Origin of the sequence: Curtobacterium sp. VKM Ac-1395 (assembly GCF_015350975.1) — a bacterium.
GTDB lineage: Bacteria > Actinomycetota > Actinomycetes > Actinomycetales > Microbacteriaceae > Curtobacterium.
This window is the reverse complement of the sequence record NZ_JADKRX010000004.1, coordinates 224523-269976: the sequence shown is the minus strand read 5'-3', so window position 1 is coordinate 269976 and position 45454 is coordinate 224523. Positions and strand designations below refer to the sequence as shown.

Annotated in this window: 43 protein-coding genes (1 of these 43 running past the window's edge); 19 read left to right on the top strand and 24 right to left on the bottom strand. The window is 72.1% G+C overall.

The genetic code is table 11. The features are described 5' to 3' along the window. Positions 1 to 92: 92 nt before the first annotated feature. Both ITJ68_RS12905 and serS read right to left on the bottom strand, forming a co-directional pair. Positions 93 to 956 (bottom strand): HAD family hydrolase, encoded by an 864-nt coding sequence (locus ITJ68_RS12905; protein ID WP_194661660.1) that lies wholly within the window; start codon positions 954 to 956, stop codon positions 93 to 95. Continuing rightward, a complete protein-coding gene (gene serS / locus ITJ68_RS12900) occupies positions 953 to 2224 on the bottom strand; it encodes a serine--tRNA ligase (RefSeq protein WP_194661659.1) in 1272 nt (423 codons plus the stop codon). Before serS ends, ITJ68_RS12905 begins: the two co-directional genes overlap by 4 nt. Before the next feature lie 126 nt (positions 2225 to 2350). On the opposite strand from serS, the gene ITJ68_RS12895 reads away from it, so the two are divergent. Further along, positions 2351 to 3436 carry a diacylglycerol/lipid kinase family protein gene (locus ITJ68_RS12895; protein ID WP_194661658.1) on the top strand — a complete coding sequence of 362 codons (1086 nt, stop codon included), beginning with the start codon at positions 2351 to 2353 and terminating at the stop codon, positions 3434 to 3436. 42 nt (positions 3437 to 3478) lie between these two features. Here ITJ68_RS12895 and pheA read toward each other — a convergent pair whose 3' ends face one another. From pheA to ITJ68_RS12875, 4 genes are read right to left on the bottom strand one after another with little or no spacing between them, the layout of a single operon-like run. After that, positions 3479 to 4435 (bottom strand): prephenate dehydratase, encoded by a 957-nt coding sequence (gene pheA / locus ITJ68_RS12890; protein WP_194661657.1) that lies wholly within the window; start codon positions 4433 to 4435, stop codon positions 3479 to 3481. 10 nt (positions 4436 to 4445) lie between these two features. Continuing rightward, positions 4446 to 4982 carry a MarR family winged helix-turn-helix transcriptional regulator gene (locus ITJ68_RS12885; RefSeq protein ID WP_194661656.1) on the bottom strand — a complete coding sequence of 179 codons (537 nt, stop codon included), beginning with the start codon at positions 4980 to 4982 and terminating at the stop codon, positions 4446 to 4448. A 9-nt stretch (positions 4983 to 4991) separates the two neighbouring features. Then, positions 4992 to 5447 (bottom strand): hypothetical protein, encoded by a 456-nt coding sequence (locus tag ITJ68_RS12880; RefSeq protein WP_194661655.1) that lies wholly within the window; start codon positions 5445 to 5447, stop codon positions 4992 to 4994. Further along, positions 5444 to 6955, bottom strand: coding sequence for a molybdopterin-dependent oxidoreductase (locus ITJ68_RS12875; protein ID WP_194661654.1), 1512 nt, complete (start codon positions 6953 to 6955; stop codon positions 5444 to 5446). The genes ITJ68_RS12880 and ITJ68_RS12875 overlap by 4 nt, the downstream gene beginning before the upstream one ends. Here ITJ68_RS12875 and ITJ68_RS12870 point away from each other — a divergent pair. Genes ITJ68_RS12870 through ITJ68_RS12860 form a run of 3 tightly spaced genes read left to right on the top strand, consistent with a single transcriptional unit; the run spans position 6896 to position 9686 of the window. Next, entirely contained in the window at positions 6896 to 8284 is a 1389-nt protein-coding gene (locus ITJ68_RS12870; protein ID WP_194661653.1) for a glycosyltransferase 87 family protein, read from the top strand. The genes ITJ68_RS12875 and ITJ68_RS12870 overlap by 60 nt on opposite strands. Beyond that, a complete protein-coding gene (moaA, locus tag ITJ68_RS12865) occupies positions 8281 to 9444 on the top strand; it encodes a GTP 3',8-cyclase MoaA (RefSeq protein ID WP_194661652.1) in 1164 nt (387 codons plus the stop codon). Before ITJ68_RS12870 ends, moaA begins: the two co-directional genes overlap by 4 nt. 2 nt (positions 9445 to 9446) lie before the next feature. Further along, positions 9447 to 9686, top strand: a complete 240-nt coding sequence (locus ITJ68_RS12860; RefSeq protein ID WP_228505475.1) for a MoaD/ThiS family protein — start codon at positions 9447 to 9449, stop codon at positions 9684 to 9686. Positions 9687 to 9829: 143 nt separating this feature from the next. Here the strand turns inward: ITJ68_RS12860 and ITJ68_RS12855 are convergent, their stop codons facing one another. The 6 genes from ITJ68_RS12855 to ITJ68_RS12830 are packed head-to-tail and all read right to left on the bottom strand — an operon-like array spanning position 9830 to position 15114. Beyond that, positions 9830 to 10930: a calcium:proton antiporter gene (locus ITJ68_RS12855; RefSeq protein ID WP_194661650.1), complete on the bottom strand. Its 1101-nt coding sequence runs from the start codon at positions 10928 to 10930 to the stop codon at positions 9830 to 9832. Positions 10931 to 10975: 45 nt separating this feature from the next. Further along, positions 10976 to 12001: an ABC transporter ATP-binding protein gene (locus ITJ68_RS12850; protein WP_323743316.1), complete on the bottom strand. Its 1026-nt coding sequence runs from the start codon at positions 11999 to 12001 to the stop codon at positions 10976 to 10978. Continuing rightward, a complete protein-coding gene (locus ITJ68_RS12845; protein ID WP_194661649.1) occupies positions 11998 to 12780 on the bottom strand; it encodes an ABC transporter permease in 783 nt (260 codons plus the stop codon). The genes ITJ68_RS12850 and ITJ68_RS12845 overlap by 4 nt, the downstream gene beginning before the upstream one ends. After that, on the bottom strand, positions 12777 to 13574 hold the full coding sequence (gene modA, locus ITJ68_RS12840) for a molybdate ABC transporter substrate-binding protein (RefSeq protein WP_194661648.1): 798 nt from the start codon (positions 13572 to 13574) through the stop codon (positions 12777 to 12779). Before modA ends, ITJ68_RS12845 begins: the two co-directional genes overlap by 4 nt. A 60-nt stretch (positions 13575 to 13634) precedes the next feature. Next, the gene (locus tag ITJ68_RS12835) at positions 13635 to 14720 is read right to left on the bottom strand and encodes a HesA/MoeB/ThiF family protein (RefSeq protein ID WP_194661647.1); all 1086 of its coding nucleotides are present in this window, start codon (positions 14718 to 14720) and stop codon (positions 13635 to 13637) included. Continuing rightward, positions 14707 to 15114 (bottom strand): TOBE domain-containing protein, encoded by a 408-nt coding sequence (locus tag ITJ68_RS12830; protein WP_194661646.1) that lies wholly within the window; start codon positions 15112 to 15114, stop codon positions 14707 to 14709. The genes ITJ68_RS12835 and ITJ68_RS12830 overlap by 14 nt, the downstream gene beginning before the upstream one ends. 149 nt (positions 15115 to 15263) lie before the next feature. Between ITJ68_RS12830 and ITJ68_RS12825 the strand changes: the two genes are divergently transcribed. Both ITJ68_RS12825 and ITJ68_RS12820 read left to right on the top strand, forming a co-directional pair. Then, a complete protein-coding gene (locus ITJ68_RS12825) occupies positions 15264 to 16919 on the top strand; it encodes a glycosyltransferase family 39 protein (protein WP_194661645.1) in 1656 nt (551 codons plus the stop codon). Positions 16920 to 16959: 40 nt separating this feature from the next. After that, positions 16960 to 17475 (top strand): GNAT family N-acetyltransferase, encoded by a 516-nt coding sequence (locus tag ITJ68_RS12820; protein ID WP_194661644.1) that lies wholly within the window; start codon positions 16960 to 16962, stop codon positions 17473 to 17475. Between the two features lie 173 nt (positions 17476 to 17648). Here the strand turns inward: ITJ68_RS12820 and ITJ68_RS12815 are convergent, their stop codons facing one another. The 5 genes from ITJ68_RS12815 to ITJ68_RS12795 form a co-directional block, all read right to left on the bottom strand. Then, positions 17649 to 18581 (bottom strand): 4-(cytidine 5'-diphospho)-2-C-methyl-D-erythritol kinase, encoded by a 933-nt coding sequence (locus tag ITJ68_RS12815; protein ID WP_194661643.1) that lies wholly within the window; start codon positions 18579 to 18581, stop codon positions 17649 to 17651. A gap of 9 nt (positions 18582 to 18590) precedes the next feature. Then, positions 18591 to 19910 carry an O-acetylhomoserine aminocarboxypropyltransferase/cysteine synthase family protein gene (locus ITJ68_RS12810; RefSeq protein ID WP_194661642.1) on the bottom strand — a complete coding sequence of 440 codons (1320 nt, stop codon included), beginning with the start codon at positions 19908 to 19910 and terminating at the stop codon, positions 18591 to 18593. Continuing rightward, positions 19910 to 20980: an LLM class flavin-dependent oxidoreductase gene (locus ITJ68_RS12805; protein ID WP_194661641.1), complete on the bottom strand. Its 1071-nt coding sequence runs from the start codon at positions 20978 to 20980 to the stop codon at positions 19910 to 19912. Before ITJ68_RS12805 ends, ITJ68_RS12810 begins: the two co-directional genes overlap by 1 nt. 89 nt (positions 20981 to 21069) lie before the next feature. Next, on the bottom strand, positions 21070 to 22098 hold the full coding sequence (locus ITJ68_RS12800) for an ATP-grasp domain-containing protein (protein ID WP_194661640.1): 1029 nt from the start codon (positions 22096 to 22098) through the stop codon (positions 21070 to 21072). A 52-nt stretch (positions 22099 to 22150) separates the two neighbouring features. Beyond that, the gene (locus ITJ68_RS12795; RefSeq protein ID WP_194661639.1) at positions 22151 to 22993 is read right to left on the bottom strand and encodes a helix-turn-helix transcriptional regulator; all 843 of its coding nucleotides are present in this window, start codon (positions 22991 to 22993) and stop codon (positions 22151 to 22153) included. 69 nt (positions 22994 to 23062) lie between these two features. Here ITJ68_RS12795 and ITJ68_RS12790 point away from each other — a divergent pair, with 69 nt between their 5' ends. Next, complete coding sequence (locus ITJ68_RS12790; RefSeq protein ID WP_228505473.1) at positions 23063 to 23833, top strand: SDR family oxidoreductase; 771 nt, start codon at positions 23063 to 23065, stop codon at positions 23831 to 23833. A gap of 151 nt (positions 23834 to 23984) precedes the next feature. Here the strand turns inward: ITJ68_RS12790 and ITJ68_RS12785 are convergent, their stop codons facing one another. Beyond that, positions 23985 to 24386 (bottom strand): hypothetical protein, encoded by a 402-nt coding sequence (locus ITJ68_RS12785; protein ID WP_194661638.1) that lies wholly within the window; start codon positions 24384 to 24386, stop codon positions 23985 to 23987. 102 nt (positions 24387 to 24488) lie between these two features. Here ITJ68_RS12785 and ITJ68_RS12780 point away from each other — a divergent pair, with 102 nt between their 5' ends. Next, a complete protein-coding gene (locus tag ITJ68_RS12780) occupies positions 24489 to 25028 on the top strand; it encodes a hypothetical protein (RefSeq protein WP_194661637.1) in 540 nt (179 codons plus the stop codon). A 35-nt stretch (positions 25029 to 25063) separates the two neighbouring features. On the opposite strand, the gene rsmA is transcribed toward ITJ68_RS12780, so the two are convergent. From rsmA to rsmI, 4 genes are all read right to left on the bottom strand, one after another. Further along, a complete protein-coding gene (rsmA, locus tag ITJ68_RS12775) occupies positions 25064 to 25912 on the bottom strand; it encodes a 16S rRNA (adenine(1518)-N(6)/adenine(1519)-N(6))-dimethyltransferase RsmA (protein ID WP_194661636.1) in 849 nt (282 codons plus the stop codon). Then, positions 25909 to 26817 (bottom strand): TatD family hydrolase, encoded by a 909-nt coding sequence (locus ITJ68_RS12770; RefSeq protein WP_194661635.1) that lies wholly within the window; start codon positions 26815 to 26817, stop codon positions 25909 to 25911. The genes rsmA and ITJ68_RS12770 overlap by 4 nt, the downstream gene beginning before the upstream one ends. Then, a complete protein-coding gene (metG, locus tag ITJ68_RS12765; RefSeq protein ID WP_194661634.1) occupies positions 26814 to 28391 on the bottom strand; it encodes a methionine--tRNA ligase in 1578 nt (525 codons plus the stop codon). The genes ITJ68_RS12770 and metG overlap by 4 nt, the downstream gene beginning before the upstream one ends. Positions 28392 to 28571: 180 nt before the next feature. Continuing rightward, positions 28572 to 29393, bottom strand: a complete 822-nt coding sequence (rsmI, locus tag ITJ68_RS12760) for a 16S rRNA (cytidine(1402)-2'-O)-methyltransferase (protein WP_194661633.1) — start codon at positions 29391 to 29393, stop codon at positions 28572 to 28574. Between the two features lie 53 nt (positions 29394 to 29446). On the opposite strand from rsmI, the gene ITJ68_RS12755 reads away from it, so the two are divergent. Continuing rightward, on the top strand, positions 29447 to 31078 hold the full coding sequence (locus ITJ68_RS12755; RefSeq protein WP_194661632.1) for a dolichyl-phosphate-mannose--protein mannosyltransferase: 1632 nt from the start codon (positions 29447 to 29449) through the stop codon (positions 31076 to 31078). A 379-nt stretch (positions 31079 to 31457) separates the two neighbouring features. Here ITJ68_RS12755 and ITJ68_RS12750 read toward each other — a convergent pair whose 3' ends face one another. Next, positions 31458 to 32117, bottom strand: a complete 660-nt coding sequence (locus ITJ68_RS12750; protein WP_194661631.1) for a TetR/AcrR family transcriptional regulator — start codon at positions 32115 to 32117, stop codon at positions 31458 to 31460. A gap of 166 nt (positions 32118 to 32283) precedes the next feature. On the opposite strand from ITJ68_RS12750, the gene ITJ68_RS12745 reads away from it, so the two are divergent. The 8 genes from ITJ68_RS12745 to ITJ68_RS12710 all read left to right on the top strand — a co-directional run bounded on the left by ITJ68_RS12745 (position 32284) and on the right by ITJ68_RS12710 (position 43393). Further along, the gene (locus tag ITJ68_RS12745) at positions 32284 to 33825 is read left to right on the top strand and encodes an MFS transporter (RefSeq protein WP_194661630.1); all 1542 of its coding nucleotides are present in this window, start codon (positions 32284 to 32286) and stop codon (positions 33823 to 33825) included. Between the two features lie 298 nt (positions 33826 to 34123). Then, a complete protein-coding gene (locus ITJ68_RS12740; protein ID WP_194661629.1) occupies positions 34124 to 34981 on the top strand; it encodes a sulfurtransferase in 858 nt (285 codons plus the stop codon). A 63-nt stretch (positions 34982 to 35044) separates the two neighbouring features. Then, a complete protein-coding gene (locus ITJ68_RS12735) occupies positions 35045 to 36112 on the top strand; it encodes an NAD-dependent epimerase/dehydratase family protein (protein WP_194661628.1) in 1068 nt (355 codons plus the stop codon). 5 nt (positions 36113 to 36117) lie between these two features. Continuing rightward, positions 36118 to 36648: an ATPase gene (locus ITJ68_RS12730; RefSeq protein ID WP_194661627.1), complete on the top strand. Its 531-nt coding sequence runs from the start codon at positions 36118 to 36120 to the stop codon at positions 36646 to 36648. A gap of 78 nt (positions 36649 to 36726) precedes the next feature. After that, positions 36727 to 38568, top strand: coding sequence for a thioredoxin domain-containing protein (locus tag ITJ68_RS12725; RefSeq protein WP_194661626.1), 1842 nt, complete (start codon positions 36727 to 36729; stop codon positions 38566 to 38568). Between the two features lie 25 nt (positions 38569 to 38593). After that, a complete protein-coding gene (gene hrpA / locus ITJ68_RS12720) occupies positions 38594 to 42451 on the top strand; it encodes an ATP-dependent RNA helicase HrpA (protein ID WP_228505471.1) in 3858 nt (1285 codons plus the stop codon). 17 nt (positions 42452 to 42468) lie between these two features. Next, a complete protein-coding gene (locus ITJ68_RS12715; protein WP_194661624.1) occupies positions 42469 to 42852 on the top strand; it encodes a VOC family protein in 384 nt (127 codons plus the stop codon). Between the two features lie 58 nt (positions 42853 to 42910). Next, complete coding sequence (locus tag ITJ68_RS12710; protein ID WP_194661623.1) at positions 42911 to 43393, top strand: nucleoside deaminase; 483 nt, start codon at positions 42911 to 42913, stop codon at positions 43391 to 43393. Positions 43394 to 43414: 21 nt separating this feature from the next. On the opposite strand, the gene ITJ68_RS12705 is transcribed toward ITJ68_RS12710, so the two are convergent. Next, positions 43415 to 43960 (bottom strand): YbaK/EbsC family protein, encoded by a 546-nt coding sequence (locus ITJ68_RS12705; protein WP_194661622.1) that lies wholly within the window; start codon positions 43958 to 43960, stop codon positions 43415 to 43417. Positions 43961 to 44141: 181 nt separating this feature from the next. Between ITJ68_RS12705 and ITJ68_RS12700 the strand changes: the two genes are divergently transcribed. Both ITJ68_RS12700 and ITJ68_RS12695 read left to right on the top strand, forming a co-directional pair. Continuing rightward, a complete protein-coding gene (locus ITJ68_RS12700; protein ID WP_194661621.1) occupies positions 44142 to 44873 on the top strand; it encodes a class I SAM-dependent methyltransferase in 732 nt (243 codons plus the stop codon). Between the two features lie 24 nt (positions 44874 to 44897). Then, positions 44898 to 45454, top strand: partial view of a LacI family DNA-binding transcriptional regulator gene (locus ITJ68_RS12695; RefSeq protein WP_194661620.1) — the 5' portion only. The gene runs 463 nt beyond the window's last position; 557 of the gene's 1020 nt are visible here — the first part of the coding sequence; it begins with the start codon at positions 44898 to 44900; its stop codon lies beyond the right edge, outside the window.

Below are 45454 nucleotides of genomic sequence, written 5' to 3'. Positions count from 1 at the left end.
CAGGACCAGCCAGGACCAGCCAGGACCAGCCAGGACCAGCCAGGACCAGCCAGGACCAGCCAGGACCAGCCAGGACCAGCCAGGACCGAGCGCTACCGCGGCAGCGTGTCGAGCGCAGCCGCCAGGCCGTCGTCCGTGACGCCCCCGGTGACCTCGCTCGCGGCGTCGACCACGTCGGACGGGGCCTGCCCCATCGCGACCCCGCGGCCGGACGTGGACGCCCACCGCAGCATGTCGATGTCGTTGCGGCCGTCACCGGCGGCGAACACCCGGGAGCGCGGGATGTCGAACCACTCGCGCACACGTTCCATCGCGGTGGCCTTCGTCACGCCCTCGGGAGCGATGTCGAGCCAGGCGGTCCAGCCGACGTTGTACGAGACCTTGTGCAGGCCCATCCGGTCGACGATCTGCAGGAACTCCTCGAGACCGTGCTCCGGCGAGATCACCACGACCCGGGTGGCCTGCACGCCGAGCAGCTGCTCGAACGGCACGTGGTCGCCGTGCTTGGTCATGGCGTCGTCGGGGAACTGCCCGGAGAGCAGGTAGCGGCCGTCGGGCGACTCCACGCCGTACGCGCCGTTCGCCAGGGCGCCGCGGATGGTCTGCAGGACGTCGGTCGGGTCGAAGGTCTCGACGTGGACACGCACGTAGCCGTCGATCGCACCGGGGGCACTGGACCGGCGGAGGGTGACGGCGCCGTTGGCACAGACCAGGTACTCGGGCTGGATGCCGATCTTCTCGAGCACGGGCACGGTCATGCCCTCGCTGCGACCGGTGGAGAGCATGACCTCGTGCCCCGCGGCCGCTGCAGCCTGGATGGCGTCGACGGTGGCCTGGGTGACGACGCCGTCCTCGCGCATCACGGTGCCGTCGATGTCGAGCGCGACGAGCCAGCGCTTGACGCGCGTGGCGGCAGCCGACCCGTGGGACGACGACGATCCGGGTGTGCTGGTCATCGGGGTTCGATCACCTCGACGCCGCCGAGGTACGGGCGCAGGACCTCGGGCACGACGACCGTGCCGTCCGCCTGCTGGTGGGTCTCGAGGATCGCGACGAGCCAGCGCGTGGTGGCGAGCGTGCCGTTCAGGGTGGCGACCGGGGCCGTCTTGCCGCTCTCGGTGCGGTAGCGGATGTCGAGGCGACGGGCCTGGAACGTGGTGCAGTTCGACGTCGAGGTGAGCTCGCGGAAGGTGCCCTGCGTGGGGACCCAGGCCTCGAGGTCGTACTTGCGCGCCGCACTCGTGCCGAGGTCGCCGGCGGCGGTCTCGATCACGCGGTAGTGCAGCCCGAGGTCCTGCAGCATCGACTCCTGGTACGCCATGAGCTTGGCGTGTTCGGCGTCGGCCTGGTCCGGGTGGACGTAGGAGAACATCTCGAGCTTGTTGAACTGGTGCACGCGCAGGATCCCGCGGTTGTCGCGGCCCGCCGACCCGGCTTCGCGTCGGTAGCAGGTCGACCAGCCGGCGTAGCGGAGCGCCTGGTCGTCGCCGTCCGGGAACGCCAGGATCTCGTCGGCGTGGTAGCCGGCCAGGGCCACCTCGCTCGTGCCGGTCAGGTAGAGGTCGTCGGCTTCGAGTCGGTAGACCTCGGCCGCGTGCTCACCGAGGAAGCCGGTGCCGGCCATCGTCTCGGGGCGCACGAGCGTGGGCGTGATGAGCGGGACGAACCCGTGCTGGACCGCACGGTCGAGCCCGAGGGACATCAGCGCGATCTCGAGCCGGGCGCCGAGGCCCTTGAGGAAGTAGAAGCGCGATCCGGAGACCTTGACACCGCGGGCGATGTCGATGATGTCGAGGGCCTCACCGAGGTCGGCGTGGTCCTTCGGCTCGAAGTCGAACTCCGGCTTGGTGCCGACGGTGCGCAGCGTGACGAAGTCGTCCTCGCCGCCGGCGGGGACACCGGGCAGGACGACGTTGGGGATCGCGCGGACGACGCGGTTGAAGGTCTCCTCGGCGGCGGTCGCGGTGGCCTGGGCCTCCTTCACCCCGGCGGCGAGCGCCTGGGCCTGCTGCACGAGCGCGGCCTTCTCGTCCTTCGGGGCCTTGGCGACGGTCTTGCCGAACGCGTTCTGCTCGGCGCGCAGGGCCTCGTACGACGTGATCGCACTCCGCCTGGCGGCGTCGGCGGCGACGGCCTCGTCGACGACGTCGACGGAGGCGCCGCGCGCAGCCTGTGAGGCCTTGATGACATCGGGTTCGTCGCGCAGCAGCTGTGGGTCGATCACGGTCCCATCCTAGCCAGGGGCGGACTGGAGGCTCGGGGCGGCCCCGGCACGAGCCTCCCGTCCGCCCCGTGTCCAGACCGCGGGACGGCGCGCGCTCCACAGGCCCGGCCCGGTACCGTCTGTTGCATGTCATCGCCCTCGGAGACCGCGTCCACGCGTCCGGACGCCCTCGCCCCAGAGCGGCAGACCGCCGCAGTCATCTACAACCCGGTCAAGGTGGACCTGCCGAAGCTGCAGCAGACGGTCGAGCAGCACCAGCGCGAAGCGGGCTGGAACGAGACCCTGTGGTTCGAGACCTCGGAGGAGGACCCGGGCGGCGGGATGACCCGCGAGGCCCTCGCGTCCGGCGTCGACGTCATCGCTGCCGCCGGTGGTGACGGCACCGTCCGCGCCGTGGCCGAGGTCGTGCACGGCTCCGACGCGGCCCTCGCCCTGCTGCCGAGCGGCACGGGCAACCTGCTCGCGCGGAACATCCCCGCGCCGGTCGACGACCTCCGCGCGAGCGTCCACACGATGTTCCACGGCGAGGAACGCGCCATCGACTTCGGCACCGTGCGTGTCGAGCGTCCGGACGGTGCGCGCGAGGAGTTCGGCTTCCTGGTGATGGCCGGCCTCGGGCTCGACGCCCGGATGCTCGCGAACACGAAGCCCGAGCTGAAGAAGAAGGTCGGCTGGCTCGCCTACGTCGACTCGTTGATCCGCTCGCTGCGGGACGCCGACGCGTTCGAGTTCCGGTACCGCCTGGACGGCGAGGGCAACCGCTCGGTGCGCGCACACTCCCTGATCGTCGGCAACTGCGGCATGCTGCAGGCCGGCGCGACGCTGCTGCCCGACGCCGAGATCGACGACGGCGTGTTCGACATCGTCGTCATGCGCCCCCGTGGCTTCTTCGGCTGGGTCCGGATCGCCGCACGCATGCTGTGGGAGAACGCGATCCTGCGGTCGTTCCGCCGGTCCGCCCTCGGCCAGACGGCGATCGGCAAGCGCATCACGACGCGTGCCCGCGAGGAGCGCCCGCTGCGCTACCTGCGCGGCGAGGAGTTCACCGCACGGCTCGAGCGTCCGGACGAGTTCGAGATCGACGGCGACCCGGTGGGCGAGGTCGTGGCCTTCCGCGCCGAGATCGACGCCGGCGGGCTGCGTGTCAAGGTCGCCGGGCCCGAGGACCAGACACGCTCGACGCGGCAGGTGCGGGGCGCGCACCGCCGCTGACGGCTGGGCGCATGCGCGGGGTGCCCGGCGGGCGTCGGTGCGTCAGCGCTCGTCGGGTTCGCCGGACAGGATCGCCTGGAGCCATGCGCGGGCATCGACGAACGCGGCGTCCGAGTAGCGCAGGGACACCTCGGTCTCCTGCCGGTCGGCTCGCGGGTACGACCCGAGGAACGTCACGCGGGGGCTGAAGCGGCGCAGCCCGAGCAGGGCGTCGGCGACCCGTTCGTCGCGCACGTGGCCGTCGAGGTCGATGACGAACCGGTAGCGACCGAGCTCGTCACCGATCGGCCGCGAGGACAGCAGCCCCATGTTGATGCCCCTGGTGGCGAACTGCTCGAGCATGTCGACGAGGGCGCCTGGGTGGTCGGCGGGCAGCTCGACGATGACGCTCGTCTTGTCCGAACCGGTGCGCTCGGGGATCGAGAGCGTCTTCGACACCAGGACGAACCGCGTCACCGCGCTGCTGTTGTCGCCGATCGACTCCGCGAGCACGGCCAGGTCGTGGTGGTCGGTGATGCCGGGCGGGGCGACTGCGGCGTCGGCGGTCGGGACCGCGTCGAGCAGCGCCACGGCGGCGGCGACGTTCGAGGACGCCGGGATGTGGCCGTGCCCGGGCACGTTGGCCTCGAGCCAGCGGTGCGTCTGGGCGTAGGCGACGGGGTGCGCGTTCACCGTGCGGACGTCGGCGAGCGCGGTGCCGTGCCGGGCGACGAGCACGAAGTCCACGGGGACCAGGTACTCCCCCACGATGCGCACGCCGGGGATCCGGGCGAGGGCGTCCTGCGTGGCGCTGACCCCGCCGTCGACGCTGTTCTCGATCGCGATGACGGCACCGACCGAGCGGCCGGACATCACGTCGTCGAGGGCCTCGCCGACGTTGTTGACGCTCCGCCAGGGCTTGCCGGCCGCGGCGTCGACGAGCTTCAGGGCCGCCTCGGTGAACGTGCCGGCCGGTCCGAGGTAGCTGTACGTGTCGGACTCGACCTCGGGCTGGCTCATGCCGCCGAGCCTATTGCCCGGTGAGCCGCGCTTCGCACAACGCGGTGTCGTCCTCGTCGCGCGGGTACGTCAGCGCCGCGAACCGCCCGTCGGGGTCGAGCGTCGTCAGGAGGGACTTCGCGATCCCGTCGAGCTGCACGACCTGTTCCTCGGACAGGGCGTCGATGACGAACCGACGTGCCGTGCGGACGTGGTCGGGCGCGGCCTCGACGATCGTGGCGTACCCCGCGTCGGTCAGGCGGACGTCGGTGGCCCGGCGGTCGTCCACGGACGGGCACCGCGACACCAGCCCGCGCTTCTCGAGCCGGGACACCACGTGGGACAGCCGCGGCAGCGAGGCGTTCGTGGCCGAGGCGAGCGCCGACATCCGGAGCGTCCGGGTGTCGGTCTCCGAGAGCATCGCGATGACCATGTAGTCGAAGTGCGTCAGGTCGGCGTCCCGCTGCAGCTGCTGGTCGAGCGCCGCCGGCAGGAGCTCCATGACGGCGACGAGCTTCATCCAGGCACGCAGCTGCTCGCGCGTCAGCCAGGGCGTCTCGTCGGTCATGACCCCATCCTACGAAATGGTTGTCGATTCAACCACTGTTCCGGCGGATCTCCGTGCCGTCACGAACCCGATGACCAGCGCGGCGACCACGACGACGAGCAGCACGCCCTCGACGAGCAGCAGCCGGCCCGTGTAGTCGAAGGGCACGACCGTCGGGTTCTTCGCCCCGTGGGCCTTCGCCGCGATCTCCGGCACGACCACCAGGGCGAGCACGCTGCCGAGTACGACCGCGGTCTGCACGACGACCAGCACCCAGACGCGCAGCGCCCGACCGGCCCGCCGCAGCCCGAGGCCGACGAGCACCACGAACGGCGACAGGATCGCGTCGTGCAGGACCACCGCCGCGATGAGCCAGACCGCGAGCCCGCCGATGCGGTTCGGCTTGACGGTCGTCACGAGGACGTACGCGCCGAACGCCAGCACCAGCACGCCGAGGACGACGAGCACGATCCGCATGGCCCTCACGAGCGCACCTCGATCCGCTCGATCCACTTGGTCTGCAGCACGCCGGGCCGTCCGGGAGCGATGATGCGCGCCGGGAACCCGTGGTCGAGGTCGAGCGTCGCACCGTTCAGCTCGAGCGCGACGAGCGTCGTCGGGTCCGCTGCGTACTCCGGCCCCATGTCCATGATCCGGTAGCCGCCGTGGCGCTCGAGGCTCGTCACACGGACCTCCGAGGACGGCTCCGCCTGCACGGTCGCGAGCAGGTCACGCATCCGGATGCCCTTCCACCTGGCCATCTGGCTCCACCCTTCGACGCAGGAGATCGGCAGGGCCACCTCGGTCATGCCGAGCGCGACGAGCTCCGCCCGCGAGAACGTCCGCGTCAGGCGCGGCCCGACGACGGTGAGGGTCCAGTCGGCGGCCGTCGCGGTGGCGAGCACCCCGGCGGCACGCGCGGTGCGGTTCACCGGCAGTCCGGCCGGACCGCGTCCACGTTGCCGCGGCGCGAAGACGTTGAACGGCTCGCCGAGCTTCGACGATTGGCCGACGGTCAGCACGACGACGCCGGCGGTGGCCGCCGCGACCCCGGCGAAGAAGCCGCGTCGGGCGATCCGCTCGCGTCGACCGGCACGCACGCCGAGACTCGGCTCCGGGGACAGATTCCGCGCGGGGTCCGCTGCATCCTGGCCGCCAGGCCGAGACTCGTCATCCGGACGGGAGGCTCGGGACGGCTCCGCCCCGCCGGTCGTGCTGGCAGCGGGGGCACCGTCGACCCAGCGCATGACGCGACCCACGAGCCCCCGGGGGTACGGGGCGGACGCGGGGTGCGCCAGGCCGTACGGGGGCAGTTCGCTGCCCACCGTGTCGTCACGGACGAAGCGGCCCTCGGCGTCGTAGGAGTCCCTCGCCCGCCAGTACCGCACGATGATCGGCAGCTTCGTGGCGATGTGGATGACGAGCGAGCCGATGAGCACGTACGACAGCGCGTAGTGCACCTGACGGAACGGGAACGGCCACGGGTACCACTGGTACGTGTTCACCAGACCGGTGCCGACCTGGACGATCGCTGCGGACACGAAGACCGCGATGGAGAGCCGTTCGAGCAGGTGCAGCGGACCGCGCACGGGCGGGTCCTGCAGGAGCGCGGGCATGACGGTGTTGAGCTTGGCGAACAGGAGCGGGATGATCGCGATCCCCGCCGTGATGTGCAGGCCCTGCGTGAACTGGTAGAGCTGCGTCGGCCTGGTCGGGAACCGCATCCACGGCAGGGGGTCCTGCAGGAAGTGGCTGAACAGGCCGGTGCCGAAGCAGATCACGAACGCGATGCCGAGCAGGCGCCCGAAGACCACCGCCGAGCGCGCGTTCCGGTTCGGGGACGCCAGCACCGCGCGGCTGTCCCCCAGCAGGCGGCGGAGCATCGGTAGCCTCGACGGATCATGCGACTTCGTCACGGCCATCTGCTCCCGACCGTGCTCGCCGTGGTCGGCGTGCTGGCCCTGGCGGGCGTCATCGCCGTCGGCGTCACGCATCTGGGGTTCCTCCGGTCCGGTCATCGAACGTCATTCGTTGCGTGGACCCTGATCGCTTGGACGGTCTTCGTCATCGCGGTCGTCGCACTGCGGTTCGTCCCGGCCCGCCTGGTCACCATCATCGTCCTCGCGGGGGCCCTCGTGGTGGGGATCGCCGCGATGGCCGGGCCACCGAACACGAGCACCGACTCGGCGCGGTACTCGTGGGACGGCATCTTGCAGCATGCCGGGGTCTCCCCCTACGCGCACACCCCCCAGTCCGAGGCGTTGGCCCACCTGCGGCCCGACTGGCTGTTCCCGGACAAGGTCGACGGGACGTGCGAGAACCTGAAACCGCGGCTGCACGGGCTCGGTGACGGCGCCGACGGGCACTGCGTCGCGATCAACCGCGTCGACGTGCCCACGATCTACCCGCCGTTCGCCGAGATGTGGTTCGCGCTGGTCCGGTCGGCCGTGCCGGTGACCGCGCAGTACTGGCCGTTCCAGCTCGCCGGGCTGGTCGTCTCGCTCGGGATCACCGTCGGCCTGCTCCTGGTGCTCCGCCGCACCGGCCGTCCGCTGTGGTGGGCCGCGATCTGGGCCTGGTCCCCGCTCGTCGCCGCCGAGGCCGTCACCAACTCGCACGTCGACGTCGTCGGGGCCGCGCTGGCCACCGGTGGTGCCGTGCTCGTCGCGTTCGGACGGCCGATCTGGGGCGGGATCATGCTCGGCGCGGCCACGTGCACGAAGCTCATCCCGGCGATCGTGTACCCGGCGCTCCTCGGGCGATGGCGGGCCTGGTGGTCGATCCCCGTCGGCATCGCGGTGTTCGGGCTGCTCTACGTGCCCTACGTCGCGTCCACCGGCACGAAGGTCCTCGGGTACCTGCCCGGCTACCTGACCGAGGAGGGGTACGAGGACGGCTCCCGGTTCGCCCTCGTGTCGCTGGTCGTGCCCGGTGACGCGGGCACCGTCGTGGTGGGGCTGGCCGTGCTCGTCGCCGCCGTGCTGGCCTGGCGGCTGTCCGACCCGAGCCGGCCGTGGTCCGGCGAGGTGCTGATGATCGGCGTGACGTTCCTCGCCGTGACCCCGCGCTACCCCTGGTACGCCCTGCTGCTCATCCCGTTCGTGGCGCTCTCCGGCCGGTGGGAGTGGTCGGCGCTCGCGCTCGCGATCGCCGTACGGGGGGAATGGCCGAACGTCGACGCCTACCGCTGGTGGCTCGGCGGCGCGGTGCTCGTCATCGTCGTCGTCACCCTGATCCGCACCGAGCGGTCCGACTGGGTGCGGTGGCGGGACCGGCTGCTCCCCGGCCGGGACCGGCGGCTGCACGTATCATCGCTGCCATGACCGCCCGCGCGCTCCCGTCGACGGGGCTCCTCCCCGCTGCGGCTCCGGCCGCTGGGGCTGCTCCGGCGCCCGGGGCTGTGCCCGGCTCCTCGGTGCTGCCCGCGTCCGGGCTGCTCCGCCGCGTGCGTGCCGAGTCCTCGGTCCCGCCGCGGCCCCTGGGCGACGACGGGCTCGTCGACCGCTTCGGCCGCCGCGCCGTGGACCTCCGGGTGTCCCTGACCGAGCGCTGCAACCTCCGCTGCACCTACTGCATGCCGGCCGAGGGACTGCCCGTCATCCCGACCGACGCACTGATGACCGCGGCCGAGATCGAGCGGCTCGTGCGCCTGGGTGCCGACCACCTCGGTGTCCGCAAGGTCCGCTTCACCGGGGGCGAGCCGCTGCTCCGTGCCGACCTCGTCGACGTCATCGCCCGGTGCGCCGCGCTCGGGGTCGAGCTCTCGCTGACGACGAACGCGATCGGGCTGGCCTCGCGCGCCGCCGACCTCCGCGCCGCCGGCCTCGAGCGGGTGAACGTCTCGCTCGACACCGTCGACCCCGACGTCTTCGCCACCGTGACCCGGCGTCCGTTCCTCGCCCGGGTCCTCGACGGCATCGCCGCTGCTGCGGACGCCGGCCTCGGAGTCAAGGTCAACGCGGTGCTGCTCCGCGGCGTGAACGACCACCTGGCGCCCGAGCTGCTCGCCTGGTGCCTGGAGCGCGGCCACGAACTGCGCTTCATCGAGCAGATGCCGCTCGACCCCGGGCACGCCTGGGACGGCACCTCGATGGTCACCGCTGCCGAGACCCGCGAGCTCCTCAGCGCCGAGTACGTGCTGACGCCGGACACCGCCCCGCGCGACGGCGCCCCGGCCGAGCGCTTCCGGGTCGTCTCGCGGGCCACCGGGCAGGACCTCGGCACCGTCGGCATCATCGCCAGCGTCACCGAGTCGTTCTGCGCCGACTGCACCCGCACGCGCCTGACCGCCGAGGGCCACGTCCGCAGCTGCCTGTTCTCCGACGAGGAGGCCGACCTGCTCGGGCCGATGCGCGCCGGGGCCACGGACGCCGAGGTCCTCGACGCCTGGCGGCTCGCGATGTGGGCGAAGCCGCGTGACCACGGCGACGACCAGGACGGCATGGTGCACCCGGCGCGGGGCATGTCCGCGATCGGAGGATGACGATGACCACGATCCGGTTCTTCGCCGCCGCACGGGCTGCGGTCGGCACGGACGAGACCACGACCCAGGCCCCGACGCTCGCCGAGGCCCTGGGCAGCGTGGCCGCGGTCGACGCCGAGCGGTGGGCGGCCCTGCAGGAGCGGTGCTCCTACCTGGTCGACGGCGTCACCACGCGTGACCGGTCGACCTCGCTCGCCGAGGTCGGGCTCGTCGACGTGATGCCGCCCTTCGCCGGCGGCTGAGACCCGCGCCGCACGGCGGTCCCCCGCCTCGCACCGTGCGCGCTCCCTCAGCCCGTGCGAGGTCGACCGCCCCGTGCGCGGGTACCACCCCGCACCACGCGGTCAAGCTCGCACCACGCGAACCCGCGCCCAGCCGCCCGCGCCTACGGGCTGACCGACAGGACGATGAACGCGGCGAAGATCACCAGGTGCACGCCACCCTGCAGCCGCGTCGCCCGACCGGGCAGCACGGTGAGCACCGCTGCGACGATCGTCAGCGCGAGCAGCACGATCTGCGCCGACCCCAGCCCGAGCAGCAGCACCCCGTCGGTGAAGAACGAGGCGACGGCGATCGCCGGGATCGTCAGGCCGATCGACGCCATCGCGGACCCCATCGCCAGGTTCAGGCTGGTCTGGATGCGGTTGCGCGCGGCCGCCTTCGACGCGGCGATCCCCTCGGGCAGCAGGATGAGCAGCGCGATGACGACACCGACGAACGACGGCGGGAAGCCGACCGCGGCGACGCCGGCCTCGATCGCGGGTGACTCCACCTTCGCGAGCCCGACCACGGCGACGAGCGCCACCAGCAGCAGCCCGAGCGAGGTCAGCGTCGCACGGCTGGTGGGCCGCTCGGCGTGGGCGTCCTCGGACTCGGTCAGCACGCCGCCCGCCCGGTTGACGGGCAGGAAGAAGTCCCGGTGCGCCACGGTCTGGGTGACGACGAACAGGCCGTAGAGGGCCAGGGACGCCAACGCCACGAACACGAGCTGCGCCGTCGTGAACGACGAGTCGTCGGTGCCGGTGGTGAACGTCGGCAGCACGAGCGTCAGCACCGCCAGCGCCGCGACGGTCATGGTGGCCGCCGATGCGCCCTCCTGGTTGAAGCGCACGGTGTTGTGCCGCAGCGTCCCGATCAGGATCGCGAGCCCGACGAGCCCGTTCATCGTGATCATCACCGCCGAGAACACGGTGTCCCGCGCGAGCGTCTCGGCCTTCGGACCGCCGGAGCTCGACAGCGTGATGATGAGCGCGACCTCGATGACCGTGACCGCGACGGCGAGCACGAGCGACCCGAACGGCTCCCCCACCCGGTGCGCGACGACCTCGGCGTGGTGCACCGCGGCGAGGATCGTCCCGGCGAGCACCACGGCGACGACCACGACCGCCACCGTGCCGAGGTCGTGCATGACGAACGCCGGCACCAGCACGAGGGCGGCGATGATCGGGGTGCCGACGGGCCAGGCGCGGAGGATCCTCGAGGTCATCCGGCAATCCTGTCACCGACGCGGCCAGCGCACCGACTCGGTGGTTCACCGACGTGGGGCGTAGACGTCCACCTCGTCCGGCCGCACCGCGATGCGCACTGCGTCACCGCTGGCCAGGCCGAGCCGTGCCGCCTGGGCCACGGTCACGTCGGCGACGAGCTCGCCGGCCCGGACACGGACCAGTCCGTCCCGCGGCTCGACCGCGCGCACCCGGCGCGCCACCCCGGCACCGTCCCGTGTGACGACGGCGGCCGTCGGGTGGTACGCGGCCAGCACCGGACGGCCAGGAGGCTCGGTGCCGGTCTCCGACGCCAGCTCACCCCCGCCGGCGAGCGCGATCCCGGTCGTCGTGGACGTGCCCGGGACGAGCGCGAGCCCGGAGAACGCGGCGCCGAAGGCGCTGGTCGGACGGCCGAGGACCTCGGCGGTGGTGCCGGTCTCGACGACCCGGCCGTGCTCGAGCACCACCACGCGGGACGCGAGGGCGACGACCTCGATCGGGTCGTGCGTGACGAGCACCGTCGGACGTCCGGTGATCGCCGTGGCGAGGGCCGCGCGGACGTGCTCGCGGGCCTCGACGTCGAGTGCCGAGGTTGGTTCGTCGAGCAGCAGCACCGCCGGGTCCGCGGCGAGTGCCCGTGCGATCGCGACCCGCTGCGCCTGCCCGCCCGACAGGGAGCCGGGGTCCCGCGGTGCCAGGGCGACCGCGTCGATGACCGCCAGGGCCGCGTCGGAGCGGAGCCGGGCCTCCCGTCCGTGCACACCGGCGGCCCGCGCACCGTAGGCGACGTTGGCGGCGACCGACAGGTGCGGGAACAGGTCCGGTCGCTGTCCGACCAGGCCGACCCGGCGGCGGTGCGACGGCACGCGGTGGCGGCCGTCGTCGACGCGGCGTCCGTCGATCGACACCGTGCCGGCGTCGAGGTGCACCAGGCCGGCGACGGCCTCGACGACGGAGGACTTGCCGGCGCCGTTCGGCCCGATCACGGCGACGCACTCGTCGGGCCCGACCTCGAGCGTGACGTCGACGTCCCGGTCCCGCAGGACGACGTGGGCGCGCAGACCGCTCACGTCGTCACCGGCCGGAGACCCGAGCGGACGGACGTCGCGCCGATCACCACGACCGCGACCACCACGAGGACGAGCGCCAGGGCGATCGCGGTGTCCGGGTCGACCTCGCGCTGCAGGTAGATCTCCAGCGGCAGGGTCCTCGTGACGCCCTGCAGGCTGCCGGCGAAGGTCAGGGTCGCACCGAACTCCCCGAGCGCCCGGGCGAAGCAGAGCACCAGGCCGGAGGCGATGCCCGGGAGTGCCCGCGGCAGCGTGACGGTGAGCAGGACGCGAGTCGGACCCGCGCCGAGGGTCGCGGCGACCCGCTCGTACCGGTCACCGCTGGTGCGGAGGGCACCCTCGACCGAGGTGACCAGGAACGGCATCGCGACGAACGTCTGCGCCACCACGACCGCGGCCGTCGTGAACGCGATCCGGACGCCGTGGGCATCGAGGAAGCCGCCCAGGGGCCCGAGCCTCCCGAACGCCGCCAGGAGCGCGAGCCCACCGACGACGGGCGGGAGCACGAGCGGCAGCAGGACGACCGCGCGGGCCACGCCGACCCAGCGGGAGCGGACGCGGGAGAACACGACCGCGAGCGGCAGACCGAGGACGAACGCGATGCCCGTCGCCGCGGCGGCGGTGCCGAGGCTGAGGCCGAGGGCGGTCAACGAGGCCGGGGACGTGACGAGCGCGGCGAAGGAGCCCCACTGGACCCGGCCGACCATCGCGAGGACGGGGACGACGACGAACAGGCCGCCGAGGACCGCCGGGACCGGGAGCCACCAGGGGATCCTCACGGAGCGCCGAAGCCTGCGGCGGCCAGGACCTTCTGTCCGTCCTCCGATCGGACGTACGCGCTGAACGACCGGGCGAGATCGGCGTTCGCGGACCCGTGCACCACGCCGATCGGGTCGGTGTTGACCGCACGTCGGGCCGCGTCGAACGCCACCCCGTCGACCTTGCCGCCTGCGCCGCGGACGTCCGTGACGTAGACCAGGCCGGCATCGGCCTGCCCGGACTCGACCTTGCCGAGGACGTCGGTGACCGACTGCTCCTCGCTGACCGGGCGCAGCGTCACACCGGCGGCCTGCTCCACCTCCTGCGTCGCCGCACCGCAGGGCACGGGCGCGGCGCACGTCACGACCTGCAGGCCGGGCGCGGTCAGGTCGCCGAGGTCGTGGATGCGCTCCGGGTTGCCGGGTGCGACGGCGATCTGCAGGGAGTTCGTCGCGAAGGGCTCGGCACTGCCGTCGATCAGGTGGGCGTCGGTGAGCTTCCGCATGTTCGGCTCGTCGGCGCTCGCGAACACGTCGGCAGGGGCACCGTTCTGGATCTGCGTGACGAGGTCGCTCGAGCCGGCGAAGGAGAACGTCACCGTCGTGCCGGGGTGGGCGCGTTCGTAGTCCCTGCCGAGCGTGGTGAACGTCTGCTGCAGGCTCGCGGCGGCGAACACGGTGATGCTGCCGGTGCTCGTGCTCGTGCTCGTGCTCGTGCTCGTGCTGCTGGCCTGGCTCGTGCCGGTGCTGCACCCGGTGAGCAGCACCAGGCTGACCGCCGCGACGACGATCGGGGTCGTGGTCCTGCTGCGCACGGTCGGCCTCTCCGGGACGCATCCGCGTCGCTCTCCCGGCAGACTAGCCGCACCTGCGCCTCAGATGGTGGGGAGGCCCTCCCGCTCCCATGCCTGCATGCCGCCGTCGAGGACCACCGCGCTGCGGCCGAACGCGATCGCGGCGGTGGCCCAGGCGACGGCTCGGGGTCCGCGGGCGCACACCACGACGACGTCGCGCCCGTCGTCCGCGGGCAGGTCCTCCGGCGGGACGGCACCCGACACGACACCCTGCGCGCGCTCCTCCGGCGTCCGGACGTCGACGACGAGCACGTCGTCCGCCGGGTCGGCGATCCGGGCAGCGAGGGCGGACGGCGCGATCCTCGGCAGCACGGCGTCCTCGGAGGGGGCATCCAGCGCGGGACGGTGGGAGGCAGGCCCGCGGCGGAGCGGACTCTCGGTCCAGTGCCACCGGCGGGCGTCGACGCTGAGGACCCGTCCGAGCAGCGGCTCACCGAGTCCGGCGACCAGGGCGGTGACCTGTGCGGCCATCACCGAGCCGACGGCACCGCAGAGGGCGGGCAGGACGCCGTCGAGGGCACACGAGCCCTCGTCCGGCTGCACGTCGGGGTGCAGGTCGTGAAAGTCGACGACCCGGTCGTCGAACACGGTGACCTGTCCGTCGTACCCGAGGGCGCTCCCCCAGACGAACGGGACGTGCTCGGCGGCGCAGGCGTCCGACACCGCCCGGGTGACCAGGAGCGAGTCGGCGGCGTCGACGACCACGTCGTGCCCGGCGACGAACCCGGCGTGGAACCGCTCGACGACGGCGTCGACCCGGCACTCCGGGTCGACGGCCGCCGCACGCTCGGCGGCGACCTGCGCCTTGGGACGGCCGACGTCCGCCGCCGTGAAGAGCGTCTGGCGGGCCAGGTTCGACGGGTCGACGACGTCCGGGTCGACGATCGTCAGCCGGGCGATGCCGCTGCCCGCGAGGTAGGCGACGACCGGGGCGCCGAGGCCGCCGGCGCCGACGACGAGGACCCGCGCTGCCGCGAGCCGCCCGAGCGTGCGGTCACCACCGGCGTCGAGCGCAGCGGTGCGGGAGCCGAGGCGGCGGCGGCCCGGGGTGAGCGGGGCCGGGGTCTCGCTGTCCGGCATCGGGGCTGGTCCGTCAGTCGTCGTCATCGGGGGTCTCCACCGTCACCATCGTGGCCTTGACCGAGGCGACGGCCACGGACCCGACCTCGAGCCCGAGGTCGCGGACGGCCTCGGCGCTCATGAGCGAGACGACCCGGTGCGGCCCGCACTGCAGCTCGACCTGCGCCATCACGGTGTCCGTGACGACCTCGGTCACGATCCCGACGAAGCGGTTGCGCGCCGAGCTCCTGACGGAGGACGCCGGGTCGGGCAGGGCACCGCCGTGGGCCTTCGCGTGCACGGCGAGCTCACGTCCGTCGACCACCGCGCGACCGGCGTCGTCCGAAAGACGCGAGAAGGTGCCGGCGTCCACGAGCCGTCGGACCGTGTCGTCACTCACCCCGAGGTACCGCGCCGCGTCCTTGACCCGCAACCGACTCATCCCCGGATGCTAGCGGCTCTGCCCCGATCGACGCCCTCGGACCCGACCCGTCGGATGCTGTGAGGGCTCCGAACCACAATGTGACATTCTCAGGAGCACGGGGCAGATCGCCGGGTCGCCGCCCAGGGGCCGTCGATACCGTCGGCCCCGTGAGTTCCCCCCGTACCGGCACCATCGGCGTGCCCCGTCAGGTGTCCGCCCCCGAGGTGCGGACCCGGCTGCGCGGTGTGTCCGGCGCGATCGGCCTCGCCGTCGTGCGGACCCCGGAACTCACCATCGGGGCACTGGCCGTCCTGGTCACCGCCGCCTTCTCGTGGGTGCCGTCGCTCTGGTACGACGAGGCCGCCACGGTCACGAGCGCCCAGCGGTCCTGGGCCCAGCTCTGGGCGGAGCTGCACTCCGTCGACGCCGTCCACGGCCTGTACTACGCCCTCATGCACGCCTGGTTCTGGCTCGTCGGGTACACGCCGTTCACCCTCCGCTTCCCGAGTGCCCTCGCCATCGGCGTCGCCGCCGCCCTCGTCGTCGCCCTGGGGCGTCGACTCGGCGGTCGGCGGCTCGGCATCGTCGCCGGCCTCGTGTTCCTCGCGCTGCCCCGTGTGCAGTGGGCCGGGTCGGAGGGCCGTCCGTACGCCACGATCACCACGCTGTCGGTCTGCCTGACCCTGGTCGGACTCACCGCCATGCGCCGCACGCGCTCGCGGCACCACGCCACGCGCTGGTGGATCGCCTACGGGGCACTCGCCCTCGTCGCGGTCACCTTCAACGTCTACCTGTCGCTCGCCGTGGTCGCGCACGTGGTCGTCCTGCTCTGGACGCTGCTCGCCCGCCGGTCAGAGCTGCGCCGGGCCTCGATGACCGTCCGCGCCCAGCTGGCGCCGCCGCTCGTCCCCGGCCGTGCGCTCGTGCGGTGGGCGATCGCGTCCGGTGCCGCCGCGTTCGTCGTCTCCCCCTTCGTGCTCGAGGTCGTGTCGCAGTCCAAGCAGGTCGGGTGGATCGCGCCCGTCGGCGACCGCACCATCGCGCAGGTCTTCGCCACGGCGTGGTTCGGTGCCGACGGCGTCACGGCGGCCGTCGCCTGGACGCTAATGGTGGTCGGCATCGTGGCTGCGGTGGTGCAGGTCCGTCGCCCGTCCCCGACCGTCCGGGCGCTCTTCCGGATGCAGGCCGTCCGGGTCGCACTCCCGCTCATGGTCGTCCCCACCGCCGTCCTCGTCGGGGCGACGGCGCTCGGGGAACACCTGTACTCCCCGAAGTACGCCAGCCTGAGCCTGCCGTTCGTCGCGATCCTCATCGCCCTCGCCGTCACGCTCCTGCGCCCGAAGGCCTGGCTCGCGGGCGCCGTGGCGTTCCTCCTCGTGCTCTCGATCCCCGCCGCCATGGCGGTCAAGCAGCCGATGGCGAAGCAGGACTCGACCTGGGCCAAGGCCGCGTCGATCGTCGCCGCCGCGCGGGACGCCCACCCCGACGCCGACGAGGGCGTCGTGTTCGGCAGTGTCTACGGCCACCCGGGCACCACGGCCGACATCATCCGGATCTCCTACCCGTGGGCGTTCACCGGCATGACGGACCTCGGCGTCCGGAAGAACGGCGCCGAGTCGGGCGTCCTGTGGAACCAGACCGGCGACGTCGCGACCACGGTGCCGGCACGCCTCGGCGACATCGACACCGTCTGGTTCGTCGGTGGGACCTCGCGCAACAAGGAACCGAAGACGACCGAGGTGCTCGAGCAGCACGGCTTCGTGGCCGAGCAGCGCTGGAAGACCGGGACGGTCATCATGACGGAGTACGTGCGCGTCCGCTGACCTCCGAGGTCGTGGACGGGCCGTGTGCCATGCTGCCGTCATGCAGCACGACGTCCGCCCGATCGAGCCCGCCGACGCCGAACGGCTCGGTGACCTCCTCGCTCGGAACCGCGCCTGGCTCGCCCCGTGGGACCCGGTCCGCCCGGAGACCTTCTTCACGGTGGACGGCCAGCGCGCCGAGATCCAGTCCGCGATCCGGCGGCGACAGCAGGGCGTGATGATGCCGCTCGTGATCACCACCGACGGTGTGGTCGTCGGGCGGATCAACCTCAACTCGATCGTGATGGGGGCGTTCTGCTCCGCGACCCTCGGCTACTGGGTGTCCGAGGACGCGGCGGGCTACGGTGCCGCGACGGCGGCCGTCGGACTCGCCACCCGGATGGCCTTCGACCGGCTCGGGCTGCACCGCGTCGAGGCGGGCACACTCCCCCACAACGAGCGGTCGCAGCGCGTCCTTGCGAAGAACGGCTTCGAGCGCTACGGCTACGCACCCCGGTACCTGCGGATCGCCGGCGAGTGGCAGGACCACGTCCTGTTCCAGCGCCTGGCCGACTGAGCGCGGGCGGGCGGGCGGGCGGGCCAGCCCGAGTCTCGCCCCTGCGGACACCCTGCGCCTGCTGGACCGCACAGGACGTCCGCGGGGCCGAGACTCGCGCGCCGCGAGGACCCCCGATCGCAGCCGCAGCCACAGCCACAGCCACAGCCAGACCCGACAGGGCAACGGATGCGTCAGTGGACGACGCGCGCGCCGTGCACCGGACCGGACGCACGGACCGCGACGAGCCCGGCGGCGCTCAGCGCGACCTGGACCTCGAGCGCGGCGTCGATGTCGGCGACCAGGAACGCGACCGTCGGCCCGCTGCCGGACACCAGCCCGGCGAGGGCACCCGAGCGCTCCCCGACCTCGAGCGTGGCGGCGAGCCCGGGCTGCAGGTGCATCGCCGGGGCCTGCAGGTCGTTGTGCAGGCAGTCGGCGAGCAGGTCCGGGTCGCCCGCGCGGAGGGCCTGCAGCACGTTCGACTCCACGACTGGCGTGGAGGGCGCCGGTGCGATGTCGGCACGGTAGCGCTCGCGGTGTTCGTCGAGCGCGTGGTACACGGAGGGGGTCGACAGGCCGTCGTCGCTGAGCGCGAGCACCCACTGGAACTCGCCCTTGGCCAGCGCGGGGCTCAGCTCGTCGCCGCGCCCGGTGCCCACCGCGGTCCCGCCGGCGAAGGCGAACGGCACGTCCGCGCCCAGCTCGGCCGCCAGCCGCAGGAGTTCGTCGCGACCCAGGGCGGTGCCCCACAGCGTGTCGACCGCCAGGAGCGTCGCCGCTGCGTCCGCCGAGCCGCCACCCATGCCGCCGGCGACGGGCACCCGCTTGTCGATCGTCAGCCGCACGCCGCCCGCGTAGCCCGCGGTCTCCGCGACGAGCCGTGCGGCCCGGATCGCCAGGTTCGTGTCGTCGACCGGGACGCCCGAGGTGTCCACGGAGCCGGTGAAGGTCACGGTGAAGTCGTCGGCCGGTTCCGCGACGACGTCCTCGAACAGGGACACCGCCTGGTACGCGGTCGCGACGTCGTGGTAGCCGTCGTCCTGCAGGGCGCCGACGGAGAGGAACACGTTGATCTTGCCGGGAGCGCGCGTCCGAACGCGCGTGGGTGCTGCCAGCGAGGTCATGCGACCAACCTATCCCGCCCGGCTCCCGCTGCTCTCCGCGGCCGCGAAGCCCCGCACCAGGTCCGCCAGGATGTCGTCGGGGTGCTCCAGGCCGATCGACAGCCGGATGAGGCCCTCGCCGACACCAGCGGAGGCCCGTTCCGACGGCGTCATCTGCACGTGGGTGGTCGACGCCGGGTGCACGACGAGCGACCGGACGTCACCGATGTTCGACACGTGGTCGAACAGCTGCAGGGCCGCGACGAACCGACGCCCGGCCTCGACACCACCGGCCAGGTCGAACGCGAGCACCGCGGAGGGGCCCTTCGGGACGTACCGCTGCTGCAGGTGGTGCCACGGGGAGCTCGGCAGCCCGGCGTAGTGCACGTGCTCGACCTGCGCGTGGGCGTCGAGCCACGCGGCCACCGTGGCGGCGTTCTGCACGTGCCGGTCCATGCGGAGCGACAGGGTCTGGATGCCCTGCAGCACCAGGAAGGCGTTGAACGGGGCGATCGCGGGGCCGAGGTCCGCCGACAGCTTCGACCGGGTGCGCTGGATGAACGCGCGCCGTCCGAACTTCTCGGCGAAGTTCGTGCCCGAGAACCCCGAGTGCTCGGTCGTCGCGAGCTGCGGGTACTTCGCCGGGTACGCCGCCCAGTCGAACGTGCCGCCGTCGACGATGAGCCCCGCGATCGCGCTGCCGTGGCCGGCGAGGTACTTCGTCGCCGAGTGCACGACGATGTCCGCGCCGTGCTCGATCGGCCGGACCAGGTACGGCGTCGCGATGGTGTTGTCGACGATGAGCGGGACCCCGGCGTCGTGCGCCACGCCCGCCACCCCGGCGAAGTCGAGGACGTCGCCGCGCGGGTTCGGGATCGACTCCCCGAAGAACGCACGGGTCTCCGGACGCACCGCAGCCGCCCACTCGGACAGGTCGGTGGGGTCCTGCACGAAGGTGAACGCGATGCCGAGGTCCTTCAACGTCGACGCGAACAGCGTGTAGGTCGCCCCGTACAGCGACGCACTCGACACGATGTGGTCCCCGGCGCGGGCGAGCCCGAGCACCGCGAGCGACGTCGCTGCCTGACCGGACGCGAGCGCCAGCGCTGCGACCCCGCCCTCCAGGTCGGCGATCCGTCGTTCCAGTGCGGCTGCCGACGGGTTGTTCACCCGCGAGTACGTGTGCCCGGGCGCGTTGAGCAGGAACCGGTCGGCGGCGTCCTCACCCGACGGGTACACGAACGCCGCGGTCTGCGCGATGGGCGGCACGTTCCCGCCGAAGCCCGGGTCGGACTTGAACCCGGCCCGGATCTGCCGGGTCTCGAAGGCCCAGTCGTCCTCGACCGCCATCAGGCGACCGGCCCGGCGCCGACGGACGAGACGGCGTCGTCCGGCACCGACGCCCGCACCAGCGGGATGACCTGCTCGCCGAACCGCTCCATCTCCTCGAGCTGCGGGGAGAACTGCAGCAGCAGCGTGTCGACGCCCGCCTCCTCGTACTCGCGGATCCGCGCGGCGACCTGCTCCGGCGTGCCGACGAACTGCGGTCGCAGCCCCCGGTTCGACACGGAGTAGTCCTCGAGCGAGGGCACGTGCTCGAGCTGCGACTTCGAGATGAAGTCCTGGTAGGACTCGTAGGCCTTGCCGTGCTGCACGTCGGTGATCCGCGCCAGCTCGGCCTGGGCCTCGTCCTCGGTCTCGCGGACGATCGCGTACGCGGCCATGCCGAACGCCTCGAACGGCGGCAGCCCGGCGTCCTCACGACGACGGCGCATCTCGGCGATCTTCGTCCGGAGCTCCTCGACCGTGCCGCCGTGGGTGACGTAGGCGTCCGCGTAGTGCGTGATGCTCGCCTTGCCGGCCTCGCTCTCGCCGCCGGCGTAGATGCGCGGGGTGATGCGCGGCTTCGGCTCGAGGTGGGCGTTCTCGACGTCGTAGTACTCGCCGTGGAACGAGTACGGCGTCTCCCGCCACATCCCCTTCATGACCTCGACGAACTCGGCGGTGCGCTTGTAGCGGTCGTCGTGCTCGGAGAAGATTCCGCCGTACTGCCGGGCTTCCTCGGCCCACCAGGCGCTCACCACGTTGAAGGTGAAGCGTCCGCCGGAGATGTCGTCGATCGTCGCCGCCTGCTTCGCCGTCACGGCCGGCAGGTGGTAGCCGGGCCGCATCGCCGCCATGATCTCGAGTCGGTCGGTGGTCGCGGCGATCGCCGCCGCGAGCGCCCAGGCCTCCAGGCTCGGCGCCGCAACGCCCTTGATGTCGTTGAGGTTCAGCTCCGGCACGAGCGTCAGGTCGAAGCCGATCCGCTCAGCGCGCTGCGCCAGGCGCTTGACGTAGTCGAAGGTGACCGGCATCTGCTCGTCGTCGACGTTGCGCAGCCAGCCGCCGAAGAGCGGGGTCCAGTATCCGAATCGCACGGTGGTGGGTTCCTCAGGTGGTGAGCGGAGACGGACGGGAGGCTCGGTGCCGGTGGCGAGCCGGGCCTCCCGTCCGGTGGGTGGTCAGGTCAGACGTGCGCCAGTGCGCCCGCAGGTGCGGTCGCGGCTGTGCCGGTTCCGGGCGCGGCGTCCAACAGGCCGCCGAGGTACCGGGCGATGGAGCGCGGGCCGGAGGCCGGCGCCGACTCCTCGACGGCGGGGTTGTAGTTCGTGTTCGTGTTGATGTCGTAGACGACCGTGCGGCCGTCGGTCGTCTCCATGAACTCGACGCCCGCGATCGTGATGCGCTGGTCGGCCAGGAACGTGCGGAGCTGCTGGACCAGGGGGTGCGTGGCTGTGACCTCGGTGCGGACGCTGAAGGCCGGCGGGGCGCCCGCGGTCTCGGTGCCGGGGACGTCGCAGACGGCTCCCGCGATGATCTGTGGCACCTCGCAGGCGTCGGCTGGGCAGAGCTCGAAGCTGCCGGCGCTCGTGTCGACGCGGACGGCGTAGACGAACTCGCCGCCGACGAACTCGAGGCGGGTGATGAAGGGCTCGCGGGCCGTCAGGAACTCCTGCAGCAGGGTGATGCCGTCGACGGGGGCCTCGAACTCGGGGCTGTCGACGTACGCGTCGAACTCGGCGAGCGAGTCGAAGCGACGGACACCCAGGCCCTTGCCGCCCTGGTTGTGCTTCGTGATGAAGGGGACGTCCTGGCCGTCGGTGAAGGTCCGGGCCGCCTGCTTCAGGGTCGTCGTGCCGAACACGGCGGTGGTGCGCGGGACGTCGAAGCCGGCCTGCTGCAGGAGCCCGTGCTGGGCGACCTTCGAGACCTCGAGTTCGAGCACGTGGCTGCCGCCGACGACCTGACGGCCGGCACGTTCGAGCCAGCCGAGCACCGCCCGGGTGTACTCCTTGCTGTGCTCGTGCCCGCGGGTGTGCGAGCTCGCCGACATCCTCGACCAGTACACGCCGGGTTCGGGCTCAGCACCGAGGTCGATCTGCCCCTCGGTCAGGAGGATCTCCTCGATCGGGACGCCTTCGGCCTCGAAGGCGGCGGCGAGCGGCGGGAACCACTCGGGGTTCTCGTGGATGACGTACACGCGCGGAGTGCTCACGCGTCCACCCTAGGCACGGTCGGTCGGCGGGTGCCAGGTGTGTGACGCGGTGCTACTCGGTGAAGACCTGCTCGCCGACGACGCCCAGCAGTTCGAGCTTCTGGGCGTCCTCGCTGCCGGCGGGTGCCGTGAAGAGCAGGAGCGCCTGCGCCTGGTTCGACGTGTGCAGCACCTGGCAGTCCACGGTGATCCGCCCGAGTTCCGGGTGCACGAAGGTCTTGTGGTCCTCCCACCGGCTGGCCACCTCGTGCAGGGCCCAGAGGTCACGGAACGCCTCGCTCTGCGCGTCGAGGTCGGCGACGAGCGCCGCTGCCCGACGGTCGCCGGGGCCTGCTGCTCCGACGGCGGCACGGAGCGCGGCGACCTGGGCCCTGGCCAGCCGCTCGTGCTGCTCCGGCACGTACCGGGCGGGTTCGGTGTCGGTCATGAACCAGCGCCACGGTTGGTAGCGCTCGTTGCCCGTCAGGCCCACGGTGCTGCCGAGGAGCGCGGCACCGAGCCGGTTCTCCACGAGGGTCTCACCGAGGTCGCTGACGACGATGGCCGGGGTGTCCTCGAGTCGGTCGAGCACGCGGAGGATGGCCGGGTCGACGTGGTCCGACCGGCGGACGCGGACCGGGGCGTTGTGACCCGCGAGCCGGAGGAGGTGGTCGCGCTCGTCGAGGCTGCACCGGAGCGCGCGGGCGATCGCGACGACCATCTGCTCGGACGGCTGCGGACCCCGCTGCTGTTCGAGGCGCGTGTAGTAGTCGGCCGACATCCCCGCGAGGGCGGCCACTTCCTCCCGGCGGAGCCCGGGCGTGCGCCGACGGGCCCCTGCGCCCAGCCCGACGTCCTCCGGGCGCAGGAGTTCCCGGCGACGGCGGAGGAAGTCGGCGAGTTCGGGACGGTCCATGCGGATCAGTCTGCTGCGCGGCGCCCGTCGGAGCCAGGGACCGGCGGTCCCCCGATGTCCGGGCTCTGGATGACCCGTCGACGCCCGGGCATCGTGGTCGACATGGACATCACGAACTCCACCGTCTTCATCTCCGGCGCGACCTCGGGCATCGGCCTCGGGCTCGCCCTCCGCCTGCAGCAGGCCGGCAGCACCGTCGTCATCGGTGGACGCCGCCGGTCGCTGCTCGACTCCCTCGCCGCCGAGCACGGGTTCGGCACCGTGCAGCTCGACGTCGACGACGCGGCCTCGATCACCGCCGCCGCCGCCTCCGTCACCGAGGCCTACCCGGCGCTCGACACCCTCGTCACGATGTCGGGGATCATGCGCCAGGAGGACCTGCGCTCATCGGCGCACCTCGCGGACGCCGAGGCCACCGTCACGACGAACTTCCTCGGCACCGTGCGGCTCGTCGACGCCTTCCTGTCGCACCTGCTCGCGCAGCCGACCGCCACCGTCATGACGGTCTCGTCCGGGCTGGCCTTCACGCCACTCACCGCGACTCCGACCTACAACGCCATGAAGGCCGCCGTGCACTCGTACACGCTGTCGCTCCGGCAGCAGCTCGTCGGCTCCCCGGTGTCCGTGCTCGAACTCGTGCCGCCGGCGGTCGCGACCGACCTGCAGGGCGAGGGTGTGGACTTCGGCGGGATGCCGCTGTCCGCCTACCTGGACGAGGTCATCGCGCTGCTGTCGGCCGGGGCGTCGCCGGAGATCCTCGTGCAGAACGTCCTGCCGCTCCGGTGGGCCGAGCGCGACGGGACGCAGCAGCAGCTCATCGAGATGCTCGCCGCACACTGAGGCGGGTGGCTCGTCTGCTCGGTGCGAGTCGGCTGGTCGGTGCCGGTCGTCTGCTCGGTGCGAGGTTGACCACCCCGTGCGCGGTTGTCGGCCCGCACGGGGCGGTCGCCCTCGCACGGGCTGAGGAACCGCGCACCGTGCGGCGTGTGTGTCAGCCCTCGGACGGACGCCGTCGTGCCCGTCGGCGCCGGAGGATGCGCTCGGTCATGCCGAGGCCCACGACGACCACGACCGCCAGCAGGCACAGCAGTGGCGGGACGTCCGAACTCGTCCGGAGCAGGACGTACCCGAGCGCCGCGACGATGGCGGAGGTCAGGAGCTCGGTCCGCGTCGAGACGGTGGCCGGAGCGTCGTCCTCGGGGTCGTCGTGCGCCCCCAGCGTGGCGAAGTGCACTCCCCAGAGGACGATCCCGACGGCGAGGAGCACCGACACCCAGGCGACGTCACTCCCCGGTGCCACCAGGAGCCGCGACACCGCGATCCCACCGACGACCAGACCGGCGAGCACGAACAGCAGCGTGATGGTGATGGTCAGGCGGTTCGGGCGGTGCACGTCGAGAGCCTAGTGGCGGCCGAGAGTCCAACCACTACCCCCCGTGATACCGCATCTGGCATACGACTCGACAGGCGCGACGGTACTCGGCAGGATGGGTGCATGGGGAACGCGCGCCACGAGGAACACACCGGGACGTCGAGGCTCTTCCGGCTGCTCGGCATCGGGATGGTGCTGAGCAGCGTCGCCGTCACGGTGGTGCTGCTGACGGTACCGGCGTCTCCGGGTTCCGAGCCGACGACCGTCGACCTCGTGATCACCATCGCCACGATCGTCGTCGTCGCCGTCCTCGGTGCTGCGTTGGCCGTCGCCCGGATGTCCGTCGTGGTCGACGACGCCCTCGTCATCCGGATGACACCGTTCTGGTACCGCCGCACCATCGACCCCGCGACCATCACCGAAGCGGTCCCCGTCGAGCTGCGCGGGTCACAGTGGGGCGGCTGGGGCATCCGGTTCGGCCTGGGGACCGGCACCGGTGTCCTCATGGACAACGGCCCAGGAGTCCGCCTCCGGATCCGGGGCAAGCGCGACCTGTCGTTCCGGTGCGAGGACCCTGAAGTGGTCATCGCGGCACTCCGGGCGAACGGAGCTGGTGCCGGTGGCGGTGCCGGTGGCGGTGCCGGTGGCGGTGCCGGTGCCTGAGCCGGCGCCGAGTCCAGCGGCGGCGACGCGAGGCGCTAGGCCGCGGCGAGGACCGTCCGGCCGAGACGCACGAACTCGTCGACGCCGAGCTCCTCGCCGCGAGCCGTCGGCGCGATCCCGGCGGCCTCGAGCATCTCGGAGGCGCCGGCACTGCTGCCGAAGAGCCCGGAGAGGGCTTGGCGGAGCATCTTGCGGCGCTGCTGGAAGGCGGCGTCGACCAGGGCGAACACCTGCGCGCGCAGCTCCTCGTCACCCGGCGGGTCGTGCCGCACGAACCCGACGAGCACACTGTCGACGTTCGGCACCGGCCAGAACACCTGGCGGCTGACCTGCCCGGCGATCCGCCACGAGCCGTACCAGGCGGCCTTGACGCTCGGCGAGCCGTAGACCTTGCTCCCCGGGTCCGCGGCGAGGCGGTACCCGACCTCGGCCTGCACCATGACGAGCGAGCGCTCGATCGACGGGAAGGTCGCGAGCAGGTGCAGCAGCACGGGCACGGAGATGTTGTACGGCAGGTTCGCGACCAGGTGCGTCGGGGCGACGGCGAGGTCGGCCGCGGCGAGCCGGAGGGCGTCCTGGTGCACGACCGTCAGCCGGGCGTCGGGCTGCATCGCGGCGACGGTCGCCGGCAGTCGGGCTGCGAGCCGACCGTCGATCTCCACCGCGGTGACGGGAGCGCCGGTCTCGGTCAGCCCGAGCGTCAGCGATCCGAGGCCCGGCCCGACCTCGAGCACCTGCGACGTGGCCGTCACGCCGCCGGCGACGACGATGCGCCGGACGGTGTTGGCGTCGTGCACGAAGTTCTGCCCGAGCTTCTTGGTCGGGGTGACGTCGAGCTGGCTGGCGAGGTCGCGGATCTCGGCGGGACCGAGCAGGGCGCTCATTCGTCCACCGTCACCGGCTCGGCATCCCAGGCGCCGTAGACGAGCTCGGTGTTCGACGCGATCTGCGCCGCGAGCATCGAGGCGTCGGTGCCGAGGGTCTCGGCCATCGAGCGGAGGGTGAGCGGGATCAGGTAGGGGGCGTTCGGCCGGCCGCGGAACGGCGTGGGCGTCAGGTAGGGCGCGTCGGTCTCGACCATGACCAGGTGCCGGGGGGCGACGTGCAGGGCGTCGCGGAGCAGTTGAGCGTTCTTGAACGTGACCGTGCCCGCGAAGGACATGTACCAGCCGCGCTCGGCGCAGAGCCGGGCCAGGTCGGGGCCGCCGGAGAAGCAGTGGAAGACGGTCTTCTCCGGGGCGCCGACGCGGTCGAGGACCTCCACCACGGCGTCGTGGGCGTCGCGGTCGTGGATCGTCAGCGCGAGGTCGTGCTCCTTGGCGATCCGGATGTGCTCCTCGAACGAGCGGACCTGGGCGTCGCGGCCGTCGTCGCCGGTGCGGAAGAAGTCGAGGCCGGTCTCGCCGATCGCCCGGACCCGGGGCATCGCGGCGAGTTCCGCGATCCCGGCCAGGTGCTCGTCGAGGAGTCCCTGGGCATCGAGCGCGGGTGCTTCGTTCGGGTGCAGCGCCACCGCGGCGAGCACGCGGGGCTCACGGGCGGCGATCGACGCGGACCACTGCGAGGTCGCGAGGTCGGTGCCGACCTGCACGACACCGCGGACGCCGACGCTCGACGCGCGGTCGAGGTGCTCCCGGTAGTCGAGGGCGTTGTCCCCGCCGTCGGCGATCTCCATGTGCGTGTGGTTGTCGTACACCGGCACGACGAGTGCCTGCGGCAGCGGCGGGTAGGACAGGTCCCGCTTCGGGTCCGCCGCGTCGCCACGCGTGCGGAGGTGCACGTCGCTCACGCTGCGCCCTGTTCCGCCTGCTCGATGCGCGGGAAGAGCCCGGACTCCAGCGGCGTCACCTGGTCCGCGCCCTGCCAGTCGAAGGCGCGGTCGACCCGCTGCTCGTCGATCGTTCCGCCGGCACCGATCGAGGCCCAGAGCTTCGCGGTGGCCTTCGGCATCACCGGGGAGACCAGCACGGCGACCGTGCCGAGCCCGCGCAGGGCGGTCGTCAGCACGGTACCGAGGCGCTCCCGCTGGGCGTCGTCCTTCGCCAGTGCCCACGGCTGCTGCTCGGTGATGTACCCGTTCAGCGCGTCGACGAGCTCCCACGTGGTCGCGATGGCGTCGTGCGGCGCGAACGACTCGATCGCCGCGTCGGCGCGCTCGGTGACGGACCGCGCGAGGTCGTCGATCGCGACGTCGGACGGCGCGAGTGCGCCCCGCGACGGGACGGCACCGTCGAAGTACTTCTGCAGCATCGCGAGGATCCGCGACGCCAGGTTGCCGAAGCCGTTCGCGAGCTCGGCCTGGTAGCGGGCGGAGATGTCCTCCCACGAGAAGTTGCCGTCCTGCCCGAAGGTGATGGCGCGGAGGAAGTAGTAGCGGAAGGCGTCGGAGCCGAACGTGTCGGTGATCTCCGACGGCGCGATGCCGGTGAGCTTCGACTTCGACATCTTCTCGCCGCCGACGAGCAGCCAGCCGTGGCCGAACACGCGCTTGGGCACCGGGAGTCCGGCTGCCATGAGCATCGCGGGCCAGATCACCGCATGGAACCGGGCGATGTCCTTGCCGACGACGTGCACGCTCGGCCACAGGCGACGGAAGGCCTCGTCGTCGTCGCTGCCGTACCCGAGCGCCGTGACGTAGTTGAGCAGGGCGTCGAACCACACGTAGAGCACGTGGTCGTGGTCCCACGGGATCTTGATGCCCCAGTCGAAGCTCGACCGCGAGATGGAGAGGTCGCGCAGCCCCTGCTTGACGAAGGAGACGATCTCGTTGCGGACGCTCTCGGGCTGGATGAACTCGGGGTTCGACTCGTACAGGTCGAGCAACCGCTGCTCGAAGTCGGACATCCGGAAGAAGTAGTTGCGCTCGGCCAGGACCTCGACCGGGATGGAGTGGATCGCGCAGACCTGCTGGCCTTCGTACGCGCCGGTGCCGGGCACCAGGTCGCTCGGCTGCTTGTACTCCTCGCACCCCACGCAGTAGAAGCCCTCGAACTCGCCGGCGTAGATGTAGCCGTCGTCGTGGAGCTTCTGCAGGAACGCGGTCACGCCGCGCTCGTGGCGGGCGTCGGTGGTGCGGATGAAGTCGTCGTTGGCGACGTCGACGGTGTCGAGCAGCGGCTTCCAGGCGTCGGTCACCAGGCGGTCGGCCCACTCCTGCGGGGAGACGTCGTTGGCCGAGGCGGTGCGCAGGATCTTCTGCCCGTGCTCGTCGGTGCCCGTGAGCAGCCAGGTGTCGTCGCCGCGCTGGCGGTGCCACCGCGCGAGGACGTCGGCGGCGACCTCGGTGTAGGCGTGCCCGATGTGGGGCACGTCGTTCACGTAGAAGATCGGCGTGGTGATGCTGAACGAGGACCCGTCGGACATGCGGACCATCCTACGGGCGCGGGCATCCCGCGTGACGCGTCCGGCACCGGCCTGTGGAGAACGCAGCCTGGGCCCACACCGCCGGTTCCGCACCGACGCGCCAGCGGCGGGGCGGCCGTGTCGGTGGGGAGAGGCTCGTGGCGGGCCCGCACCGAACCTCCCGTCCGGTCCTGCTCGCGACTACCGCGCGGCGAGCGCGCCTTCGTACAGGTCGCGCTTGGAGAGGCCGGTCGCGTCCGCGACGGCTGCGGAGGCCTCCTTCATGCGGGTGCCGGCGGCGACGCGTTCGAGGACCAGGCGGACGCCGTCCTCGATCGAGACGACGTCGTCCGAGGCGGACGCCCCGGCCACGACGACGCAGATCTCCCCGCGGACGCCGTCCGCTGCCCAGGCGGCGAGCCCGGCGAGCGAGTCCCGCTTGACCTCTTCGTAGAGCTTCGTGAGCTCGCGGCAGACGACACCGCGGCGGTCGTCGCCGAACGCGGCGGCCATGTCGACCAGCGTGTCGGCGAGCCGGTGCGGCGACTCGAAGAAGACCATCGTCCGCTGCTCCCCCGCCAGGGCCTCGAAGACCCGGCGGCGCTCCCCATGCTTGCGCGTCGGGAAGCCCTCGAAGGTGAAGCGGTCGGTCGGCAGGCCCGAGACGGCGAGCGCCATGAGCACGGCGGACGGTCCCGGGAGCGCGGTCACGGTCACGCCGGCGGCGGCCGCGGCCTCGACCAGGGGGAAGCCCGGGTCGCTGATGCCGGGCATGCCGGCGTCGGTCAGGACGACCACGTCGGCGTCCCTGGCGAGCTCGACGACCTCGGCCGCGCGGGCCCGTTCGTTGTGCTCGTGCAGCGGGATGAGCCGCGGGCGGTTCTCGATCCCGAGTGCCCGCATCAGGTGGATCGCGGTGCGGGTGTCCTCCGCGGCCACGATCGTGGCGTTCGAGAGGGTCTCGACGAGTCGGCGCGACGCGTCGCCGAGGTTGCCGATGGGAGTTGCTGCGAGCACGATCACAGCCCCATTGTCGTCGCAGCGAGCCCGTGCGCCGCATCCGTAGGATCGTGCGGGTGACCACGGACCTGGCCGACGCACCCTCCTCTGCGCCCGACGTCGCCCGCGGGTCGCGTCTCGACGACTGGTGGGGCCGGCTGCTGTCGGTCGGCTGGCGGCTCGCCGCGTGGCGCTGGGGCGGACCGATCGCGGTCACCGTGCTGGCCGCGCTGCTGCGCCTGATTGACCTCGGGCGCCCGCACGCGCTGGTGTTCGACGAGACCTACTACGTCAAGGACGGCTGGTCCATCGTCCACCTGGGCTACGAGGGAACCTGGCCTGCGAACCCGACCGACCAGACGAGCCCGACGACCGACCAGCGGTTCACCGACGGGCAGACCGACATCTTCACCAGTGCCGCAGAGTTCATCGCGCACCCGCCGCTCGGCAAGTACCTCATCGGGCTCGGCATGCTGCTGTTCGGCCCGGACAACGCCTTCGGCTGGCGCTTCGCCGTCGCGGTGCTCGGCATCGCCACGGTGTTCCTGGTCGCGGTGATCGCCCGGTCGCTGTTCCGGTCGACGCTCGTCGGCACGCTCGCCGGCGGGTTCATGGCGGTCGACGGTCAGGCGATCGTGATGTCCCGCGTGACGCTGCTCGACGGCATCGTCACGTTCTTCGTGCTGCTCGGCTTCGGGGCACTGCTGCTCGACCGGCGGTGGACGGAACGCCGGCTGGACCGCTGGGTGGCGGAGCGTGTCGCCGCCGGCCGCGACACCCTGTGGGGGCCGGTGCTGTGGTGGCGTCCGTGGTTGCTCGCGATGGGGCTGGCGCTCGGGCTCGCCACGAGCACCAAGTGGACGGGGATGTACTTCCTGGCGTTCTTCGCGGTGTACTCCGTGCTCGTCGACATGATGCTGCGGAAGCGGGCCGGCATCGAGTTCTGGTCCTCGAGCGCGTTCCTGCAACAGGCCCCCGTGTCGTTCCTGCTCACCGTGCCGATCGCCGCCGTCACCTACGTGGTGTCGTGGACCGGCTGGTTCGTGTCGAAGGACGGCTGGGACCGCCAGTGGATCGCGTCCGGTGGGCAGCGGTGGCGGGGCGTGCTGTCGTGGGTGCCGGACAGCCTGCAGAACTGGTGGCACTACCAGTCGGAGATCTACGGCTTCAACATCGGCCTGCACACGCCGCACTCGTACCAGGCGAACCCGCTGCTCTGGCTGCTGATGCAGCGGCCGACGTCGATGTACTACGTCGGCACGAACGCCGGCGAGTCCGGCTGTGCGACCACCCGGTGCGGAGCGGCGATCACGGGCATCGCCGACCCGTTCATCTGGTACCCGGCGGTGGCCGCCGTCATCGTGCTGCTGGTGTGGTTCGTCCTGCGGCGCCGGTGGGAGTACGGCTTCGTCGCGATGGGCGTCGGCGCTGGGTACCTGCCGTGGTTGCTGTACGTCGACCGGACGGTCTTCCAGTTCTACACGATCGCGTTCGAGCCCTACATGGTCATGGCGCTCGCCGCGGTGATCGGGGTGCTGCTCGGGTCCCGGGAGGACCCCCGCCCCCGTCAGACCAGGGCGATCGTGTGGATCGGCGTGTACCTCGGGGTGGTGCTGCTCGCCACGGCGTACTGGTACCCGATGTGGACGGCGCTGCAGGTCCCGTGGGACTTCGTCCGGTCCCACTACTGGCTGCCGAGCTGGTTGTAGGCGGGCACGCGCTGGTCGCGTGGGCGGTCTGGTCCGGACCACCCACCGGACGGGAGGCTCGGTGCCAGGCCGCCACGGGCCTCCCGTCCGACACGGCCCGCCGCTGGCACATCGGTCCGGAACCGGCGGCGTGCGCCCGGTCCGCAGCGTGGCGAGCGGTCAGGACACCCCGCCCGCGATCTCCGAGTGGTCACGAACCGTCGGTTCGGCGCGCCTGAGGCGACGGTTCTCGACCGGTCGGCGGACGTGAACGGTGGGTCCTGACCAGTCGGGAGCCCGGTGGCGGCGGGCGCTGGCGGACATGAGCGGTGTGTCGTGAGCGGTGTGTCGTGACCGGTGTGTCGTGAGCGGTGTGTCGTGACCGGTGTGTGGTGAGCGGTCAGGACTGGGCGTGCAGCGCGCGCTCGATGGTCGTGCGGTCGAGCGGGTCGCCGAGCATGCCGTCCGGGTCCGCCGGGGGCAGCACCCCGTCGATGACGACCTTGGCGTAGCGACGCCAGGCGTCCGGGTCGTGCGCACGGGTGGCGTCGGCGACGGCGCCGATCATGGTGGTGAGCATCGGCAGGTCGCGGTAGTCGAAGCCGACCTGGACCACGCCGGCGTCCCGGGCACGACCGATGATCTCGTTCACCTGGCGTTCCAGGCGGTCGCGTTCCTGCACGATCGACGGACGCGCCTTGCCGGCGCGGATGATGGCGTCGGCGAGGGCGCGGTCCCTGGCGCGGAACTCGAAAACGCCCATCAGGTACAGCCGGAGCGACTCACGCGGGTCGATCTCCTCGGCGGCGCGTTCGGCGGCGGCGTTCATCGCGTCGAACTTGGTCGCGAGGAGGGCCTCGATCAGGGAGTCCTTGTCGGCGAAGCGGCGGTAGACCGTGCCGACGCCGACGCCGGCTTCGTGCGCGATGTCGTTCAGCGTGACCGAGAGCCCGCGCTCCGCGAAGCACTTGCGCGCCGTCTGCAGGATCAACTCGCGGTTGCGGGCCGCGTCGGCTCGGAGGGGCCGCTCGAGGTCGGCGTGCTGATCGGTGGTGCTCACGGTGACGACCGTAGTTGAACTCTCTGGGAACAAGCGGATGCACTCCGTCCGTTTTGGTCTACAGTAGGCGGAACCGGATGCCTGGCATCCGGTTCCACCACCTCACTACAGCGCCCGACGGCGCGCGCTGCGAACACCCTCCACCCCTTCTCGAAGGAGGCCTGCCGTGACGGCAGAACAGACAGCGCCCGCACCCACCGGTTCGGCGCCCACGACGTCCGGGGCCACCACGCCCCGCAAGGACCACCGCTGGATCACCCTGGCGGTCATCGCCCTCGCGCAGCTCATGGTCGTGCTCGACGCCACCATCGTGAACATCGCGCTCCCCTCGGCACAGCAGGACCTCGGCTTCGGCACGGACCAGCGACAGTGGGTCGTCACGGCGTACTCGCTGGCGTTCGGCTCCCTGCTGCTGCTCGGTGGTCGCCTCGGTGACCTCTTCGGCCGCAAGAACACCTTCATCATCGGGCTCGTCGGCTTCGCCGTCGCCTCGGTGCTCGGCGGACTCGCCGACTCGTTCGGGCTGCTCGTCGCCGCCCGCGCCCTGCAGGGTGCCTTCGGTGCGCTGCTGGCCCCGTCCGCGCTCGGCATGCTGACCACGACGTTCCGTGACCCGAAGGAACGCGGTCGCGCGTTCGGCATCTTCGGCTCGATCGCCGGCTCCGGTGCGGCCATCGGCCTGCTGCTCGGCGGCGTCCTGACCGAGTACACCTCGTGGCGCTGGTGCCTCTACGTCAACGTCGTCTTCGCCGTCCTCGGTGTCATCGGCGCGCTGGTCTTCATGGTGAAGCCCCCCAAGGCCGACCGTCCGCGCATCGACGTCCTCGGCGTCGTCACGATCACCCTCGGGCTGGTCGGCGTCGTCTACGGCTTCTCCAACGCCGAGACCAACGGCTGGGACGACCCCGTCACGATCGCGATGCTCGCCGTCGGTGTCGTGCTGATCGCGGCCTTCGTCTTCATCGAGACCCGTGTCGCGCACCCGCTGCTGCCCCTGCGCGTCGTGCTCGACCGTGACCGCGGCGGCTCGTTCGTCGCCATCGGCCTGGTGGCGATCGGCATGTTCGGGATCTTCCTGTTCCTGACGTACTACCTCGAGCAGACCCTCGGCTTCTCGGCGCTGCAGACCGGCCTGGCGTTCCTGCCGATGCCCCTGTCGATCATGATCTCCGCCACGCAGATCGGCGGCCGCCTGCTGCCCCGCGTCGGCCCGAAGGTCCTGATCTTCGCCGGTGGCCTCGTCGCCGCGACCGGGCTCCTGCTGCTGCTCCGCACCGACCTGGACAGCTCCTACGCGGGCACCGTCCTGCCGGCGCTGATCGTCATCGGACTCGGCATGGGCACGATCTTCTCGTCCGCGATGAACACCGCGACCACCGGTGTGGCCCGCGCCGACGCCGGCGTGGCCTCGGCGACGGTGAACACGATGCAGCAGATCGGTGGCTCGATCGGCACCGCGCTGCTGTCGACGATCTTCGCCGACGTCGTGAAGGACAGCCTGTCCGGACTGTCCGCCGCTCCGACCAAGCTGCAGCAGGCCCAGGCCACGCTCGACGGCTACCACGCGGCGTTCGGCATCTCGGCCGGCGTGCTCGTGCTCGTCGCGATCGCCAGCGGACTGCTCATCAACCGCCAGAGCGTCCGCCTCGAGAAGCTCGCGCACCTCGCCGCGAACGCCACGGGCAGCGTCCCGGTCGCGGCGCACTAGCGGTCGCACCACCCGTACGGCGAACAGCCCGCTCGACTCCGGTCGGGCGGGCTGTCCGTGTCTGTGGGGCCGCCGTCTGCCCGCCGCCGCCCACCGCCCGTCGCCCGTCCCCGTCAGCCGTCGCCGACTCGGAACGACAACATCGCTGTCGTGCGACGTCGACCTTGCCGTTCCGAGTCAGGAGCGGTGGCGCGAACCCCGCCGCGCTCACTCCCCCACAGGCGCCGCACAGCCCGTGCATTGCGCATTGTTGCTGATCCACGGGATCGCGTCAGGGGTCCGCATTATCGTCGGACCCATGCCCTCCGTCCTGACCTCCCCGCTCGTGTCGACGCAGTGGCTCGCCGACCACCTCGGGGCGGACGAGCTCGTCGTGCTCGATGCCTCCGTGCACACCGCGGGGGTCGGGCACACCATGACGTGGAGCACCGCGCAGGACTCCTACGAGCAGCACGGGCACGTCCCCGGCGCCCGGTACGCCGACCTCGTCACGGACTTCTCCACGCCCGACGCCGACCTGCCCTTCACGCGGCCGTCAGCGGAGCACTTCGAACGCGCGGCCCGGGCCCTCGGCATCACGAACACCTCCACGGTCGTGGTCTACGACGACAGCGTGGGCGAGTGGTCGGCACGGCTCTGGTGGATCTTCCGGTCGTTCGGCTTCGACGACGTCGCCGTGCTCGACGGCGGCTTCGTGAAGTGGCGGGACGAAGGCCGCCCGGTGCGGATCGGCAGCCTCAAGAACCGCCCGGTCGACGCCGCCGACGCCTTCTTCGCAGGAGAGGAACGGCCGCTCTGGGCCGACCGCAGCCGGGTCGAGCGCGCGGTGGACGGCTCGCAGCCCGCAGCCCTGGTGCTGGCGGCCGACGAGACCGTCCTCGGGACCGACCACCCGGCGCTGGTCCCGGGGACGACCCCGATCACGCTCCGGCACGTCATCGACCAGGACTCCAACGCGCTCCGACGCCGCGCGGCACTCGCGGACGTCTTCGCTCCGGTGCTCGCCGCCGACGAGATCGTCACCTACTGCGGCGTCGGCAGTGCCGCGTGCGTGGACGCCCTGGCGCTGACGGTCCTCGGGCACGACCACGTGCAGGTGTACGACGGGTCGCTGGCGGACTGGTGGCGGCGCGAGCCGGAGCCCATCGCCTCCTGACGGGCACACCCCGTTGCCCGTCCGGGCACGACCAGGACCCCACGCGCCACTAGGTTGGGCGGCATGAGCACCAGACGCGCAGTGGTCCTCGGCGGCACGGGCGGCATCGGCTCCGCCGTCGTCCGTGAGCTCCGTGCCAGCTCCGGCCGGGGCGGCGACGACTGGCAGGTCGACGTCGTCGCGCGCCACGGCGGGCCGGCAGCCGACGCACTGACGGCCACGGGCGCCACGTTCGTCCCCGGAGACCGCCGTGACACGTCCGTGCTGCGCGAGCTCCTCCGCCCCGGCGCCGACCTGCTCGTCGACACCGTCGGGCTCACCCGTGACGATGCCGCCCAGCTCCTCCCCTACCTGCCCGACGTCGGCTCGACGGTGTTCGTGTCGTCGAAGGCCGTCTACGTCGACGAGCAGGGCCGCCACGCGAACTCGCCCGAGCGGCCGGTGTTCGGTGGAGCCGTGACCGAGATCCAGCCGACGGTGGCCGCCGCGGACGCCGACCCCACCAGCCGTGAGGGCTACGGCGCCTCGAAGGTCGCCGCCGAACAGCTGCTGCTCGACCACGGCTCCCCCGTCACCGTGCTCCGCCCGTCGAAGGTGTACGGCCCCGGCATCGGCCGGCCGCGCGAGTGGTTCGTCGTCCGACGGGTGCTGGACGGCCGCGAACGCGTCCTCCTCGCCGATCACGGCCGTGGCGTCGACCACACCACGGCCGCGAGCGGCATCGCGTCGCTCGTGCGCCTGGTCGCGGACGCCCCGGACCGACGCATCCTCAACGTCGCGGACGAGACGGCTCCGAGCGCACTGGAGATCGTCCGGACGGTCGCCGCGCACCTCGACCACCGCTTCGACGAGGTGCTGCTCGACGCCGACGCCCCGGCCTTCGTCGGTGTCACCCCGTGGTCGTCGTCGTCACCGTTCGTCCTCGACACGTCGGCGGCCCGGTCGCTCGGCTGGCAGCCCCCACGGTTCGAGCAGGCCGTCGGACCCGAGCTCGACTGGCTCGTCGAGACCGCACACCGCACCCCCGTCGACGGTGACGTGCCATGGGCGTCCGACCCGTTCTGGGACCGGATGTTCGACTACGGCCCCGAGGACGCCGCCCTCGTCCTGCTCTCGATGGGCACGGACTGACCCGCGTGCCACGCACCGAGGTCCTGTTCGTCGGCGGACGCTCCGGCGTCGGCAAGTCGACCGCCGCCGAGGCGCTCCACGACCTCCTGCGCGCCGCGGACGTCCGGCACGCGGTCATCGAGGGCGACGTCCTCGACCTGGCACACCCCGCTCCCCACGTCGAGCACCCCGAGGCGCGGCTCGCCGAACGGAACCTCGCCGCGATCTGGGCGAACTACCGGGAGCTCGGGCACCACCGGCTCGTCTACACGAACACCGTGTCGGTGCTCGAGGCAGACCGGCTCGCCGCCGCGATGGGCGACGACCCGCACGTGGTCGCCGTGCTCCTCCGTGCCGGTGACGACACGACGGCGTCCCGCCTGCGGCACCGGGCCGGCGGTCGGCTCCCGGAGGACCAGCTCGCGCACAGCACCAGGACAGCCGGGAGGCTCGACACGGCTTCCCCGGACCGCGTCACCCGGATCGACACGGACTCCATGGCCCCCGCCGACGTCGCACGTCGGCTCGCGTCCCTGACGGGGTGGCTCCCCGCCTGAGCCCTGTGGACGACGACGTCCTCTCCCCACATCGCCACCTCGGCCAGCCGTCCAGCGGGGAGCGGGCACGCTGGGTGCATGAACGACAACCGGCTCGGCTCCGCCGTCAGCCCCTACCTCCGCCTGCACGCCGACAACCCGGTGGACTGGCGTGAATGGGGACCTGACGCCTTCGCCGAGGCACGCGCCCGCGACGTACCGGTCCTGGTGTCCATCGGGTACGCGACGTGCCACTGGTGCCACGTGATGGCGCGGGAGAGCTTCGCCGACCCCGAGATCGCCGAGCTGCTCCGGCAGGACTTCGTCGCGGTCAAGGTCGACCGTGAAGAACGGCCCGACGTCGACGCCAGCACGATGGCGGCGGCGGCGGCCTTCACCGACCAGCTCGGGTGGCCGCTGACCGCGTTCATGACGCCCGACGCACACGTGTTCTTCGCGGGGACCTACTACCCGCCGACCCCCGTGGGCGCGCATCCTGCGTTCCGCCAGGTCCTCGGTGCGGTGCTCGACGCCTGGCGGGATCGTCGAACCGAAGTGCACGCGAACGCGGCGGCCATCGCCACTGCGATCCGGCAGGGGACGTCGGAGGCGACCGACGACGCTGGTGACGATCGGGGCGGAGACGAGCCGAGCCTCCCGTCCGTCGACGCGATCCGGGGCGTGGTGGACGCTCTTGCCCAGGGTGAGGACCCGGTCCACGGTGGGTTCGGCGGCGCGCCGAAGTTCCCCTCCGCGCCGTTGCTCGAGTTCCTGGCCGACGTCGCCGCGGACGGCGACGAGGTCGCGGCGGGACTGCTCGAGCGGTCGCTCCTGGTGATCGCACGGTCGGAGCTCACCGATGCCGACGGCGGCGTCTTCCGGTACGCGACCAAGCGCGACTGGAGCGTGCCGCACTACGAGCGGATGCTCTACGACAACGCGGGGCTCCTCGCGATCGCCCCACGAGACCAGGCGCGGGGCATCGCGGACTTCCTGCGTGACACCCTCCGGCGCGGGGACGGCGCCTTCGTCGCGGCGCAGGACAGCGAGTCGACCATCGACGGTCGCCGAGTCGAGGGCGAGTGGTACCGACTGCCCCTCGGCGAGCGCGCGCGGTTCGACCCGCCGCCCCTCGACGACCAGGTCCTGACCGGGTGGAACGGCCTGGCGATCCGGGGCCTGGCGATCGCTGGCGCCCGGCACGGGGACGACGAGATGCTCGGCCTCGCCCGCGCCGCTGCCGACGCCGTGCTCGCCGCCCACGTGCAGGACGGCCACGTGGTGGTCCGGTCGAGCACGCCCCGGGGTGTCTCGAGCGCACTGCCGACGATCGAGGACGTCGGGCTGCTCGCAGAGGGCCTCCTCGAACTCGCGCTCGTGACGGGCGAGCTCCGCCACGCGACGGCCGCACGGTCCCTGGTGGACGACGGCCTCGCAGGCACGCTCGACGTCGACCCGGTGCTCGCGGCCTCGGGCACGGCGACCGGGGAGCAGCCGCAGACCGCTCTCCGGTCGGGGACCATCGCGCTCGCGAACGCCAGTGCGCTGCTCGGTGCGCTCACCGGTGACGACCGCTACCGCTCTGCTGCTGCTCGTCTGGTCGCCGACCGTGCACGGACCGGCACGACGCGACCACTGGGGCACGCGGACGCCCTCGGGGTGGCGCTCAGTCTGCAGCGGCCGTCGCGGGAGATCGTCGTGGTCGCTTCGGACGCCCGGGTGCTGGCGAGCTTCCGGGCGCTCGCCTCCACCGCGCGCGGCCCTGGTTCCGTGGTGGCGTCCGTCACGCCGGAGCAGGCGCGGGCCTGGTCGGACGCCGGGTTCTCCCTGTTCGACGGCCGCGACGCGCTCGACCCCGCGGCGTACGTCTGCCATGACCACGTCTGTGCCCTGCCGGCGCGCTCGACCGAGGGACTGACCGCGCAGCTCGCGTCGAGCTGACCGCGGGCGGTATCCTGGAATGCTCATGTCTCCCACGCCGCTCGTCATCACCTACCCGCCCGAGCTGCCGGTCTCGCAGCGGCGGGACGACATCGCCGCGGCCATCCGCGACCACCAGGTCGTGATCGTCGCCGGCGCCACGGGTTCCGGCAAGACGACCCAGCTCCCCAAGATCTGCCTCGAACTCGGTCGCGAGCACATCGGGCACACCCAGCCGCGCCGGATCGCCGCCCGCACGATCGCGGAGCGCGTGTCCGAGGAGCTCGGCGGCGAGCTCGGCGACCTGGTCGGGTACCAGGTCCGCTTCACCGACAAGGTCAGCGCGAACACCCGGGTCAAGCTCATGACCGACGGGATCCTGCTCAACGAGATCCACTTCGACCGCGACCTGAAGCGCTACGACACGATCATCATCGACGAGGCCCACGAGCGCTCGCTGACGATCGACTTCCTGCTCGGGTACCTGAAGCGGCTGCTCGTCCGGCGCCCTGACCTCAAGCTCATCATCACGAGCGCCACGATCGACCCGCAGTCCTTCTCAGCGCACTTCGACGACGCCCCCATCATCGAGGTCTCCGGGCGCACCTACCCGGTGGAGATCCGGTACCGCCCGCTCGTCGCCGACCAGCCCGACGCGGACGCCCACGACGACGACGACGAGACCGACTCGCGGACGGCCGACGCCGGCAGCAGCGCCGACGACCGCGACCAGCTCACCGGCATCACGGACGCGCTCGACGAGCTCGCGCGCGAAGCCCCCGGCGACGTCCTCGTGTTCCTGTCCGGCGAGAACGAGATCCGCGACGCCCAGGACGCCATCGAGGGCAAGCACTACCCGGGCACCGAGGTCCTGCCGCTCTACGGGCGGTTGTCCGCCGCCGACCAGCACCGCGTGTTCCAGCGCAGCGCGACCCCGGGTGTTCGCCGCCGCGTGGTGCTCGCCACGAACGTCGCCGAGACCTCGCTGACCGTCCCCGGCATCAAGTACGTCATCGACACCGGCACCGCCCGCATCTCCCGGTACTCCCCCCGCGCCAAGGTCCAGCGGCTGCCGATCGAGGCCATCTCGCAGGCCAGTGCGAACCAGCGGTCCGGTCGCGCCGGACGCACCAGCGCGGGCATCGCGATCCGGCTCTACTCGGAGGATGACTTCGACCGCCGCTCGGAGTTCACCGACCCCGAGATCCTGCGGACGAACCTGGCCGCCGTGATCCTGCAGATGATCAGCCTCGGCTTCGGCGACATCGAGGCCTTCCCGTTCCTGCAGCCGCCGGACTCCCGTGGCGTCAAGGACGGCCTCGACCTGCTCCGCGAGCTCCGCGCGGTGGACGCCGGCGGCGCGATCACGAAGTCCGGACGGCAGCTCACCCGCCTGCCGATCGACCCGCGCCTCGGTCGGATGGTGCTCGAAGCCGGCAAGCAGGGCGTCGGACGCGAAGTCATCGCGATCGTCTCGGCCCTGAGCATCCAGGACCCGCGCGAACGACCGCTCGAGAAGCGCGCCCACGCCGACCAGCTGCACGCGCGGTTCGCCGACCCGACCAGCGACTTCCTCACCCTGCTCGGCCTCTGGAACCACATCCAGGACAAGCAGGACGAGCTGTCCTCCAGCGCCTTCCGGCGGCTGTGCAAGGCCGAGTTCCTCAACTACCTCCGCATCCGCGAGTGGCAGGACCTGTACCGCCAGCTGTCCCGCGCCGCCAAGCAGGTCGGCGTCCACGTGGACAACGACCGCAGGGACGACCCCGACGCCGTCCACCGCTCGCTCCTGGCGGGACTCCTCAGCCAGATCGGGCTGCGCGACCGCGAGAAGCGCGACTACCTCGGCTCCCGCAACACCCGCTTCGTGCTGTTCCCCGGCAGCGTGCTCGCCAAGAAGCAGCCCGACGCCGTCATGGCCGCCGAGCTCGTGGAGACCAGTCGGCTGTTCGCCCGGACGGCGGCGCGCATCGACCCGCTGTGGACCGAACAGCTCGCCGGTGACCTGCTCAAGCGCACCTACGGCGAACCGCACTGGGAGAAGAAGCAGGGGGCAGCGGTCGCGTACGAGCGGGTGACCCTGTTCGGCGTGCCCATCGTGCAGCGACGACGGGTGCAGTACGCCCGCATCGACCCCGTGCACTCCCGCGAGCTCTTCATCCGGCATGCCCTGGTGGAGGGCGAGTGGGACTCGCAGCAGGCCTTCGACCGCGCGAACCGGACGCTCCGCAAGGAACTCGAACAGCTCGAGGAACGGACGCGTCGCCGCGACATCCTGCTCGACGACGAGACCGTCTACGAGTACTACGACGCCCGCATCCCGGCCGAGATCGCGACCACCCGCGACTTCGAGGGCTGGTGGCGCCGGACGCGCCGGGAACAACCCGACCTCCTGACGATGCGGCGCGAGGACCTGCTCGACGAGTCCGCTGCCTCCGCGGCCGAGGACGACACCGAGTACCCCACGCAGTGGCGGTCCGGCGACAACCGACTGGCGGTCCGGTACCGCTTCGAGCCCGGCGCCGAGGACGACGGCGTCAGCGTGCAGGTCCCGCTCGCGCTGCTCCCCCGGATGCGCGAGGAGGGCTTCGACTGGCAGGTCCGTGGGCTCCGGAAGGAGCTCGTCACCGCACTGATCAAGGCCCTGCCGAAGCAGATCCGCAAGAACGTCGTCCCTGCGGCGGACTGGGCGGAGAAGATCGTCGACGAGCTCCCGGACGACGCCCCGACCACGCCGACCGAGAGCTTCCGGGCCACCCTCGCCAAGACCATCCAGCGCATGACGTACGTGCCGGTCACCGAGCAGGACTTCGACATGACGCGGGTCCCCGCTCACCTGCTGCCGACCTACGCCGTCGTCGACGAGCGCGGTCGTCGGGTCGAGGCCGGCAAGGACCTGTCGGCCCTGCAGACCAAGCTCAAGGACCGCACCCAGGAGAGCGTCGCGCGGGCAACGCAGCAGGGTGGCCGGCGGTCCGGGGCCGCACGGGTGGCGGATGCCGCTCCCGCCGGTCGTCTCGAGCGCTCCGGGCTCGTGGCCTGGCCCGACACCGACCTGCCCGAGGTGCTCGACACCAGGCAGGCGGGCGGCGTGATCCGCGCCTACCCCGCCCTGGTCGAGGAAGGCTCCGGCCCGAAGGCCACGGTCGGCGTGCAGCTCCTGGCGACCCCGGCCGACCGGGCGGTGCGGATGCCCGCCGGTGTCCGTCGTCTGGTGATGCTCGCGGTGCCCTCGCCGGTGTCCTACATCCAGTCGCACCTGACGTCACAGGAGAAGCTCGCGCTCGCAGCCAGCCCGTACCCGTCGACGGCCGCGCTGTTCGACGACGTGCTCGCGGCGGTGGTCGATGCCGGCATCCGCGCCGCCCACCCCGACGGGCTGCTCTACACGCGCGTCGCGTTCGAGGCCGTCCGCGACTCTGTGTCCGCCGGGGTCGTCGACACGATGTTCACCGCGGTGTCGGAGGTCGCCGCGGTCCTCGCCGCCCAGCGGAAGGCCGAGCGCGCGATGAAGCAGGCGACGTCCATGGCGCTGCTCCCCGCGCTGAACGACATGCGGCAGCAGCTCGAGCGCCTGGTGTTCCCGGGCTTCGTCGCGGTGGCCGGCCTCGACCGCCTCCGTCGGATCCGCGTGTACCTGCAGGGCGTCGAGGCCCGGGTCACGAAGCTCCTGCAGAACCCCGGGCGTGACGCCACCTGGATGCGCGAGGTCTCGGTCGCCACCGGTCGGTACGAGGACGCGGGCGGCACGTTCCCGCCAGCCGCCGGTGCACACCCGGAGCTCGTCCACGCCCGGTGGATGCTCGAGGAGTTCCGGCTGAGCCTCTTCGCGCAGGAGCTCGGCACCGCCGAGACGGTCTCGCTGCAGCGGATCACGAAGGCCCTGTCCGCCGCCAGCAGCTGAGGACTATCCTCACCGGCATGATCGGCACCTTCGACGTCCTCGTCCTCGACTGCGCAGACACCCGCGCCCTCGCCCGGTTCTACGCGGAGCTCCTCGGCGGCGAGGTCGTGGTCTTCGACGAGGACTGGGCCGAGGTCGTGCTGCCGATCGAGGGCAGCCGCCCGCTGCTCGCGTTCCAGCAGGTCGAGCACTACCGGGCACCCGAGTGGCCCGGGCAGGACGTCCCGCAGCAGATGCACATCGACGTCAGGGTCGACGACCTCGACGTCGGCGAAGCCGCGGTCCTCGCGATCGGCGCCACGGCGACCGGCGTGGCGAAGGACGACGCCGGCATCGAGAGCTTCCGTGTGTTCCTCGACCCCGCCGGACACCCCTTCTGCCTCATCAACCCGACCGACTGACCTTGCCCGTACCCCGCCGCGCACGGGCCGGTCAGCCCTCGGTGGCATCGTCGCTGGCATGAGCACCACCGAGATCGACACCAGGTTCACCGAACGCGTCGTGAAGCGCGCCGTCCAGAACGTCCGCGAGGGCGGCAAGCCCTTCGCCTGCCTCGTCGTCCGCGACGGCAAGGTCCTGGTGGAAGCCGCGAACCAGGTCGCGCAGTCCGGTGACGTGACGGCGCACGCTGAGATCTCCGCCATCCGACTGGCCGCCGAGATGGGCATCACCGACTTCACCGGCACGGACGTCTACGTCACCGCGTACCCGTGCCCGATGTGCCTCGGTGCGCTGTACTACGCCCAGCCGGACCGGATCGTGTTCGCCGCGTCGCGGGAGCAGGAGTCGGAGCACTACGAGGACGGCAACCGCCTGATGACCCTCGACACGTTCTACGACGAGTACGCGAAGCCGGTCGACGAGCGCACCCTGCGTGCGGAGCAGGGGCCGAGCGAGGACGCCACGCTGCCGTTCCGGGAGTGGTCAGCCCGCCAGGACTGAACCGCTCCCTCCGTCGTGCGGTCAGTCCGCCGTCGTGGTCGCGAGTCCCTCGACGACCTCGACGTGGGGCAGCCCGGCCAGGACGGCCCCGGGCAGGAACAGCTTCGCCCCGCGGACGCCAGCACCGATGACGACCTCGGGCACCTCCGCCACGCGGGAGTCGACGTAGACAGGCCACGAGGACGGCAACCCGATCGGCGTGATCCCACCGTGCTCCATGCCGGTCATCGCGACGGCGTCGTCCATCGGCGCGAAGCTCGCCTTCCGCGCCCCGAGCAGCTGCTTCACGGTGCGGTTCACGTCGAGCCGCGTCGACGCCAGCACGATGCACGCCGCGTACGTCAGGTCCTCGCCGCGCTTGCCCACCACGACGATGCAGTTCGCGCCGCCCTCGAGCGGGTAGCCGTAGGCCTCCGAGAACGCTGCCGTGTCCGCCAGGGTGGCGTCGATCGGTGCGGCCTGGATCCGGCTCAGGACGTCGGCGGGCAGGCGGACCAGGGCTTCGGCGACGGGGATCGCGAGGAAGCCGGTGGCCACCAGGGCAGGGACACGCTCCAGACTCGGCATCGTCCCACCCTACGAGTGCTGCCCACATCGCCCGGTCAGCCCGCCTGGCTCGACTGGTCGCAGCCGACCGGGTCGGCGCACCGCCACCGGACGGGAGGCCCGGGACCAGCCCGCCCCGAGCCTCCCGTCCGGCAGTGGGCCGGCCACACTGCCCACCGACACCGCGTGGCAGGGTGGGCGCATGACCTTCGAGCAGCACGCACGCTCGTTCGGCGCCGCCGCCGACGCCTACGAGCGCGGACGCCCCGGCTACCCCTCGGCGGTCGCGGAGTGGCTCGCGCCGGATCCCGTGACGCTGGCAGTCGACGTCGGCGCCGGGACGGGCAAGTTCACCAGGACACTGCTCCCCCGGGCAGCGGAGGTGGTGGCGGTCGATCCGGATGCCGCGATGCGAGCGCGGCTGACCGACGTGCTGCCGGGCGTTCGGGCGCTCGAGGGGACCGGCGAGGCCGTCCCGCTCGAGGACGGCAGCGCGGACCTCGTGACCTTCGCCCAGTCGTGGCACTGGGTCGACCCGACGGCGGGCGCGCTCGAAGCGGCGCGCATCCTCCGACCGGGCGGAGTCCTCGGTCTGGTGTGGAACATCCGGGACGAGTCCATCGCCTGGTCGGCGGACCTCGGCGCGCTGATCATGCGACCGGAGTCGCGGATCATGCAGTACGACCGACCGTTCGTGGGCGAGCCCTTCACGGACGGTGCCCACGAGACCTTCGCCTGGGTCAACGAGCAGTCGCGCGCCGACTTCCTCGACATGATCGCCTCGCGGAGCTACGTCATCGTGATGCCGGACGACGAGCGCCGGGCGCTGCTGCGGCAGGTCGAGGACCTGCTCGACGGAGCGCCCGAGACCGCCGGACGGGCGACCGTCCCGGTGCCGTACGTCACGCACGTCCACCGGTACCGCCGCCCCTGACCACCGCCGCGCTACGGTTGCTCCATGCGAGCGACCGTGCGGGACGTGGCAGCCCTCGCCGGGGTCTCCCCGAAGACCGTCTCCAACGTCATCAACGGCGGCGTCGTCGTGCGGCCCGACACCCGCGAGCGGGTCGAGCAGGCGCTGGAGCAGCTCGACTACGTCCCGAACCTGTCCGCCCGGGGACTGCGCAACGGCCGATCGGGTGCGATCGCGCTGACGTTGCCCGAGATGAGCAGTGCCTACTCCGCCGAACTCGCGCGGTGGTTCGTGGAACTCGCCCGCGACCGTGACTGGGTCGTCCAGCTCGACCAGACCGCCGCCGACCCCGAGCGGGAACGGCAGCTCGTGTCCCGTGCCCGGGCGCACCTGGTGGACGGGCTGGTCCTCAACCCGGTGTCGCTCAGCGCGAGCGTGCTCGCGTCGACCGTCGGACTGCCCCCGACCGTGGTCATCGGCGAGGTCGAGCCGGAGCACGTCGACCAGGTCCACGTCGACAGCAGTGCCGCAGCGCACGAGGTCACGACCTACCTGCTCGACCACGGACACCGGCGGATCGCGGTGGTCGGCGCCCCGGAGCC

Coding starts and splice junctions, on each gene's coding strand:
- ITJ68_RS12905 (WP_194661660.1), bottom strand. CDS start 956: ATGACCAGCACACCCGGATCGTCGTCGTCCCACGGGTCGGCTGCCGCC.
- ITJ68_RS12895 (WP_194661658.1), top strand. CDS start 2,351: ATGTCATCGCCCTCGGAGACCGCGTCCACGCGTCCGGACGCCCTCGCC.
- pheA (WP_194661657.1), bottom strand. CDS start 4,435: ATGAGCCAGCCCGAGGTCGAGTCCGACACGTACAGCTACCTCGGACCG.
- ITJ68_RS12885 (WP_194661656.1), bottom strand. CDS start 4,982: ATGACCGACGAGACGCCCTGGCTGACGCGCGAGCAGCTGCGTGCCTGG.
- ITJ68_RS12875 (WP_194661654.1), bottom strand. CDS start 6,955: ATGCGTGACGCCGACGGCGATGACGCCCGCCAGGGCCAGCACGCCGAC.
- moaA (WP_194661652.1), top strand. CDS start 8,281: ATGACCGCCCGCGCGCTCCCGTCGACGGGGCTCCTCCCCGCTGCGGCT.
- ITJ68_RS12860 (WP_228505475.1), top strand. CDS start 9,447: ATGACCACGATCCGGTTCTTCGCCGCCGCACGGGCTGCGGTCGGCACG.
- ITJ68_RS12855 (WP_194661650.1), bottom strand. CDS start 10,930: ATGACCTCGAGGATCCTCCGCGCCTGGCCCGTCGGCACCCCGATCATC.
- ITJ68_RS12835 (WP_194661647.1), bottom strand. CDS start 14,720: ATGACGACGACTGACGGACCAGCCCCGATGCCGGACAGCGAGACCCCG.
- ITJ68_RS12830 (WP_194661646.1), bottom strand. CDS start 15,114: ATGAGTCGGTTGCGGGTCAAGGACGCGGCGCGGTACCTCGGGGTGAGT.
- ITJ68_RS12820 (WP_194661644.1), top strand. CDS start 16,960: ATGCAGCACGACGTCCGCCCGATCGAGCCCGCCGACGCCGAACGGCTC.
- ITJ68_RS12815 (WP_194661643.1), bottom strand. CDS start 18,581: ATGACCTCGCTGGCAGCACCCACGCGCGTTCGGACGCGCGCTCCCGGC.
- ITJ68_RS12810 (WP_194661642.1), bottom strand. CDS start 19,910: ATGGCGGTCGAGGACGACTGGGCCTTCGAGACCCGGCAGATCCGGGCC.
- ITJ68_RS12795 (WP_194661639.1), bottom strand. CDS start 22,993: ATGGACCGTCCCGAACTCGCCGACTTCCTCCGCCGTCGCCGGGAACTC.
- ITJ68_RS12790 (WP_228505473.1), top strand. CDS start 23,063: ATGACCCGTCGACGCCCGGGCATCGTGGTCGACATGGACATCACGAAC.
- ITJ68_RS12780 (WP_194661637.1), top strand. CDS start 24,489: ATGGGGAACGCGCGCCACGAGGAACACACCGGGACGTCGAGGCTCTTC.
- rsmA (WP_194661636.1), bottom strand. CDS start 25,912: ATGAGCGCCCTGCTCGGTCCCGCCGAGATCCGCGACCTCGCCAGCCAG.
- metG (WP_194661634.1), bottom strand. CDS start 28,391: ATGTCCGACGGGTCCTCGTTCAGCATCACCACGCCGATCTTCTACGTG.
- ITJ68_RS12740 (WP_194661629.1), top strand. CDS start 34,124: ATGCCCTCCGTCCTGACCTCCCCGCTCGTGTCGACGCAGTGGCTCGCC.
- ITJ68_RS12735 (WP_194661628.1), top strand. CDS start 35,045: ATGAGCACCAGACGCGCAGTGGTCCTCGGCGGCACGGGCGGCATCGGC.
- ITJ68_RS12725 (WP_194661626.1), top strand. CDS start 36,727: ATGAACGACAACCGGCTCGGCTCCGCCGTCAGCCCCTACCTCCGCCTG.
- hrpA (WP_228505471.1), top strand. CDS start 38,594: ATGTCTCCCACGCCGCTCGTCATCACCTACCCGCCCGAGCTGCCGGTC.
- ITJ68_RS12715 (WP_194661624.1), top strand. CDS start 42,469: ATGATCGGCACCTTCGACGTCCTCGTCCTCGACTGCGCAGACACCCGC.
- ITJ68_RS12710 (WP_194661623.1), top strand. CDS start 42,911: ATGAGCACCACCGAGATCGACACCAGGTTCACCGAACGCGTCGTGAAG.
- ITJ68_RS12705 (WP_194661622.1), bottom strand. CDS start 43,960: ATGCCGAGTCTGGAGCGTGTCCCTGCCCTGGTGGCCACCGGCTTCCTC.
- ITJ68_RS12700 (WP_194661621.1), top strand. CDS start 44,142: ATGACCTTCGAGCAGCACGCACGCTCGTTCGGCGCCGCCGCCGACGCC.